The organism is Acetobacter sp. DsW_059, assembly GCF_002153695.1.
GTDB classification, from domain to species: domain Bacteria; phylum Pseudomonadota; class Alphaproteobacteria; order Acetobacterales; family Acetobacteraceae; genus Acetobacter; species Acetobacter thailandicus.
The window spans coordinates 1-57,671 of sequence record NZ_JOPI01000019.1; the positions used below are offsets into that span (position 1 = coordinate 1).

General features: G+C 51.3%; 57 protein-coding genes and 1 tRNA gene. 16 read left to right on the plus strand and 42 right to left on the minus strand.

Translation table 11 applies throughout. The features are described 5' to 3' along the window. The first annotated feature begins 160 nt into the window (after nucleotides 1-160). Together HK25_RS05105 and HK25_RS05110 are read left to right on the plus strand one after the other, a co-directional pair. Nucleotides 161-613, plus strand: coding sequence for a MucR family transcriptional regulator (locus HK25_RS05105; protein WP_086554970.1), 453 nt, complete (start codon nucleotides 161-163; stop codon nucleotides 611-613). A 212-nt stretch (nucleotides 614-825) separates the two neighbouring features. After that, nucleotides 826-1,113 carry an integration host factor subunit beta gene (locus HK25_RS05110; RefSeq protein WP_086554969.1) on the plus strand — a complete coding sequence of 96 codons (288 nt, stop codon included), beginning with the start codon at nucleotides 826-828 and terminating at the stop codon, nucleotides 1,111-1,113. A gap of 98 nt (nucleotides 1,114-1,211) precedes the next feature. Here the strand turns inward: HK25_RS05110 and murJ are convergent, their stop codons facing one another. After that, entirely contained in the window at nucleotides 1,212-2,759 is a 1,548-nt protein-coding gene (murJ, locus tag HK25_RS05115; RefSeq protein WP_086635530.1) for a murein biosynthesis integral membrane protein MurJ, read from the minus strand. 146 nt (nucleotides 2,760-2,905) lie between these two features. On the opposite strand from murJ, the gene HK25_RS05120 reads away from it, so the two are divergent. Next, nucleotides 2,906-4,042: an AI-2E family transporter gene (locus HK25_RS05120; protein WP_086635531.1), complete on the plus strand. Its 1,137-nt coding sequence runs from the start codon at nucleotides 2,906-2,908 to the stop codon at nucleotides 4,040-4,042. Nucleotides 4,043-4,095: 53 nt separating this feature from the next. Here the strand turns inward: HK25_RS05120 and HK25_RS05125 are convergent. From HK25_RS05125 to HK25_RS05155, 7 genes are all read right to left on the minus strand, one after another. Next, nucleotides 4,096-4,169, minus strand: a tRNA-Pro gene (locus tag HK25_RS05125). Nucleotides 4,170-4,218: 49 nt separating this feature from the next. Then, on the minus strand, nucleotides 4,219-4,998 hold the full coding sequence (locus HK25_RS05130; protein WP_086635574.1) for a MerR family transcriptional regulator: 780 nt from the start codon (nucleotides 4,996-4,998) through the stop codon (nucleotides 4,219-4,221). Next, entirely contained in the window at nucleotides 4,991-5,311 is a 321-nt protein-coding gene (locus tag HK25_RS05135; protein WP_086554966.1) for an integration host factor subunit alpha, read from the minus strand. The genes HK25_RS05130 and HK25_RS05135 overlap by 8 nt, the downstream gene beginning before the upstream one ends. A 71-nt stretch (nucleotides 5,312-5,382) precedes the next feature. Next, nucleotides 5,383-6,348 (minus strand): beta-ketoacyl-ACP synthase III, encoded by a 966-nt coding sequence (locus HK25_RS05140; protein WP_086554965.1) that lies wholly within the window; start codon nucleotides 6,346-6,348, stop codon nucleotides 5,383-5,385. A 97-nt stretch (nucleotides 6,349-6,445) separates the two neighbouring features. Further along, complete coding sequence (gene plsX, locus HK25_RS05145) at nucleotides 6,446-7,528, minus strand: phosphate acyltransferase PlsX (protein ID WP_086554964.1); 1,083 nt, start codon at nucleotides 7,526-7,528, stop codon at nucleotides 6,446-6,448. Between the two features lie 96 nt (nucleotides 7,529-7,624). Then, nucleotides 7,625-7,828 carry a 50S ribosomal protein L32 gene (rpmF, locus tag HK25_RS05150; protein WP_025825885.1) on the minus strand — a complete coding sequence of 68 codons (204 nt, stop codon included), beginning with the start codon at nucleotides 7,826-7,828 and terminating at the stop codon, nucleotides 7,625-7,627. Between the two features lie 148 nt (nucleotides 7,829-7,976). Continuing rightward, nucleotides 7,977-8,519, minus strand: coding sequence for a DUF177 domain-containing protein (locus HK25_RS05155; protein ID WP_086554963.1), 543 nt, complete (start codon nucleotides 8,517-8,519; stop codon nucleotides 7,977-7,979). A gap of 323 nt (nucleotides 8,520-8,842) precedes the next feature. On the opposite strand from HK25_RS05155, the gene HK25_RS05160 reads away from it, so the two are divergent. Continuing rightward, nucleotides 8,843-9,379, plus strand: coding sequence for an outer membrane protein assembly factor BamE (locus HK25_RS05160; protein ID WP_233127711.1), 537 nt, complete (start codon nucleotides 8,843-8,845; stop codon nucleotides 9,377-9,379). A gap of 23 nt (nucleotides 9,380-9,402) precedes the next feature. On the opposite strand, the gene HK25_RS05165 is transcribed toward HK25_RS05160, so the two are convergent. The 5 genes from HK25_RS05165 to def form a co-directional block, all read right to left on the minus strand. Then, on the minus strand, nucleotides 9,403-10,695 hold the full coding sequence (locus HK25_RS05165) for an ATP-binding protein (protein WP_086554960.1): 1,293 nt from the start codon (nucleotides 10,693-10,695) through the stop codon (nucleotides 9,403-9,405). A gap of 93 nt (nucleotides 10,696-10,788) precedes the next feature. Next, a complete protein-coding gene (locus HK25_RS05170; protein WP_086635532.1) occupies nucleotides 10,789-11,517 on the minus strand; it encodes a response regulator in 729 nt (242 codons plus the stop codon). Beyond that, complete coding sequence (locus tag HK25_RS05175; protein ID WP_086635533.1) at nucleotides 11,510-12,037, minus strand: MarR family winged helix-turn-helix transcriptional regulator; 528 nt, start codon at nucleotides 12,035-12,037, stop codon at nucleotides 11,510-11,512. The genes HK25_RS05170 and HK25_RS05175 overlap by 8 nt, the downstream gene beginning before the upstream one ends. Then, nucleotides 12,034-12,747, minus strand: coding sequence for a rpsU-divergently transcribed protein (locus tag HK25_RS05180; RefSeq protein WP_086635534.1), 714 nt, complete (start codon nucleotides 12,745-12,747; stop codon nucleotides 12,034-12,036). The genes HK25_RS05175 and HK25_RS05180 overlap by 4 nt, the downstream gene beginning before the upstream one ends. Next, nucleotides 12,744-13,274, minus strand: a complete 531-nt coding sequence (def, locus tag HK25_RS05185) for a peptide deformylase (RefSeq protein WP_086635535.1) — start codon at nucleotides 13,272-13,274, stop codon at nucleotides 12,744-12,746. The genes HK25_RS05180 and def overlap by 4 nt, the downstream gene beginning before the upstream one ends. Before the next feature lie 200 nt (nucleotides 13,275-13,474). On the opposite strand from def, the gene rpsU reads away from it, so the two are divergent. Continuing rightward, complete coding sequence (gene rpsU / locus HK25_RS05190) at nucleotides 13,475-13,678, plus strand: 30S ribosomal protein S21 (RefSeq protein ID WP_006557524.1); 204 nt, start codon at nucleotides 13,475-13,477, stop codon at nucleotides 13,676-13,678. A gap of 77 nt (nucleotides 13,679-13,755) precedes the next feature. On the opposite strand, the gene HK25_RS05195 is transcribed toward rpsU, so the two are convergent. Together HK25_RS05195 and HK25_RS05200 are read right to left on the minus strand one after the other, a co-directional pair. Continuing rightward, entirely contained in the window at nucleotides 13,756-14,064 is a 309-nt protein-coding gene (locus HK25_RS05195; protein WP_198945948.1) for an AzlD family protein, read from the minus strand. Beyond that, a complete protein-coding gene (locus HK25_RS05200; protein WP_198945949.1) occupies nucleotides 14,043-14,750 on the minus strand; it encodes an AzlC family ABC transporter permease in 708 nt (235 codons plus the stop codon). The genes HK25_RS05195 and HK25_RS05200 overlap by 22 nt, the downstream gene beginning before the upstream one ends. 127 nt (nucleotides 14,751-14,877) lie before the next feature. On the opposite strand from HK25_RS05200, the gene HK25_RS05205 reads away from it, so the two are divergent. Next, nucleotides 14,878-15,342: an Lrp/AsnC family transcriptional regulator gene (locus HK25_RS05205; RefSeq protein WP_086635537.1), complete on the plus strand. Its 465-nt coding sequence runs from the start codon at nucleotides 14,878-14,880 to the stop codon at nucleotides 15,340-15,342. A gap of 51 nt (nucleotides 15,343-15,393) precedes the next feature. Here HK25_RS05205 and HK25_RS05210 read toward each other — a convergent pair whose 3' ends face one another. The 16 genes from HK25_RS05210 to ubiA all read right to left on the minus strand — a co-directional run bounded on the left by HK25_RS05210 (nucleotide 15,394) and on the right by ubiA (nucleotide 32,626). Next, a complete protein-coding gene (locus HK25_RS05210) occupies nucleotides 15,394-17,517 on the minus strand; it encodes a prolyl oligopeptidase family protein (protein WP_086635538.1) in 2,124 nt (707 codons plus the stop codon). 206 nt (nucleotides 17,518-17,723) lie between these two features. Then, nucleotides 17,724-18,839, minus strand: coding sequence for a 3-isopropylmalate dehydrogenase (leuB, locus tag HK25_RS05215; protein ID WP_086635539.1), 1,116 nt, complete (start codon nucleotides 18,837-18,839; stop codon nucleotides 17,724-17,726). Between the two features lie 20 nt (nucleotides 18,840-18,859). Beyond that, the gene (leuD, locus tag HK25_RS05220; protein WP_086554950.1) at nucleotides 18,860-19,483 is read right to left on the minus strand and encodes a 3-isopropylmalate dehydratase small subunit; all 624 of its coding nucleotides are present in this window, start codon (nucleotides 19,481-19,483) and stop codon (nucleotides 18,860-18,862) included. Beyond that, complete coding sequence (gene leuC / locus HK25_RS05225) at nucleotides 19,483-20,886, minus strand: 3-isopropylmalate dehydratase large subunit (RefSeq protein WP_086554949.1); 1,404 nt, start codon at nucleotides 20,884-20,886, stop codon at nucleotides 19,483-19,485. Before leuC ends, leuD begins: the two co-directional genes overlap by 1 nt. A 237-nt stretch (nucleotides 20,887-21,123) precedes the next feature. After that, nucleotides 21,124-21,510, minus strand: a complete 387-nt coding sequence (gene rplS / locus HK25_RS05230) for a 50S ribosomal protein L19 (protein ID WP_086554947.1) — start codon at nucleotides 21,508-21,510, stop codon at nucleotides 21,124-21,126. A 28-nt stretch (nucleotides 21,511-21,538) separates the two neighbouring features. Next, nucleotides 21,539-22,276, minus strand: coding sequence for a tRNA (guanosine(37)-N1)-methyltransferase TrmD (gene trmD, locus HK25_RS05235; RefSeq protein WP_086554946.1), 738 nt, complete (start codon nucleotides 22,274-22,276; stop codon nucleotides 21,539-21,541). Next, a complete protein-coding gene (gene rimM / locus HK25_RS05240; RefSeq protein WP_086635540.1) occupies nucleotides 22,273-22,812 on the minus strand; it encodes a ribosome maturation factor RimM in 540 nt (179 codons plus the stop codon). The genes trmD and rimM overlap by 4 nt, the downstream gene beginning before the upstream one ends. A 24-nt stretch (nucleotides 22,813-22,836) precedes the next feature. After that, nucleotides 22,837-23,184, minus strand: coding sequence for a 30S ribosomal protein S16 (gene rpsP, locus HK25_RS05245; protein ID WP_086554944.1), 348 nt, complete (start codon nucleotides 23,182-23,184; stop codon nucleotides 22,837-22,839). Between the two features lie 45 nt (nucleotides 23,185-23,229). Continuing rightward, on the minus strand, nucleotides 23,230-24,627 hold the full coding sequence (gene ffh / locus HK25_RS05250) for a signal recognition particle protein (protein WP_086555041.1): 1,398 nt from the start codon (nucleotides 24,625-24,627) through the stop codon (nucleotides 23,230-23,232). A 116-nt stretch (nucleotides 24,628-24,743) separates the two neighbouring features. Beyond that, a complete protein-coding gene (locus HK25_RS05255; protein WP_086635541.1) occupies nucleotides 24,744-25,232 on the minus strand; it encodes a Spy/CpxP family protein refolding chaperone in 489 nt (162 codons plus the stop codon). Between the two features lie 324 nt (nucleotides 25,233-25,556). After that, complete coding sequence (locus HK25_RS05260; RefSeq protein WP_086554942.1) at nucleotides 25,557-26,270, minus strand: ATP12 family chaperone protein; 714 nt, start codon at nucleotides 26,268-26,270, stop codon at nucleotides 25,557-25,559. 29 nt (nucleotides 26,271-26,299) lie between these two features. Beyond that, the gene (locus HK25_RS05265; RefSeq protein WP_086635542.1) at nucleotides 26,300-28,462 is read right to left on the minus strand and encodes an AsmA family protein; all 2,163 of its coding nucleotides are present in this window, start codon (nucleotides 28,460-28,462) and stop codon (nucleotides 26,300-26,302) included. Between the two features lie 45 nt (nucleotides 28,463-28,507). After that, the gene (locus HK25_RS05270; RefSeq protein WP_086635543.1) at nucleotides 28,508-29,494 is read right to left on the minus strand and encodes an RluA family pseudouridine synthase; all 987 of its coding nucleotides are present in this window, start codon (nucleotides 29,492-29,494) and stop codon (nucleotides 28,508-28,510) included. Nucleotides 29,495-29,504: 10 nt separating this feature from the next. Then, nucleotides 29,505-30,884, minus strand: coding sequence for a replication-associated recombination protein A (locus HK25_RS05275; RefSeq protein ID WP_198943243.1), 1,380 nt, complete (start codon nucleotides 30,882-30,884; stop codon nucleotides 29,505-29,507). A 77-nt stretch (nucleotides 30,885-30,961) separates the two neighbouring features. After that, nucleotides 30,962-31,642 (minus strand): outer membrane lipoprotein carrier protein LolA, encoded by a 681-nt coding sequence (locus HK25_RS05280; RefSeq protein WP_233127706.1) that lies wholly within the window; start codon nucleotides 31,640-31,642, stop codon nucleotides 30,962-30,964. Nucleotides 31,643-31,702: 60 nt separating this feature from the next. Further along, nucleotides 31,703-32,626, minus strand: a complete 924-nt coding sequence (gene ubiA / locus HK25_RS05285) for a 4-hydroxybenzoate octaprenyltransferase (protein WP_086635544.1) — start codon at nucleotides 32,624-32,626, stop codon at nucleotides 31,703-31,705. A 129-nt stretch (nucleotides 32,627-32,755) separates the two neighbouring features. On the opposite strand from ubiA, the gene HK25_RS05290 reads away from it, so the two are divergent. Beyond that, nucleotides 32,756-33,520 (plus strand): 16S rRNA (uracil(1498)-N(3))-methyltransferase, encoded by a 765-nt coding sequence (locus tag HK25_RS05290; RefSeq protein ID WP_086635545.1) that lies wholly within the window; start codon nucleotides 32,756-32,758, stop codon nucleotides 33,518-33,520. Between the two features lie 55 nt (nucleotides 33,521-33,575). Further along, on the plus strand, nucleotides 33,576-35,003 hold the full coding sequence (locus HK25_RS05295) for a glutamate--cysteine ligase (protein WP_086635546.1): 1,428 nt from the start codon (nucleotides 33,576-33,578) through the stop codon (nucleotides 35,001-35,003). On the opposite strand, the gene HK25_RS05300 is transcribed toward HK25_RS05295, so the two are convergent. Further along, nucleotides 35,004-36,395: an MFS transporter gene (locus tag HK25_RS05300; protein ID WP_086635547.1), complete on the minus strand. Its 1,392-nt coding sequence runs from the start codon at nucleotides 36,393-36,395 to the stop codon at nucleotides 35,004-35,006. It abuts the gene before it with no gap. A gap of 218 nt (nucleotides 36,396-36,613) precedes the next feature. Here HK25_RS05300 and HK25_RS05305 point away from each other — a divergent pair, with 218 nt between their 5' ends. After that, the gene (locus HK25_RS05305) at nucleotides 36,614-37,957 is read left to right on the plus strand and encodes a gluconate:H+ symporter (RefSeq protein ID WP_086555038.1); all 1,344 of its coding nucleotides are present in this window, start codon (nucleotides 36,614-36,616) and stop codon (nucleotides 37,955-37,957) included. A gap of 49 nt (nucleotides 37,958-38,006) precedes the next feature. Here HK25_RS05305 and der read toward each other — a convergent pair whose 3' ends face one another. From der to HK25_RS05330, 4 genes are all read right to left on the minus strand, one after another. After that, nucleotides 38,007-39,446 carry a ribosome biogenesis GTPase Der gene (gene der, locus HK25_RS05310; protein ID WP_173559515.1) on the minus strand — a complete coding sequence of 480 codons (1,440 nt, stop codon included), beginning with the start codon at nucleotides 39,444-39,446 and terminating at the stop codon, nucleotides 38,007-38,009. A gap of 13 nt (nucleotides 39,447-39,459) precedes the next feature. Then, nucleotides 39,460-40,851, minus strand: a complete 1,392-nt coding sequence (locus HK25_RS05315; protein ID WP_086554934.1) for a PQQ-like beta-propeller repeat protein — start codon at nucleotides 40,849-40,851, stop codon at nucleotides 39,460-39,462. A gap of 8 nt (nucleotides 40,852-40,859) precedes the next feature. Continuing rightward, nucleotides 40,860-41,552, minus strand: a complete 693-nt coding sequence (locus tag HK25_RS05320; RefSeq protein WP_086554933.1) for a hypothetical protein — start codon at nucleotides 41,550-41,552, stop codon at nucleotides 40,860-40,862. A gap of 181 nt (nucleotides 41,553-41,733) precedes the next feature. Then, complete coding sequence (locus HK25_RS05330; protein ID WP_086554931.1) at nucleotides 41,734-42,111, minus strand: hypothetical protein; 378 nt, start codon at nucleotides 42,109-42,111, stop codon at nucleotides 41,734-41,736. 158 nt (nucleotides 42,112-42,269) lie between these two features. Here HK25_RS05330 and HK25_RS05335 point away from each other — a divergent pair, with 158 nt between their 5' ends. Genes HK25_RS05335 through hisI form a run of 5 tightly spaced genes read left to right on the plus strand, consistent with a single transcriptional unit; the run spans nucleotide 42,270 to nucleotide 47,334 of the window. Beyond that, nucleotides 42,270-43,175, plus strand: coding sequence for a glycosyltransferase family 9 protein (locus HK25_RS05335; RefSeq protein WP_086635549.1), 906 nt, complete (start codon nucleotides 42,270-42,272; stop codon nucleotides 43,173-43,175). Continuing rightward, nucleotides 43,172-44,236 carry a glycosyltransferase gene (locus HK25_RS05340; RefSeq protein ID WP_233127707.1) on the plus strand — a complete coding sequence of 355 codons (1,065 nt, stop codon included), beginning with the start codon at nucleotides 43,172-43,174 and terminating at the stop codon, nucleotides 44,234-44,236. Before HK25_RS05335 ends, HK25_RS05340 begins: the two co-directional genes overlap by 4 nt. Continuing rightward, nucleotides 44,236-46,002, plus strand: coding sequence for an asparagine synthase (glutamine-hydrolyzing) (gene asnB, locus HK25_RS05345; protein WP_086635550.1), 1,767 nt, complete (start codon nucleotides 44,236-44,238; stop codon nucleotides 46,000-46,002). Before HK25_RS05340 ends, asnB begins: the two co-directional genes overlap by 1 nt. Nucleotides 46,003-46,036: 34 nt before the next feature. After that, the gene (locus HK25_RS05350) at nucleotides 46,037-46,912 is read left to right on the plus strand and encodes a folate-binding protein YgfZ (RefSeq protein ID WP_086635551.1); all 876 of its coding nucleotides are present in this window, start codon (nucleotides 46,037-46,039) and stop codon (nucleotides 46,910-46,912) included. Beyond that, nucleotides 46,909-47,334, plus strand: coding sequence for a phosphoribosyl-AMP cyclohydrolase (hisI, locus tag HK25_RS05355; protein WP_086635552.1), 426 nt, complete (start codon nucleotides 46,909-46,911; stop codon nucleotides 47,332-47,334). Before HK25_RS05350 ends, hisI begins: the two co-directional genes overlap by 4 nt. 22 nt (nucleotides 47,335-47,356) lie before the next feature. Here hisI and lpxB read toward each other — a convergent pair whose 3' ends face one another. The 3 genes from lpxB to tauD are packed head-to-tail and all read right to left on the minus strand — an operon-like array spanning nucleotide 47,357 to nucleotide 50,831. Continuing rightward, complete coding sequence (gene lpxB, locus HK25_RS05360) at nucleotides 47,357-48,541, minus strand: lipid-A-disaccharide synthase (RefSeq protein ID WP_086635577.1); 1,185 nt, start codon at nucleotides 48,539-48,541, stop codon at nucleotides 47,357-47,359. A gap of 29 nt (nucleotides 48,542-48,570) precedes the next feature. Beyond that, nucleotides 48,571-49,929 carry an amino acid permease gene (locus HK25_RS05365; protein ID WP_233127708.1) on the minus strand — a complete coding sequence of 453 codons (1,359 nt, stop codon included), beginning with the start codon at nucleotides 49,927-49,929 and terminating at the stop codon, nucleotides 48,571-48,573. Continuing rightward, entirely contained in the window at nucleotides 49,926-50,831 is a 906-nt protein-coding gene (tauD, locus tag HK25_RS05370) for a taurine dioxygenase (protein WP_086635553.1), read from the minus strand. The genes HK25_RS05365 and tauD overlap by 4 nt, the downstream gene beginning before the upstream one ends. Before the next feature lie 260 nt (nucleotides 50,832-51,091). On the opposite strand from tauD, the gene HK25_RS05375 reads away from it, so the two are divergent. Then, nucleotides 51,092-53,527 (plus strand): TonB-dependent receptor, encoded by a 2,436-nt coding sequence (locus HK25_RS05375; protein WP_086635554.1) that lies wholly within the window; start codon nucleotides 51,092-51,094, stop codon nucleotides 53,525-53,527. A 142-nt stretch (nucleotides 53,528-53,669) separates the two neighbouring features. Continuing rightward, nucleotides 53,670-55,109 carry a SulP family inorganic anion transporter gene (locus HK25_RS05380; RefSeq protein WP_086635555.1) on the plus strand — a complete coding sequence of 480 codons (1,440 nt, stop codon included), beginning with the start codon at nucleotides 53,670-53,672 and terminating at the stop codon, nucleotides 55,107-55,109. Nucleotides 55,110-55,163: 54 nt separating this feature from the next. Here the strand turns inward: HK25_RS05380 and HK25_RS05385 are convergent, their stop codons facing one another. The 3 genes from HK25_RS05385 to msrP all read right to left on the minus strand — a co-directional run bounded on the left by HK25_RS05385 (nucleotide 55,164) and on the right by msrP (nucleotide 57,596). Beyond that, nucleotides 55,164-55,868, minus strand: coding sequence for a YfdX family protein (locus HK25_RS05385; protein ID WP_086635556.1), 705 nt, complete (start codon nucleotides 55,866-55,868; stop codon nucleotides 55,164-55,166). Between the two features lie 147 nt (nucleotides 55,869-56,015). Further along, a complete protein-coding gene (locus tag HK25_RS05390; RefSeq protein WP_086554922.1) occupies nucleotides 56,016-56,639 on the minus strand; it encodes a sulfite oxidase heme-binding subunit YedZ in 624 nt (207 codons plus the stop codon). A gap of 3 nt (nucleotides 56,640-56,642) precedes the next feature. Further along, nucleotides 56,643-57,596 (minus strand): protein-methionine-sulfoxide reductase catalytic subunit MsrP, encoded by a 954-nt coding sequence (gene msrP, locus HK25_RS05395; RefSeq protein WP_086635557.1) that lies wholly within the window; start codon nucleotides 57,594-57,596, stop codon nucleotides 56,643-56,645. Nucleotides 57,597-57,671: the final 75 nt, after the last annotated feature.

Here is a 57,671-nt window from a genome sequence, read left to right on the forward strand (position 1 = left end):
AATTTTATTTATTCAAATAAAATATTCAAGAAAACTCCCCGGTTTTTGCTAAAAAAAATGTATTCGCTGCTTCATCTTCTGATTTTTTCTATTCACAAGAAAAAATAGATTCGATATACACTCGTTTCTATATTCACCTCATACAGTATACGGATTGACCATGTCAGAAACTCAAACTTACCCGGTTATTCTTGACCTTGTTGCAGAGATTGTTTCTGCACAGCTTTCAAATAATCAGACAGATCCTGCGACCATCCCTGCTTTAATTAAAGATGTGTATCAGGCTCTGAAAACAGCTGACCAGCAGCAGCCTGAGCCAGAAAAGCTGCAGCCTGCAGTTCCTATCAAACGCTCTGTTTTCCCTGACTACATTGTTTGCCTGGAAGACGGTAAAAAACTGAAAATGCTCAAGCGCCACCTGCAGAGCGCCTACAACATGACACCAGAGCAGTACAGAGAGCGCTGGAACCTGCCAACAGACTACCCTATGGTTGCTCCTAATTACGCAGAGCGTCGTTCAACACTGGCTCGTGAAATTGGCCTTGGCCGTAAAATCCACGCGACGACAGAAGGCGAAGACAGCGCGGCACGTGCACGTCGCGCCAAAAAATAAAATCTTAAATCTGCCCGAAATATATCTTATTTTTTTATATATTTTGGGCAGACGTTTATTGTTCTTTTGATTTTATACAAAGAATACTGTAACAAAGCGCTGTAATGTGCAGCGCGAACACTAAGTAATGTTAAGTTTTTCTTTCATTTCTTTAGAATTCCCTGCTCATACGGCGCTTTTGCATAGGATTAAGTGAACTCCGAAGGTTAAATATGACAAGATCTGAACTAATTAACGCTCTGATGAGAAAAAATCCGCATCTGCCGGTCAAAAGTATTACTCTGATTGTTAATGCGGTCTTCGGGTCTATAGCGAAAAGCCTGTCTGAAGGTAATCGCGTTGAACTGCGCGGGTTCGGAACATTTTCCTTTAAAACACGCGCACCGAGAGTCGGAAGAAACCCAAAAACCGGCGCACAGGTGCAGGTCGCTGAAAAATCCATTCCCTTTTTCAAAACCGGGAAGGAACTTCATATCAGAATTAATAAGGATCGCTCCTGATACCCCTATCATCCGGCAGAGTAATTATCCTTGAATAAAGTAAAAATACTCTGCAAGATTCTCAAATAAAAGCCGGACTCTTACTATTCCCGACTTAATTACCTCTTCATACTGACTCTCCGACGTACGGATGTTAAAATACTGGCAAAATCAGCCAGTTTGAAGAAATGCAGAAATATCGCGTAAATAACAGACCCAAGGCTGACCATGCCACATAGCCAGATTACCCTGGTCAGAAACATCGATGGAAAATGCGACAAAGAAGACACGCACACTAGCCCGGCAGCCATACCCGCAGCTGAAACGCAGGCAAGAAGCGACGTTCTCTTTGTCTGAAAATCCAGAGTCAGCGCACCACGTTTTTTAAGAAAAAAAGCCAGAAGAGATACATTGAGAAAAGCTGCAAGACTACTGGCGAGTGGCGGCCCCATATAAACAAGAGGTTTCATTAATAGCAGATTAAAAATTAAATTAATAACCAGGACCAGAACACCAATATACACAGGCGTTTTTGTATCGCCTCTCGCAAAAAATGCCGGAGACAATACTTTGACCATTACGAACGCAGGCAACCCGATAGCATAGGCACATAAGGCCCGTGCTGAGCGCAGGGCATCCTGATCGGTAAAAGCACCATGACTAAATAAAACGATCATAATAGGCCCTGACAACACCAGAAGCCCCGCCACGGAAGGTAATGTCAGCAACAAAACATAACTCAGCGAACGGTTTTGTGCATGATGCGCTTTAGCATGCTCTCCGGCAGCAAGATGTCGCGTCAGAACAGGCAGAAGCGTCGTACCCGCTGCCGCACCTAAAACACCAAGCGGCAGCTGATTGATACGATCTGCAAAATACATAAGCGAGACACTACCGGAAGGCAGAAGCGTCGCAATAATCGTATCAATTGTAAGATTAATCTGCCCGACACCACTTCCGACCAGGCCAGGCACCATACGCCTGATAAGCAGTCGCATACGCGCCGTCATACGGGGCATAAGTGGCCACAACCCGCACCCTGCCTTATGACAGGCCCACAACAGCAAACCAAGCTGCACGACACCAGAAGCTGTAACGCCCCAGGCCGCGGCATATGCAACATTTGGCATAAACGGCGATACAAAAATTATCGCGACAATACCTACGAGGTTGAATGTAACATAGGCTGCTGCGGCAACGCTAAATTTATGTAAACTATTGAGAACACCGGCAACCAGAGCGGCAGCACAAATAAGAACAAGATAAGGAAAAGTAATACGGCTCAGTGCAATACCAAGGTCGTAACGGTAGCCATCCGTCACGAAGCCGGGTGCTATAATACGCACCACTTCAGGCATAAAAATTTCGCCAAGAATACATAAAAAACATAACCAGACGAGCATACCCCCAAGTGCACGACGCGCGAATTCACGTGCCTCCACAGGGCCTTCTCGGGTCAGAACTGATGCGAAAAGTGGAACAAAGGCAGCATTAAAAGCCCCTTCACCAAAAAGTCGCCTGAACATATTCGGTAAGCGAAAAGCCACCTGATATGCATCCTGCAATGGGCCCACACCCATAAATGCAGCAAGCAGCTGATCCCGAACCAGACCAAGAATGCGACTTAGCATTGTCCAGCCACCAACAGTCAAAAGATTTTTCAGCATAAACCCTGTTTCTCAGACATCTTAAGGAGAGGCGATTAATTAATTTATTCTCTGTGAATAACGCCTGAGTGACATTATACACTCATTCTGGCACCGTGAAGGCCAGACAGAGGTCTATCGAAGCAAGACAGGGAGTTTCTTAGGTAATGTCCGACAACAAGCCCGGTGGTGCTCCGACAACAAGACTTCAAAGCTGTACTTTTAATAAACAAAGCCACCGGTCAAAAAGAGGGCAGGAAATTGCACGTGCCTGCCTGACATTGTTTATTATTGTTGCTGCATTGTGTACAATTCAAAGTTTTCTGCCCTCACTGATATGGGGGAGCGTCTTTGCAATAGCAACGTGGCCTCTTTATACACGCGTCAGATCTTTATGTCCTCAAAGCCTTAGATCTGTCATTCTTCCCTTAGTCTTTACTATAGTTATTGCGCTTATTTTTATTATTCCTTTCCTGCTTATTACACTAAAAGCTGTCAAAGAAGCTCAAAGTGCTCTGGCATGGTTTGAAGCGGCAAGAAACTCAGGAATACCATTTCCTCAGGCACTGTCACATTTGCCATATGGTGAGAAATACCTGGCACCATGGTGGCATAACCATCTGAGTGATCCGCAAAACGTTGCAGACTTTGCTTACTCTCTCAACAGTAAAGGAATGGCAGTAACCAAAGCGCTTGGTGCACAGGTAGCGCATCGTGGAACATTATTCTGCTTTTCTATTTTAACGCTGTTTTTTTTGTATAAGGACGGCAATGCCGTCATTCATCAATGCCGCATTGCTTCACGTCGTGCTTTTGGCCGGCGCGGTGAAATTATTGCCCGGCAGATTGTCGCTTCAGTTCATGGCACTGTTCAGGGGCTGGTGCTGGTTGGCATGGCTGAAGGTGCATTCATGGGCGTTATATATTATTTATGCGGCGCTCCGCACTCTGCCCTCTTTGGTGTCATTACAGCCGTTGCTGCAATGCTACCCTTCTGCGCCGCTGTTGCAATCGGCTTAGTCTCTCTTATTTTGCTTAGCAAAGGGGCTGCACTGGCTGGTGTTGTCACCTTTTGTATGGGCTTACTGGTGATTTTTGTAGCGGACCACTTTGTCAGACCCTTCCTTATTGGAGGAACCACAAAACTACATTTCCTGTGGGTTCTTCTAGGAATCCTGGGAGGTGCCGAAACGTGGGGGCTGCTTGGTCTGTTTGCCGGCCCGGCAGTAATGGCAGCACTCGACCTGGTATGGAGGCGCTGGTCGATGAGCAGCTCTCGCTCAAAGAAACATAATTATTTTTAATAAGGAGAAGTTAAGGTGCTTTTTACGCACCTTATAAACCGGGAAAACGGATATCGGGCAGGCGGGATTCGAACCCACGACCCCCAGTCCCCCAGACTGATGCGCTACCAGACTGCGCTACTGCCCGTTTCCCGGTGAAAGAGTATTTAGCAGCCTCTGCACAGAGACACAAGCAACTACAGATACTTTTCCTGCAAAAAAATATCTCTCATCGCCTCAAGCTCGAAAAGCAAACTAGTCAGCTCATGTTTAACGCGCTCATTCACCCGACGCAGCTCTCTGTTTATGTCATCAGAATGATCAGAAACACTCGCATTATCTACATGTGAGAACGATTCATCTTCTGAAAACTGAGAGGCTCCAGCTTCATCAGATATATGATCTTCAGCAGCAAGCCCCTTATGCCAGACTGACACGCCGCCAGAGAGTGATGAATGTGCTGTGTGCTCTGCATCCGTCATGACAGGAGCTGTTCTGGCAACCTCAGCAACTTCTCTGGATACAGCAGCGGCTTGCTCTTTATCTATTTTTTCTGTCGTTTCAGAAGAAATAATTATTCCCTGCATTGCAGTATCAGAAGACGTAACAGGATCATTCTCTGCTGACTGAGAAATATTGCTGCCTGCAGCTTCAGGCTGGCTCTGAGCAGAGACCTTAGCCTCTTCCTCTGCCAGGATGCGCTGGACTGCTTTGACAGTATGGCCATCCCGATAAAGAAGCTGTGAAATATAACGCAGGAGTTCAAGATCCTGCTTACTGTAATAACGACGGCCTCCAAGCCGTTTTAACGGCCTGACCTGCTCAAAACGAGTTTCCCAGAAACGAAGAACGTGCTGAGGCACATGAATTTCGTCAGCTACTTCACTGATAGTCGAAAACTCACCGCCTGCTTCAAATTCACTCTCTAAAAAATTTTCAGAATCCGACACAGAAGGCAGCTGGTTTTCGTCAGTCATGCGCATCTTCCGCAAAGTTCACCTCTGCCTCATGATTAACCTGAGCACGAAGAAGCTGACTTGACCGGAAAACAAGAACAGAGCGAGGAAGAATAGGCACCTCCTCCCCTGTCTTAGGATTACGTCCGCTTCTCTGGCCTTTTTGTCGCACAGAGAATGTACCGAATCCGCTAATTTTAACACTTTCGCCCTGCTCAAGTGCAGAGGCTACTGTTTCGAGAACATCTTCAAGCACGGCAGCTGAGTCTCTGCGAGACAAACCGGCTTCCTGACAAATGTTTTCAACAAGAGAGGCGCGTGTAATTGTTTCCATAAGTATAGATTAACATATTACCAGGAAACGTCAATTACTCTGTGGTATCTGCCTCTCTTTTTATCTGAAAATTACATACGCGCCAAAGCAGAGCCCCACGTTAAACCACCACCAAGGGCTTCCATCAGAACCAGTTCACCCTTTTTAATACGTCCGTCACGTACAGCCTCATTTAACGCAAGAGGAATCGACGCAGCAGAAGTATTAGCGTGCCTGTCAACTGTCACGACAACCTGTTCAGGATTTAGTCCTAATTTTTTGCCAACACCCTCAATAATGCGGATATTCGCCTGATGCGGAACTAACCATGCAACATCGCTGTAAGAAAGACCTTCGCTCTCAAGCGCTTCATCAACAGAAGAGGAGAGCTTAGCAACAGCATGCCTGAAAACATCCCGTCCGCTCATCTTCAGGTGCCCACTCATATGCGGCCGCCCTACAGCACCATCGACATAAAGAAGGTCACCCTCTGCACCATCTGAGTGAAGATGCGTCGACAGAATACCTGACTCGCCAGGCGCGTCAGTGCCGGAGACAAGCACCGCACCGGCACCATCACCAAACAGCACACAGGTTGTCCGGTCGGACCAGTCAACAATACGGGAATACACTTCGCTGCCAATAACAAGCACATTACGTGCCTGACCTGAGCGGATAAAAGAGTTTGCCATAGCAAGAGCGTAGACAAAGCCTGAACATGCTGCCGCTATATCAAAGGCGAAGCCCTGCTTCATGCCCAATGCAGCCTGAACCCTGACCGCAGTAGCAGGAAAAGCCTGATCTGGCGTTGACGTTGCCACAATTACAGCGTCAACCTCTGAAGCTGACATACCGGCATAGGCCAGTGCAGCCTCAGCAGCGCTGGTTGCCATGCTGGCCGCTGTATCATCAGGCCCGGCTATGTGACGGCGTTTAATACCAGTGCGTGTGGTAATCCACTCATCTGAAGTATTTAATTTTACAGCCAGTTCATCGTTAGTGAGGACACGTTCTGGAAGAAAGCCCCCAAAACCAACCAGGAGCGCGCGTTTTGCCATTTCTGCCTTCTACTCACCGGCACTGTTTTATTGTCTGCAACGACCGGGCTATATTCATTATCATTCAGGTGTCATTAAAATTAAAATAAACAGCCTTCTAAGACTCATGAGACTGTCGTTGTGCCATAAGAGCCGTCATATGCTCCAGGCGTTCACGAATACTTGCATTAAAATTATGCGTAACCATGTCCATCGCGACATCAACCGCACAGGCGAATCCTTCAGCATCTGTGCCGCCATGAGATTTAACGACAACGCCGTTAAGACCCACAAAAACTGCGCCGTTATAACGACGCGGATCGAGCCATTCTTTCATACGCTCAAGACCGGGCCTTACCAGAAGATACCCAAGCCTGGAAATAAGATTGCGGTTAAACACCTGGCGCAACAAAGCCGTTGCCATTTTCATGACACCTTCACCGGCCTTCAGGGCAACATTACCGCTGAAGCCGTCGGTCACAACGACGTCAACTTTACCGGATGTAAAATCATACCCCTCAACAAAACCAGCGAACTGATCAGCGAGAGGGCTTTCACGCAGCACCTCAGAGGCAATACGAAGTTTTTCATCGCCCTTCTGATCTTCTGACCCTACGTTCAGAAGGCCTATACGCGGCGCGGGAAGGCCGAGAACAGTTTTAGCAAAAATATCGCCCATTACGGCAAATTCGACCAGGTTACGCCAGTCACAGCTAACGTTGGCACCCAAATCAAGCGCGACGAGGTCACCCTTAACCGTCGGGCTTACAGCCGCCATTGCCGGACGGGAAACACCGGGCATCGTTTTTACAACAATTTTTGCCAGTGCAAGCATCGCACCACTGTTACCAGCGGAGACTACCCCTTTAGCCTGACCATTTGCGACCACATCCATCCCCAGACGGAGAGAAGATTGCCGCAGACGCAAAGCCGCAGTCGGCTTCATATCCATGGGCACAGACTGCTCTGTATGCAAAATCGTACAGATTGCCGCAGCCTTAGGGTTAGCAGCCAGTAAAGGAAGCAGCTTAGATTCGTCACCAATCAGCAATATCCGCATATTACGGTGACGATCGGCAGCGATATTGAGACCAGCAACCACGACTTCAGGACCTTTATCTCCCCCCATCCCGTCAATAGCCAGACTGTACACCTGACTGTCTTCGGGGGAATCAATCCCTGAATTTTCCTGTCCGCTCATACCGGTCCCTTTATCATAGTCGAGAAATCTACCCCCGCCATGTTTTGCTGCATCTCTTCGCACCAGAACAGGAAGGGGAAAAACACCTGACTAAAATCAGGCACGCACAGCAACTTTAAGTGCTTTTCCTGCTGCAATAACTTCACGACCATCGTAATGGCCACAATGACTGCAGATATTATGAGGGCGTTTCAGTTCGCCACAGTTTGAGCATTCTGCATGAGCTTCAACACGCAGTGCCTGATGACTACGACGCATACCACGACGTGATGGCGAGGTTTTTCTTTTAGGTACAGCCATTTCCCGGCTCTCTCCAGATATTTCTTTTTAAACACCTGCAACGGGGTTAACCGTGCAGCACACAAAGCAGGCCATTAGCCAGACCGATGGGGCGCTGTAGCAGACAGCTTGTCATTTCGCAAGCTTCAGCTGGCTTTCGCCTGTATATTCACTTCTTTTTCTGTCGCAATTCCTGTAACGCTGCGAACGGATTAATACGCTTCTCTGATACGGGTGCTGCCTGCACTTCCTCCTCCGGTATAATTTCTTCCGGAAGAACACTATCCGGCTTATGCGGATAAGCAGGAAGTTCAAGTGCAAACTGCTCTATAGTAGCCTCACCGAGGTCAATATTATTTCCTGTATAGGGAATTTCGTCTTCAACATCCAGTTCCAGCGCCGAACTTTCAGTAAAAAATTCTTCCGGAACAAATTTTATATTAAATGATGCTGTCAGTACATCTTCAAACGGTTCAAGTGTAACAACGCAGACATGCTGAAATTTAGCTGCCAGAGCACCCTGGGCCACAACATTGTTCTGGTCAGACGACACCAGGTTATACCTGCAGCGCAACATCGTTACATCAGGCAGGTTCAGACGTCTGGCTATAAGCCTGCATTCATCCGCCGTTGCTTCAACTGTAATTTTCAGCCCGTTACTACCGATTCGATTAACAGCGATATGCCGTGAAAATTCAGATTTTGGAGTCACAAAATAATCTCCTGCTTCCTTACCTGATCAGCCCCCTGCTGTTACAGCAACAGGCAGCACAACCAGAAATAGATCCCGATTATTTTATATTACTGCATTCCACCCGGCATATCAGCCTGACATCAGAATATTTTTTACACGGCTCTCTGACAAAGCTGCCTCACAGCGCATCGCTGGTCAGGCTGCGTGATCCGGTCAGTTCAGGGAGACAGGTGCTTTTTTTCATGGTAGTAAAGTCAGCACGATATATTTATATCATTACCTTTGTAACAACGCACAGGATATCAGACTGAACCATGTTGCCGCAGCGCCCCTTCATCACGATGCGTCTTCGTAAGGCTGTCAGCCTTATCGCAGTTCTGTCTCTTGTATCCGGCTGCTCTATTTTCAGCCCCACGCCTGTACCTCGTGGTTCACTCGTTGAAGCTGATGATTATGACCAGCTTATACCAGGCAGCAGCACCCGTGCTGACGCTATCGACCTTATGGGGTCACCTACAACCCGGGGTGCCTTCGACGATAACACCTGGATTTATATCTCGATGACAACCTATCTGCGTCCGGCAAATTTTCCCGGAATTGATAAACAGCAGGTTGTTGTTCTGAACTTTGACAACGATGGTAAACTAAAAACTTTGCGTACTCTTAACCGCAAAGATGCCCGTCCTGTGTCTATGATCAGTCAGGTCACCCCCACTCCCGGCACAAGCATTAATATCCTGCAGCAAATTCTGGGGAATGTCGGACGATACAACCCCATGCAAAACCTTATGGGCACAGGCAGCGCCACAGGTCAGAGTCAGGGTCTGGGCAACAGCAACTCCGGCCCGGGACATTTCGGCTCAGGCAACACGCTCTGACATCATAGTCTTTTTCGTTTTCTTTACCAGGGCAGGAGAATACTTACTCTCAGCCCTCCGCCCGGGGCGGTATCGAGCTCCATATCGCCGCCATGTGCACGTATTATGTCGCGCGATATCGTCAGCCCCAGGCCTGTACCGCCACCTTTTCCACTTTCAAATGCACGAAAAACGGTGTCACGAAGCTCCGGGTTAATGCCTTCTCCATCATCATCAGTCACAATGCAGGCGCCAGCGGGCGTTGCATAAGCTGTCAGAGTGACTGCCCCCCCATGCCGACGTGCATTATCGAGCAAATTCATCAAAGCCCGGCGTATAGAATCAGGGCGTATGACTAAAAAGACCCCCTCCTCCACCTCCAGCCCCTGAAAATGCGTACCAGCCCGACGTGCTGCAGCGACAACATCTTCAAGATAGGGCCGTAACTCTGTACGCTGAGGTGTTTCAGCCCCCTCTCCCCGGGCAAAAGAGAGGTAGCTGTCAATCATATGCTCCATCTCATCAACATCACCGATCATATCATCAATATCCGGAGCGACCTGGGCAGCATCTACCTGACCGGAACGGGGCAGCATTGCGAGAGACAGGCGAATACGTGTAAGTGGTGTACGCAAATCATGCGATACTCCGGCCAGAACACCGGTTCTTTGTGAAATGAAACGATAAATCCGGTCCTGCATCCGGTTAAACGCAACAGCGGCTTTTCGTACCTCCTGGGCGCCGTATGGCCTGATTGGCCCGACATCACGCCCGAGGCCAAACTGTTCAGCTGCATAAGCGAGACGACGAATAGCCCTGACCTGATTACGCAAAAACAGGCTGGCCAGCAAAAACAACAAAAACGAGCTACCTGCTGTCCATGACACAAACAGCCATAACTGCCCCATATCAAGACGCTTACGCGGCACCTGAACTTCTAAAATACCATCACTGAGCTGAATAAAAACAAATACTGTGTGCCGGTCCGTATGCCAGTCAATAAAAAGCGGATGGTCAACGCTGCTCTCAAGAGCATGGGCAAGATTTTCATCCATCGGGCCCATAATATGATTAGTACCAACGCGTGTCAGCTGGAAGCCTGGCTTCCATATCTCTATCAGATGCAGCTGATCCTGTGCCTGATTAACAAACCACTGCTTGTCACTTTGAGAATGCAGCCTTTCCAGAGTTTTAAGAGAGAGAACGATTTCAGAGGCAACAGAATCTGACAAACGGCGTGAGGCAACGCCAAGAAAGTTACCATAAAACAGACCCTGCGATATCACCTGCGTCACCAGAAGGGGTATCAGCACAATAAGCAAAGAGCGCCCCAGCATCGAGCGAGGCAAAATACGCCTGATACTTTTTTCAACCCGGGGAGATCTGAGCCATTGCTTATATGTCACGCAACCTCTCTGAAAGATGCTACTCTATGAAAGACCAGGTTTAAGAACATACCCCCGCCCACGAATAGTGTGGAGAAAGCGTGGCTCACGCGGGTCTTTTTCTATACGACGCCGCAAACGTGTAATCTGCACATCAACAGCACGCTCACCTATATCTGGCATTTCAAGCGCCAGAGCAATTTCCTCACGGGAAAACACTCTGTTTGGCTGCCTGGCCAGAACAGACAGGAGAGCGCCCTCCCCGCCTGTCAGATGAATATTACCCTCAGGACCACACAACAAAGCACGCACAGGGTCAAAATCCTTATCCCCCAGGCGTACAATCCGCAACTCATCAGAAGCACTCTGCGGGAGATGACGGCGCAGATGTGCCCTGATACGCAGCAGCAGCTCCCTGGGCTCAAAAGGTTTGCCCATATAGTCATCTGCTCCGGCTTCAAGGCCGGTAATACGATCGGCGGGCTCACCCCGTGCTGTCAGCAAAATAATCGGAAAGGACAAACCCTGCTGACGAAGAGAGCGCGTCAGCTCAAGCCCGCTCTCACCAGGCATTGTGACGTCGAGCACCATAGCGTCAGGCTGAATACTCTCAAGGGCCTGGCGCGTTTCTGCCGCATTTGACGCAACACTGACACGCAGCCCATGCTCAGACAGATAACGCTGCAAAAGCCGCCTGAGGCGTGCATCATCATCAACCACGATAATGTGAGAGGCTTCCTCTCTCCCGGTCGAAAGATCAGAGAGGCTATCCACTCACCGCACCCTTTTTACGTGTGATCTCATCATCTGACATTAAACTACGGCTACTTTCTGAAAGCATACCCCACATAACTCGCCGAAACCCTTCAACCGCGGCTCCGCCCGCATCACGATAAGCCGCGACAAGCCGGCCTCTGGCAACTGAAAAAAGTTCCGCTTCCACCCTCTGCCCCTTTTTGCTCAGCGTTAACAGCTTTTGCCGTCTGTCACGCCGGGAGGCTGTCGTATCAACATAGTCCCGCTCATGCAGCTCGGTCAGCGTACGGGCAAGACTTTGTTTGGTGACACCAAGAATATCACGCAGCCGGCTGACAGGCACACCCGGACTAAAAGCAAGCACCTGCAGCACACGATAATGCGCACGCCCCAGGTCATATTCTTCAAGAAGAGGAGCAATCGCTTCAGCAGCATCACGGTTTGCTAGGAACATGATCGTCTGAGCATGTCTGATCTGCTCCTCTCTGAGAAAAAGAAGACCCGAGCCTGCTTCATCAACCGGGCGATAACCATTCATACAGAGGCTGTCTCCCCATTTTCTGCCGGGAAGGCACTGCGAGCCGTTTTACCGCCTTTTTTCATAAAAAACTCACTCAGACGTGCCTTTACCTGCCCTGTTTTCAGAACTGCTGCCAGACGACGGTCAATAAATGCCGCCATATCTGCGTCACTTCCGCCACGCGAGAGCCAGTATAATAAAGATACGGCATAAACATGGCTTAACGTCAGGCGTTTGGTGACAAATGTCAGACCTGATGACATATCATCAGCCCCCTGCCAGATTGCATTCACTGTACGCATGAGAGAACGTCGCAAAACCTGAATCCCCCCCGGCGTAACCAGTAAAGATCGTAATGCGGCACGGGCTGCATTTCTGCGGCTCTCATCGCCCGGCAAACGACATAAAAGTAACTGCCTGACCCGGCGACTCAGACGCTCTTCCCGGATATCAAAGGCAGCATCGAGCATTTCCCGGTCACATAAATCAGACCAGGCTTCGATCATCTCAGTTACCCCACCGGGAAAAAGAAGATCGGCGTCATCTCCGGCCACGTCAGATAAAACAGACAGGCTCCACCCGCACGTTCCGGCCTGCCGTGCAAGTTTACGCAATGCCTCATCCCGCAGGGGATCATGCTCAGGCAAAGAAGGGGTACTGGCTGACGCTATACCGGCAACAGCGAGTAAAACAGCCTGCCTGATCTGCGCAGAGGAAACAAAATTCATGTCCGCACTCCATATTTTACCATCTCGGCCTCGTAACCAAACCGGCCCATATCCGTCATCCGCATTGGATACAGGATACCATCAAGATGATCCATTTCATGCTGCATGACATGGGCACGAAAACCTGATGCCACGCCTGCAACAGGCTGACCGTTGCGATCGTAGCCTGTATAGCGCACCCGTTTATAACGCGGCACCTCACCGCGCATACCGGGGATAGATAAACACCCTTCAAAACGCGGTATCATCTCATCATCAACAGGCTCAAGAGCCGGGTTAATAATTACCTGCACGGCCAGTGGCGGGTCTTCCTCCCCCTCGCTGCGTACTTCAGGCACAGAATAAAGAAACAACCTCTGCGAAACATGCACCTGGGGCGCCGCCAGGCCAACACCACCGGCATCAGCCAGAGTTTCTGTCATATCATCTATCAGTTTCTGTAACTCAGGGGCACCAGGATGAGCGACCTCATCAGCACGCCTGAGAAGTACCGGGTGGCCCATGCGGGCTATTTTGAGAATGGTCACGCTGTTCTGATCTCCCACCGGAAAATATTTTTTAAATGAATATGATTAAGAAGAAAGAACGATTTGTATTTTTACACAAGCCCATGCTATACGGTCTGCCAGTATCAGGAATCGGCGTGACGTCCTGCGTCTGCCTTCTTTTATTTATACACACTAAAGCCGGAAAAACCGGGTTTTTTGAAACAGGGGTTAGTCACCAAGTGCACGTTCTCGTCCGCGATAATAATGTCGACCAGGCTCTTAAAGCCCTCAAGAAGAAAATGCAGCGCGAAGGCATTTTCCGCGAAATGAAACTTCGTCGTCACTTCGAAAAGCCATCAGAGCGCAAAGCTCGTGAGTCTGCCGAAGCTGTACGTCGTGCACGCAAGATGGAGCGTAAGCGTCTGGAGCGTGAAGGCTTCTAAGCCTCCGCACAGATTACAGCGCAAAGCCGGGCCTTCCCTCAGGAAGCCCGGTTTTTTTGTGCCTGCCCCCCCCCTGACTAAACAGGAACCCAGGCCCTGAGAAGCCAGGCTGACCCTATACCGATCAGCACCGTATAAAACAGGGAGAACCTTAAGGCTGCCAGCATGGTGACGCCAAGAGCCAGCAGATCAGCCACTCGCCCTGATGCAAAATCAGGCGCCAGTACCGAAATAAGAATACACCCCGGAGCAACCTCCATCATACGCGCCACACGTCGTGAAACAGGGTAACGGCTCAGAATAAGATACCCTCCGATACGCGTGCTGTATGTTGCCAGTGCCATGAATATTATTGTCAGAATAATCATGCCCGTGCCTGCCACCATGCCAGAGTTAAACCAGCAAGTGCACCACATGGTACATACCAGCCTTTTGGAAGATACAAATAAGCTGTTATCGCCACAGCAAGGCTAACGACCCAGGGCAGACCTGAAAACAGCAGGCCTTTCCACATACCCTTCAGCAATACAAAAAATACAGCCGGAAACGCCATATCAAACCCGTAGCGTGTAACATCACCCAAAACCGGCCCAAGGAGAGCCCCCGCAAAGGTTGATAACACCCAGTTAAAATAAAGCATGCCAGCCACACCAGTATAATATGGCAGACTAAAACCTCTTTTTTTACAGTCTGACAGACTCAGTGCCCAGGCTTCATCACACATAAAAAATAGACAAACCAGGGCCTTAAACCGTGATAATTTGTTCAGATAAGGCGCAAAAACAGCCCCCATAAGCAAATGCCGGCTGTTAATCAGAAATGTTACACTCACAATAAGCAGTATATGCGGTGGGGATGTCCATAACCCGACCGCCGCAAACTCTGAACCACCACCAAAATTAAGACCCGTCATCACCGGCACCTGCCAGGATGACAGATGTTGCATACGAGCCTGCGCGCCAAGCACCAGCCCAAAGGGAATAAAACTCATTGCAACCGGGAACGAAGTACGCACAGCCCGCCAGAACTCAGATGCGGCTCCCGGGGGGGCATCATCAGCACATGTATTCACACTCATCACCATAAAATAAAAGCAGCCGAATGTAGCGATAAAGACGTAAAATGTGCTTTCAAAAAATACTTATAAATCTTCTTAAATTAGAATATTAAACTCTTAATTCTTTTATAAAGAGCATAATATGCCATACTCTCCCGATGAGATAGACAGACGAATTTTAGTCGCCCTGCAACGTAACGGGCGTATCAGCAATATCGAGCTGGCCCGGGAAATTGGTTTAACCCCAACCCCCTGCCTGCGCCGTGTGCGCCAGCTTGAAGAAGCCGGTATAATTGATGAGTATGTTGCTCTGCTAAACCCCGTAAAAATGGGATTTACGACCACGGTGTTTGTCCGCGTCTGGCTTGATGCGCAGGATGAAGATACTGTCAGCCACTTTGTAAAAGTCATTCAGGCCTCACCTGAGGTCGTTGAATGTCACTTAATGGCGGGAGACTGTGATTTTCTGCTGCGTGTTCTTGTTAAAAGTCTTGAGGCTTACAGGCATTTTCAGTCAGAATATCTGGCTCGGATTAAAGGCGTACGCAGTCTTAAAACAGATATTCCCATGCAAAAGGTCAAGCTTTCATGGAAACTGCCTTTATAAGCGGTAAAACCCCTCTCCCTCCGAAACGGAGGAAAGAGGGGGAAATAAAATTTACGGCTGATCCATCAGAAACTGAGACAGATAAACAAATTCAAGCGCACGCTCCTGCGCAACTTCAGGCGCATTTACTGTGCCCGAGTGCCCGCCCTGAATATCTTCATAATAATAAAACTTTTTACCCATACTCTGTAGCTTCTCAGCGAAACGACGAGCATGTACCGGGCCAACACGATCATCACTGGTCGAGGTAAAAATAAAGGGCACCGGATAGGTCACATCAGCTCTCAGTGACTGCAACGGAGAAATTTTACGCAAAAACTCTGCTTCCGATGGCACTGACATAGAACCATATTCCCCAACCCATGAAGCACCGGCTGACATGGTTTCAAAATGCTCCATATCGAGCAGCGGCACACCAATGATCACAGCTTTCCATAAATCAGGATGCTGCACCATTTCAGCTCCGGCCAGCAGGCCGCCATTAGAGCGGCCACGAATACCAAGATGTTCTGTTGATGTAATGCCCCGGTGGATGAGATCTTTACCAACGGCCGCAAAATCATCATAGGCTTTCATCCGCCCTGATTTACGTGCCACCTCGTGCCATTTTGGCCCGAACTCACCACCGCCACGAATATTGGCAACGACATAAACACCACCACGTTCAAGCCATAGCAGGCCCGTTTCGGGTGCATAAACAGGCGTGTAAGAAACCTGGAAACCACCATAAGCCGTCATTAATGTCGGGTTTTGGCCATTCATTGGCATGTTACGACGATGAACAATGAAATACGGCACTTTCACACCATCTGTCGATGTTGCCCACAACTGCTCTGTTTCAAGGTCACTCGCATTAAACCGGGCGGGCGCTGCTTTCACCTGGCGTGGCTTTTCATCTCCCTGCACAAGCCAGAGTTCGCGTGGCTTAATATAGCTTTCCACACTCACAAAGGCTTCATCTGACTGCGTGCTGGTCGCAGCAACATGCACCGAAGCCATATCTGGCAGGTTAAGCTGTTCACTCTGCCATGGTTTACCGGCGCCGGCACTTTTGAATCGGGCAGCGCGACCGCGCACATTATCAAGGAAGCTGATCAGAACAGCATTTTTAGTAACACCGATATCCTCAACAGCCTGAGTGGCTGATGGGGTAAAAACAATTTCGGCGCTCTGAACGGTATTCTCCGGGTCAACAGAGACCACACTGCCGGCAGGTATAGTTGGAAGACCTTCGCGCTTCCAGTCTTCATTCACAGAGAAGATCAGACGACCATTCAGCAGCCCCTGCACGTCAGCCTTTTCTGGTATGCTCAGCCAGTGCAGCGTATTACCGTCAAGCACAGCAAAACGCACTTCAAAGAAAGTCACCCGACGAGAAACAAGCACCAGGCGGTGCCCCTGGCCATCTGTCAGAGCAAGTGTTTCAACGCTGATATCAGAAGGCTGGCCCCGATAAACCTCCTGCGCCTGTGCCGGAGACTGCCCCCGCTCAACCTTTTTAACCACAAATGGATAGCCTGACGCTGTCAGGTCTGTTCCTTTTCCGTCCCAGTCACGTGCAAGCAGAATAGTATTATCATCAAGCCAGGTTGCATTCTGTTTTGAACGGGAAAATTCAAAACCATTCTCTTTAACAAACTGACCTGTCTTTGTATTAAACTCGCGCAGCGTTACGGCATCTTCACCACCATCTGACAGCGCAATCAGACATTTCTCATCTGCCGGGTTAAGACAGCTGGTTCCCTGAAAAACCCAGTTTTTATGGTCCTGCTTTGAGAGCGCATCAAAATCAATTTTTGTCTGCCATGACGGGTCAGAAGACAAATAAGACTCAAGTGTAGCCGCCCGCCATATACCGTGGGGGTGCTGCGCATCCTGCCAGAAATTCCAGATACCACCGGCAAAAAAATCAGGAGAAGGCAATCTGTCTGGTGCCTGTAAAACACTCAGTGTTTTATCGTAAAACTCCTGATAGCGTTTATCTTTTTCAAGCTCACTGGTCGTTTTGTTATTCTGTGCCCTGACCCACTCAAGAGCTTTAGCACCGTGAATATCACTCAGAAAAGCTGTGTTATTTTGCTTATTTACAGCCTGTGTCGCAGCGCTGCATGGCACAGTAGCGGCAACCGCCAGAACAGACACGGCAGATGCCAGCAACCAACCTCTTAAATTCATAGAACACCCTTTTCTCTACACCGGCAATAAAGCCCTTATATGCAAAAGAAGAATGTAACAGCAGCAGAATGATTGCAATAACTATGTCTGCTCTGCGTTTAACGTCACAAGGACGGAAATTTTAAAATTCATTTTAAATAAAAAAGCTGACTTCTGAAATAATGAATATTTTCAAAAGCCAGCTTTATCAAACACGTTAGATTTTATCAGGCCGCAGCATTAAGGGCTTCAATAATAGCTTTACCCATTTCTGATGTACTCACAGCTTTCTGCCCGGCACCAGCGATATCAGCCGTACGCAGGCCACTGGCCAGAACAGCGGAGACTGCATTTTCGATCTCCTGCGCAGCATCCTGAAGGTTAAGTGAATAACGCAGCAGCATGGCAAAAGACAAAATTTGTGCAAGCGGGTTGGCAATACCTTTGCCTGCAATATCTGGCGCACTGCCATGAATAGGCTCATAAAGCGCCGGGAACTTCCCGCTTTTATCAGCAACACCCAGTGTCGCTGATGGCAACATCCCCAGGCTGCCTGTCAGCATAGAAGCAAGGTCTGACAACAGATCACCAAACAGATTACCCGTGACAATCACATCAAACTGGCGCGGATTTCTGACCAGCTGCATAGCACAGTTATCAGCCAGCATATGAGACAGCTCAACGTCCTGATATTCGCGGGCATGCAATTCGGTTACAACCTCTTTCCACAAAAGACCGCTTTCCATCACGTTGCATTTCTCAACTGAGCAGACACGACCCTGACGTTTCCGTGCCAGATCAAAAGCAACACGGGCAACACGCTCAATTTCAGATGTTGTATAAACTTCTGTATTGATGCCTTTTTTACTGCCATCAGGCAAAGTCTCGATACCGCGCGGGCTGCCAAAATAAATACCGCCGACACTTTCACGTACAATCATGATGTCGAGACCCTGCACAACTTCAGGGCGGAGCGTGCTGGCATCAACCAGCGCGTCAAACACCTGAGCCGGACGCAGGTTAGCAAATAAAGCCAGCTCCTGACGCAGTTTAAGAATAGCCAGTTCAGGCCGCTTTTCAAACCCGACATGAGCCCAGCGCGGGTCACCAACTGAGCCGAACAGAACTGCATCAGCGGCCCATGCTTTCTCAATCACCTCATCACGGATCGGCACACCATATTTCTCAAGTGATGCCCCCCCAACCAGGTCTTCTGACACCTCGAAAGAAAGACCGCGCTTCTGTTCAAGCCACGTCATGATGTGGCGCACTTCCTGCATCACTTCGGGGCCAATTCCGTCACCAGGCAGCACAAGAAGCTTTTTAGGTGATTGAGCAGTCATGAACTTCTCCAGTCAGTAAGTCAGTCTATAGAAATTGTGGGAACCCAGGGGCGGTCGTGAGCAACCTGCTCTTCATAGGTGTCGATACGCTTTTCATGCAAAAGAGTCTGGCCAATATCATCAAGGCCCTCAATCAGCATGTGTTTACGGAACGGGTCGATCTCAAACGGAATTTCTTTACCATCCGGGCGAATAACAACCTGACGTGGCAAATCAACAGTCAGACGGGCGTTGCTGCCCATACGGGCATCTTCCATCAGGGCGTCGCACAGCTCACGCGGCAGGCATATCGGCAAGATGCCATTTTTAAAGCAGTTATTGAAAAAGATATCCGCAAAAGATGGCGCAATAACACAGCGAATACCGAAATCAAGCAGGGCCCAGGGCGCATGTTCACGTGAAGAGCCACAGCCAAGGTTATCATGCGTTATCAGAATTTCTGCATGACGCCATGGCAGCTGATTGAGAACAAAGTCAGGGTTTTCTGTACCATCAGGATGATAGCGCATGCTGTCAAAGGCATGTTTACCAAGCCCGGTACGCTTTGTTGTTTTAAGAAAGCGGGCAGGAATAATTTTATCGGTGTCGATATTAGCTTCAGGCAGTGCTGCTGCTACTGCGGATAAGGATGTAAATTTTTCCATCAGATCAGCTCCCTCACATCAGTCAGGCATCCGGTCACAGCTGCTGCTGCTGCCATAGCCGGCGAGAGCAGATGTGTACGACCAGCCGGACCCTGACGTCCTTCAAAATTACGGTTCGAGGTTGAAGCACAACGCTGCTGCGGTGTCAGGCGGTCAGGGTTCATGCCCAGGCACATTGAGCAGCCAGCCTCACGCCATTCAAACCCTGCATCAAGGAAAATTTTATCCAGCCCTTCCTGCTCAGCCTGCTGTTTCACCAGACCTGACCCGGGCACAATCATGGCACGAACACCCTCTGCCACCTTACGGCCGGCAGCGACATGAGCAACGGCACGCAAATCTTCAATACGGCTGTTAGTACATGAACCAATAAAGACAACATCGACAGGCACACCAGCTATAGTCTGCCCTGCTTCGAGCCCCATATACTCAAGCATACGACGACGCTGCACTTTCACAGCCTCATCTGTTTCCTGCTCAGGGTCCGGCACTGTGCCGGTAATAGAAACAACCGTTTCAGGGCTGGTACCCCATGTCAGGGACGGTGCGATATCCTCAGCGCGCAGCGTTATTTCTTTGTCAAAATGCGCACCTTCGTCAGAGGCAAGCGTGCGCCAGTATGCAACAGCCTTGTCGAAATCATCACCTTTAGGAGCAAACGGACGGTTTCTGACATACTCAAATGTCACATCGTCAGGAGCAACCATGCCTGCACGTGCGCCGGCCTCAATCGACATATTACAGATCGTCATACGACCAGCCATATCAAGACCACGGATGGCTGAACCGGCAAATTCAATAACGTGACCCGTGCCACCTGCTGTGCCGATATGCCCGATAATCGCAAGCATAATATCTTTAGCCGAAACGCCGTTACCTGGTGTGCCTTCAACCGTCACACGCATATTTCTGGCCGGACGCTGCAAAATAGTCTGCGTTGCCATTACATGCTCAACTTCTGACGTACCAATACCAAAAGCAAGCGAACCCATAGCACCATGGGTGGAAGTGTGAGAATCACCACAGACAATAGTCATACCAGGCAGAGAAATGCCCTGCTCGGGGCCAACAACATGCACAATGCCCTGACTGGCAGAAAGCAGCGGAAAATAAGGAACACCGAACTCTTTAACATTACGTTCAAGCGTTTCGATCTGATTACGGCTGTCTTCTTCTTCAATCGGCTGGCTACGGTCAGAAGTAGGCACGTTATGGTCAACCACAGCGACCGTTTTTTCAGGGTGACGCAAACGGCGCCCGGCAAGACGCAAGCCCTCAAATGCCTGAGGGCTGGTCACTTCATGCACAAGGTGGCGGTCGATATAAAGAATAGAAGTACCATCGGGCAATGTCTCGACAACATGATGATCCCAGATTTTGTCGAACAGCGTACGCGGCGCCATGGTCCTTCCCCTTTTCGTATACCGGCCTGATTATTTCCGCAGCACCCGAGCTGCCCTGACCGGCCTTATCGTTCGTTTCTTATATGTGCCTTTTTATGTCCCGGCTACAGACAGAGCAGAGATAAAAAAGCGAATGTGAGCTGTCTGTCAGTTTTTTAATATGACCATAAAAAAAACCCGGCTGCAAAATGCGGCCGGGCTTTCTCATGCAACGAAACTGACTGGTTACAGTCTGTTTCAGCTGGCAGCAGCAGGTGCCACCACGTCACGGGGACGTTCTGCAATACGAGCAGACTTACCGCTACGGCCACGCAGATAGTACAGTTTTGCACGACGCACTTTACCACGACGTACAACTTTAATTTCTGCAATGATGGGCCCATAAAGCGGGAAAATACGCTCTACGCCTTCACCGTTAGAAATTTTACGCACTGTGAAGTTGCTGTTCAGCCCGCGGTTAGAGCGTGCAATCACAACACCTTCGAATGCCTGAACGCGCTTACGCTCGCCTTCGACAACATGAACAGAAACGCGAACCGTGTCACCGGCTGCAAATTCTGGCACAGGGCGTGCTGCTGTAAGACGTGCAATCTCGGCAGCTTCATACTGCTGAATAATATTCATATTCCGTAATCCTTCCTCAAACCCCGGTTTAGCCTGCCTGGCCGGACATTCCGGCAGCAGTCTCATTTTTTTCTCTGCGAGCCAGCCAGGCAGACCACAGGTCCGGCCTTCTTTCCCGCGTTGTCTCTTCAGCCTTTTTCTGCCGCCAGGCAGCAATGGCAGCATGATTACCAGAAAGCAGAACATCCGGCACTTTACGCCCCTGCCACTCAGCAGGACGTGTATAATGCGGATACTCCAGCAGACCGTCGGAAAAACTTTCCTCAACCCCGCTCTGGTCGCTGCCCATCACACCAGGCAGCAAACGCACACATGCATCCAGAAAGACCTGAGCAGCTGCTTCTCCACCCGACAGAACATAATCCCCGACAGAGACCTGTTCCACATTGTGGGCTTCAAGCACCCGCTCATCCACACCTTCAAAGCGGCCACACATCAGAACAACACCCGGAGCACCGGCATAACGGACAACATCTTTCTGACGCAGAGGTGTCCCTCTGGGTGTCAGAAAAACCCGGGGAACATCCGCCGGGGCGTCAACAGCCGAAAAAGCTGCATCAGCAACATCTGCCCGTATAACCATACCTGCACCACCACCAAACGGCGTATCATCCACCGCACGGTGCCGGCCAAGCCCACACTGACGTAAATCATATGTGCTGCATGACCAGGTTTTGTTCTCAAGCGCACGACCTGCAAGAGAGATACCCAGCACACCCGGAAACGCTTCAGGAAAAAGCGTCATAACCGTAGCCTGCCAGGTCATACCTGCTGCTCCGCTGACCGTCCCGAAACACCCTGCCCTTCTTCGCCTGAAACCTCAGCAGGGCGAACAATACGAACTGTTCGCGCGGCAAGGTCAACCTCAGGCACACAGGCACGGGTGAAAGGGATAATCAGACCACCTTCAATCTCCAGGCTGGCACCACCACCGTAATCATGAACCATCAGGATACGCCCGAGAGAAGCTGTACCTTCCCAGGCCTCCATTCCGATCAGATCTGAATGATAGAACTCTTCCTCTTCAGTCTCGGGCAAAAGATCCCGGGAGACATACAGGCGCGTATTAACCAGAGCCTGCGCTGCTGTGCGATCAGATATCAGGTTGCCGCGTGCATCACGCAGCTCCGCAACACCATCAGCACCACGCCAGCGCAAAGACCATGACCGCCCCTGCTCGTCCTGAAGAGCCTCATACTCCTCCAGTGTTGCAGGGTCATCTGCATAGCTATGCACACGCACAAGGCCGCGCACACCATGAGCTTTCCCTATAACACCAATTAATATGAGGTCTGAACGCATAATCTGCTTTGCTCGTTTTCAGACTCAGGCTGCTGCAGCAGCTTTAGCAGCAGCTTCAGCGCGTGCCTGAGCTTTTTTCTTTGGCGCAGACTGTTTTGGCTGCTCAGCGTAAGCTGGTTTTGGTGCCAGACCAGCATGCCCCAGGAAACGGGCAACACGGTCAGTTGGCTGTGCACCCTGTGACAGCCAGTGCGTGATGCGCTCGTTAATCAGACGTACGCGGTCAGCGTGCTCTGATGGCAGCATTGGGTTGTAAGCGCCAACTTTCTCGATAAAGCGACCATCGCGGGGTGAACGGCTGTCAGCTACTACAATGTGGTAGTAAGGACGTTTTTTTGCACCAGCGCGAGCAAGGCGAATTTTAAGACTCATTCAGACTTCTCCAGATCTATACAAATTCAGACAAAAACAAACTGATCAGCGAAAGGGGCGACCGCCACCACCAGGTGGACCATTCCCCATTCCTTTCGGCATGAGCGCAGATAAGCCCTGGCGCATAAGACCTTTCACGCCCAGCTTGCTAAAACGCTTCATCATATCGGACATCATTCCAAACTGCTTGAGCAGCTTATTGACATCCTGAACTGTCGTCCCTGACCCGGCAGCAATACGTTTTTTACGTGACGCCTTGATAATAGCAGGCGTTTTGCGCTCTTTTCTGGTCATGGAGGAAATAATTGCAAGGTGTTTATTAAGAATGCTCGTATCGAGCTCCTTATCACCCATTGCTTCTTTAACTTTGTTCATACCTGGCAGCATGCCCATGATGCCGGAAATGGAACCCATTTTACTGATCTGACGAATTTGCGAGGCATAATCGTCAAGATCGAACTTACCGGCCATCATTTTTTTGGCCAGGCGTTCGCCCTCTTCATGATCGAGGGTATCAGCCGCTTTTTCTACCAGGCCGGCAATATCGCCAAGGCCAAGAATACGACCAGCAACACGCTCAGGATGGAACTCTTCCAGAGCATCAAGCTTCTCACCAGAGCCCGTCAGTTTAATCGGTGCGCCGGTAATTGCCTTCATCGACAGTGCTGCACCACCGCGTGCGTCACCATCCATTCGGGTCATGACCACACCGGTAACACCGACTGCCTCGTTAAAGGCTTTGGCTGTATTCACCGCATCCTGACCGGTCATGGCGTCAACAACCAGCAATGTTTCAGCCGGGTTTGTCACCGCGCGCACCTGACGCACTTCATCCATCAGCACTTCATCGATGGAGAGGCGACCAGCCGTATCAAGAATAACGACATCAAACCCTTCGAGGCGCGCTGTTTCCATTGCGCGACGCGCAATATCAACAGGGCTCTGACCAGGGACAATTGACAATGACGGTACTGCCGCCTGCTTTGCCAGCTGTTCAAGCTGAAGCTGCGCGGCTGGCCGCTGGGTATCAAGCGAGGCCAGAAGAACTTTTTTACGCTCGCGGTTTTTAAGCCAGAGAGCAATTTTACCTGATGTCGTAGTTTTACCGGACCCCTGCAAACCTACCATCAGCACCGGAACCGGCGGGACAGCATTCAGGTTGAGGGGAACTGCACCGGCACCACCAAGCGCATCAATCAGGGCATCGTTAACGATTTTCGCAACAGCCTGACCGGGAGAAATGCTCTCAAGCACCTCGGCACCGACTGCCCGCTCTTTTACTTTATTAACAAAGTCACGAACAACAGGAAGCGCCACGTCTGCATCCAGCATAGCCAGACGCACTTCGCGCATTGCCTCTATAACGTCCGCCTCAGACAGCGCACCACGTTTGGCGAGTCCGTCAAAAACTCCGGATAGCCTGCCTGAAAGAGCCTCGAACAATGGCCTGTTACTCCATGCAAAAATCCACCACTGCGCGAACACTCGCGGAGTGGTGGTCCTGTGATTTAACAGAGGGGTTAAGCCACCCCCCCGAACAAGTCAAGAAAAACTATATATTATTTTGTTACGTCAGGGTGACGCAGCTGGTGAAGCTGATCCATCAGAGCGCGCTCTTTCGTTTCGCGGTCTTTGATTTGTGTCAGCTGCTCAGGGGTCAGCACATCATGGATCTGCTCCATCACATCGAGATGCTGCATATCGCGCTGCGCACGAATTGTTGCCAGCTGCTGCTGCAATGACGCAATTTTATCACGATCAAGCTTACCTGGCTGGCTCAGCAGGTCCTGGATCTGTGTATGAAGATCACGCTCAGCCTCACGGCTCTGGTCACCTTCCTCCTGGTTGTGTGCTTTTTTGAAAATAGCATCGATCTGCTTATGCTGTTTTTTCGTCAGATCAGCACCCATGAAAAAATCAGGACCCGGGCCAGGGCCCATGCCATGATGCATCATGGGAGGCGGGCATGCCTGAGCAGAGGCAGACTGCGCAGCCAGAGCAAAACCGGAAACAGCAAGAACTGCCAGAAAACCTTTTTTGAATGTCATGAAACCCAAAGCCTTTTCTTTAATATTCTGTCTGATTACAAAAACATACTTACATATCTATCAGAGCAGAACAAATATAAACATGAAGCCTGAACAGGTTATCCCATAGCATATACAATAGCGGCAACAGGAATAAGAGGCAGCGCAAGCCATGCGCCCATGGCGCATTTCGCAGAAAAACGAACGAAACGCTCATTTTTATTAAAAACCACCGTTAAAAACCTCCCTTTGCCAGTCACCTGATAAGAAGGGCAATTTTCTGCCCTGATTTCTTATGTAAGAAGCCGGAAAGGCAAATTCATGGCAGGTTTTTAAAAGTTTGCTTCATTTTTGACACAACAGACTTCTGAACCTCAGCACATCAGCAACATCACGAACTTTTGCTGCCATGCGGTCAGTAATTGCGATATCTGCTCCCCAGCGTTCCATCTGACTTTGCTCATCAAGCATCGCACACTTCACCAGAGCTTCTGCATCCTCGTCACTTTTTAATGCAGCCAGACCCAGAACAAGACTCCCCAGCACCGGCACAGCAACAGCAAGCACTGTAAGTTCAGCAGGCGTCATGCTCTCCAGAGCATCCCTTAAAGCTTTCACGGCTTCAGGGGGCTGCGTAATCGGCATAATCCCTTCCGTTACCTGAAGGCTGGCACCAAAAGTACGGGCACACCAGCTCAGCCACCTACCCCACTGCTCCTCCTGGAGACGGGAAAGCTCCGACCAGTTATCTGCGCGGTAGCACAGCAGGTCACTATGCGCGTAAGCCAGAAGAGCCTCTGTCATCCCCTCACGCTCAGCAGGCACACGCTCAGTCATAGTGCCACACAGGCCGGTCAGGGGCAGTTCATCAACGTGAAACAGCTCACCCGGCCCTTTCCCGGCCTGACGCCACTCCGCAGCCAGAGCCTCAGCCAGAGGCTGAGCGGACACATGCAGCAATGTCCGGCCCGGCAGCCTGAGAGGGCGACCGTCAAGATGGATCACCCAGCCGTTATCCTGAGGCACAACATCAACATCTTTCCAGAAACGTTTTTTCATTCCGGACTGTGTATTTTGCTGATTGTTACTCAATGGAACAGCCCCAGACCACGCAGCATGTTCATTACTTTTCCGCCTTTTTCTTTCGCTGGCGGAGCTGGTTCCGGCCCGGCTTCACCTTCCCGTGCGGAAGACAGCAAGGCAGGGCAGCTATCATCCTCTCCGTCATTTTTACCAATCGTCAGCCCATAACGGCCGCTGCTGTTTGGCTCCATTTTAATAACAGGATTGTATGATGAGCCGCTGACAAGCACATCAGATTCAGCCGAATTCCCGGCCAGCATCAGTGTTGGTGCAAGGTGCAGGTCGAGATCTGTCGTGTTCAGGTTAACGGTACCATGACCATGCAGTGACAGAAAACGACTTTGCAACCCAAGCAGGTCAATTGTCGCCACACCGTCAGCAAGCTGCATATGCGTACCAAAGCAACGTACAGAGACCTCCTGCTTCATCGGGATTTTATTCATCGTCAGAGAAGACAGGATTTTGCTCCCCACCTTACCATCGACAACTGAAATTCCGACATGCCCGGCTGCTGTCTGACGCAAAGCAGACATATCACGCCCCCGCGCACTAACTGTGCCAACAACAAAAGCTTCACCCTTTAACCAGGACTGAACCCCCATCCATGCATCCACAACCTGCAAAGGCAGCACAACCGGGTGAGCACTCAGCTCAGCAGCCGGTATCTCCTGCGTGACATCATAAACAAAACGGGCTGACTGCTGCACGCCACTGCCTCTGGCCTGAATGGGGTCAGCAACAAGGCGGCCATTACTATTAACGACATGCGCAGAAAGCGCCTCCCAGCTTTGCCCCGCCCACGCAACGCGGGCAGCACTCACGTCAAGCTGTGCTGTCAGGTTGCGCACAATATTTGCAAAACTATGAACCTTCGTCAGCTCAAGTGTCTCATCCGTTTCAACATGACCTTTGACACTCAGCCCGTCAAAAACAGGCTGAGACGGCCCCGTTGCCAGATGCTTCAGCTGCCCCTGAATATCAAAAGCTGAATGTTGTCCGCCCAGTTCGCCTGTAAAATGAACACCTGCATCAGAATCAGTAAGTGTCAGACTGACAGGCATACTGCTCTCAGCAGGGGCATGAAGCCAGGTCATAATCTGCTCAGCCGTACCAACTGTTCCCTTCAGCCCCAGAGAAGTGCCCTCCGCTGTACCGGCAAGATCAAGGGCAACAGGAGAATCGCTCTGGGCCGCATCAAGAGTGAGGTGCTCCAGCACAACATCTTTTTTGTAAGGACGAAGGTCAAATGTACCGGTATGAATATGGAAATTCTGCAACTGAGGAATACCAGCCTTCCCGCCGATCATACCGTTCACAGAAATATTCTCTGCATGCGGCAAACCTGCACGCGGGAAGAAAGCCTGCACTGCCTGCAGCTGCCCCAGCGACCCGCCAAAACGCAGTGCATATTCACGTTGCTCAGGCTCCCCCGTCGTCAGGGTACCGTCAATATGTGCCAGACCTGCTGGCTGACCATCAACTGAAAAAGCGGCTTTTATCTGCACCGGCATCTGTGTGGCAGGATGCGGGAAAAGACGGCCGGTCTGGCCATCAACTGAGAGTTTCCCTTTGTTCTTCAGCGCATCTAAGTGAAAAGATGGCGCATCAGTATCGAGAGCACCAGCCTCAAATTTTTCAACAGGCAATTCACCTGACCGGTGTTTAAGCTCATCCTGCCATTGCAGGTCCCCCTGGGTCAGCTCCAGGTTTGCAACAACGATATCCCAGTTCACTCTGCCGCCGGATGCCGCCGGCGTCGCTTCTTCCGGTGTGTTCTGCTGAGGATTAAAATGCCAGTTAGACTGACCATCCTCATCACGGTGCAGCATAATCTGCGGCTGAGAGATGCTGACATTGCTGAACACCACACGATGCTGAAACAACGGTAAAACGGAGAGCCGAACACGTACAGAAGCTGCGCTGAACATATCGTGCGCATCACTTCCAGGATCTGAAAGATGCACCCCCTGCGCCTCAACCCAGGGAAATGGCAGCAGCCAGACATGCAGCTGATCAATAGTCAGGTGGCGGCCTGTTTTTTTCTCAACAGCACTGACAATGCGCGTACGCAGCCAGCCCGCATCCTGCGTTGCTGAGATAACACATCCGCCTCCGGCAAGGACAATCGCTGCACCAGCCAGCAGACCCAGTTTTGTTTTCAGCCGCATATTTTTCTCTCCTGTCTGTTCTTCTGCTCTCCCGTAGCGCGTGAGTTACCGGCTCCGGCGGGAGGGGCCGGGCGTTGGACCAGCAACAAAACCAAGGCTGCGAAATGTCTCCTGCATATGAGGAGGCAGAGCCGCACTCACCACGAGACGCCCACCGGCAGGATGCGGAATATCCAGCTCACGCGCATGCAAATGCAGCTGGTCAGCAAAACCATCAACGTGTGCTGCTTCACCCCCATATTTAGGATCACCCATAATAGGCGTGGTCAGCGATTCACAATGCACGCGCAGCTGATGCGTGCGCCCTGTCAGCGGTGACATCTCAAGCCATGAGAACTTACGGGCTGCGGCATCCACTACTTTATAAACTGTGCGGGCAAACTGCGCTTCTTTATCCTTACGGTCAGCAGCAACCATAATCGCATTAGGCCCCATACCCAGCCTGACCAGAGGCTGGTCGATCTCACCCTCCTGCGGGTCTGGCCGCCCGACAACAACAGCCCAGTATGTTTTTTTAATATCACGCCCGCGAAAGGCCGCCGCAAGTTTTGCGGCAATACCGGGCGAGCGGGCCAGCAGCAGGATTCCTGATGTATCACGGTCAATACGGTGCACCAGGCGCGGGCGCGGGTCATCCCCCTCACGCAGACCATCAAGCATCATATCAACATGCTTTGTAATACCTGGCCCGCCCTGGACTGCGAGGCCCGCAGGCTTATTGAGCACAATAACCTGCTGATCCTGATACAGCACCATGCCTTTAATTTCGCGCACCAGACGCTCATCAAGCGGCGGGCGCTCATCACGTACGGGCCGTGCAGCCGACGAGACCGGAATGGGAGGCACGCGCACAGCCTGCCCGGGCTGCAAACGCGTTGATGCCTCGGCACGTTTACCGTCAACCCTGATCTGCCCGGTACGGCACAGCTTTTGCAGCGCCCCCTGTGTCAGATGCGGGTAATGACGACGAAAATAGCGATCAAGGCGAATATCGGCCTCATCTTCGCTGACAGTAAGAATAACAACACTCATGAGACGATATTTACGACTGACGTCGTTCCCGCAAAGAGGCCCACGTTTCAAGCCGGTGCCGAACCTCGCGTTCGTACCCCTTACCTGTAGGCCGGTAGAAAATCTCGCGCTTCATACCATCCGGAAAATAATTCTGCCCGGAAAAACCTTCTTCGGTGTCATGATCATACTCATAACCCTTTCCGTAGCCGATATCTTTCATCAGACGGGTTGGCGCATTCAGAATATGCGCAGGCGGCATAAGGCTGCCTGTTGCCCGGGCAGCACGACGCACCGCCTTATACGCTTTATAAACAGCATTAGACTTCGCTGCTGTTGCCAGGTGCACCACCAGCTGAGCCAGAGCAAGCTCCCCTTCGGGTGAACCAAGCCGTTCAAACGTCTCCCACGCCGCAATTGCCAGAGGCAGAGCATGAGGGTCTGCCATACCCACATCCTCAGCAGCAAAACGCGTAAGACGCCGGGCTATATAGCGCGGGTCTTCTCCCCCCTCAAGCATACGCGCAAACCAGTATAACGCAGCATCGGGGTCAGAGCCCCGCATCGACTTATGCAGGGCAGAAATGAGATTATAATGCTCCTCTCTGTCCCGGTCATAGAGCACAGCACGGCGCGCCAGCAGCTTGGACAGCCCCTGCGCATCAAAGGGCACATCTGGTTTTTTCAGACTGAAAAGCTGTTCTGCCATATTGAGCAGATAGCGGCCATCCCCATCAGCCATCGCCCGCAATGTCGCCCTGGCCTCTTTCGTGACAGGCAGATCGCTCTGCATTTCTGCCTCAGCACGACACAGCAGAGCCTCCATAGCAGCATCATCAAGGCGATTCAGAACCACGACCTGACAGCGCGACAACAGGGCTGAATTCAGCGCAAATGAAGGGTTTTCAGTGGTCGCCCCGACCAGCACGACAGTGCCATCTTCAACCACGGGCAGAAAACCGTCCTGCTGAGCACGGTTAAAACGATGTATTTCATCGACAAAGAGCAGCGTGCTCCGCCCGCCCTCAGCTATATGCCGGGCCTGCTCAAATGTTTTTTTAAGGTCAGCGACACCTGAAAAAACAGCAGAAAGCTGCATAAACCTGAAACCACCTGCCTGCGCCAGCAAACGCGCGATGGTTGTTTTACCAACACCTGGACCACCCCACAGAATAAGACTGGAGAGAGAGCCACGTTCAAGCATACCCCGAAGAGAGCCATCAGCTCCAAGCAGATGATCCTGCCCGACCACATCTTCCAGCCTTTTTGGGCGCAGGCGATCGGCCAGCGGCTGCGCAGGAGCAGACCGGCCGGACGACCGCTCTACCCCGGCTGACACCGAAGGCCCGGCCTCAGGAGCTGCCTGACCAAATAAATCCTGCGGCATGGATGATGCGCTCTGCTCTGCCATATCCTCTTATCCTGCACCTGCCTGCCTGTACACAAGATGTGCATCAGACAAAAGCTGTGCCTTAACTATCATAAAAATTACTCTTCCGGCTGAGCCGGAAGTGTGAAGAGATCAGACGATACAGGCAGGTTTTTCTGCATATCTGATAATGTGACATGGGTTTCGTGCCCCTGTGCATCGAGCACACTCCATGAACTTAAAGAAACCGGCTTTTCATTAAATACCAGAGTGAGGCTGCCATCCTGCGGAGAAGAGGTGCGCACGACTGACACCTGGATCTGCCCTCCCTCTGCGTGGAAACCTGTCACCGTCACACCATCAGAGAAACTGATATGCCTGCCCAGCAATAACCCAAGGGGAGTACGCTCAACCGGGATCACTGTGGTCTGATCGAGCTGATTATCCCGAAAAACGATTTTATTGTCATTTGCCACCATCAGAATCGGAGAAGGCGGATCATACGCCAGGCGCATCTGTCCCGGACGCTTAACCCATATTGTGCCTGAAGATATTTTCCCCTCACCATCAACCTGCTGCATATGCGCCTTAAATGTTGTGGTGCTGTTCATCACGCTTTCTATACGCGCGAGCCAGGCCCGGTCTGCCGCTGTCAGCGGAGCGGCCTGCACCTCATCACCTGCGCTGCTACTTCTTACGGAAGAAGCCACCGGCGACTGCGCATATGCTACATCACCAGCTGCTCCGCAGCCGGCCAGCATCAGGAGGGACAATAAAAAGCGATAATGAACCTGTTTCATATGTATATGCTTCATCCCGGTTATGGTGCTGATCTTAGCCTGAGACATCAGTCTGTTATTTTACGCTGAAAGCGCCCCTGCAAGCAGTGCCAGCGCTACAGTAATACCAATTTCACGATTAAACCGAAACTGTGCAAGACACAGAACCGGATTATGCGGGCTTACGCTCCAGCCCTGACGTACCATAAGCGCCACAGGCAGCACAGCAAGCGGCCAGAATGCCGGGCCGGTGTGAGACAACACTGCAGCAACTGCAAGCAATACTGCGCTGATACCATAACATGTTACGATAAACCCGCGGGCTTTATTGACCCACAGACGTGAGGTCGATTTTACACCAATACGCGCATCATCTTCCATATCCTGGAAGCCATAAATTGTATCAAAGCCAAGCTGCCAGAAGATTGTCGCTGCATAAAGAGCCGCCTGCGCCCAGGACAATTGCCCGGCGGCAGCGGCGTATCCCATTGGCGCACCAAATCCAAAGGTAAAGCCCATAACGAGCTGAGGCCACCAGGTAAAACGTTTAGCCAGCGGATAGAGTGCGACCAGTATAAGAGAGGAAGCACCAAGAAGCCATGAAAGGCGATTCAGCTGAAGTAAAACACCAAGACCTGCCAGCAGTAACAGCACAAGAAACACTGCTGCCTGCTTCATGCTCAGCGCACCTGAAGCCAGCGGCCGCCCTGCTGTGCGCGTAACCTTACGGTCGATATCGCGGTCCCACATATCATTTACGACACAGCCTGCAGCCCGCATAACCAGACTGCCAATGCCAAACAATATGATGAGACGCACACGCTCACCCAACCCGACATGCTGCGGCAGAAGAATACCCCACACACCGGGCAAAAACAAAAGCCAGGTTCCAACAGGGCGGTCAAGCCGTGCCAGCAAAGCATAAGGGCGCAGTGACGGCGGCAGATACGCTATCCACCCTGTCGTTTTAATATCGGTATGGGAAGACCCTGCTGAAACAGACACGAAACGCTTTAATCCTCAGGCTGGTTTTTAAAGGATGAAAGAGGTATGCCACAAATATCACCAGAGCACGAAGCCCTTATACTCAACAAAGCCTCCTTCAGTGTCCACTTCGCATCCGTTCAGGAAGCCATGAACAGCTATATTCACCTCCCCCGCCTCTATCTGACACCCTCACCCCAGCAGCCCGCCGGAGCAGGCGCACAGTTTTTTCTCGACCCGGCACAAGCCCGCTACCTTGGTACGGTTTTACGTAAGAAAAGCGGAGATTCCCTGCGGGTTTTTAATGCAGAAGCCGGCGAGTGGCGCGCCGTTATCAGCACACTGAACAAAGACAAAGGGAGCTTTGTGCTCGAAGAGCAAATGCACCCCCCGCACACTCAACCAGAACGTACACTTGTTTTTGCCTTGCTTAAACGTGATGCAACAGATCTGGTCATCCGTATGGGAACCGAGCTGGGTGTAACGCATTTTCAGCCAGTTATTACCGAACGCACCAACACCCACCGTGCCAATACAGACCGGCTGAATTCTATTGCCCGCGAAGCTGCAGAACAATGCGAGCGCCTTGACCTGCCTCTGGTTGCTGAACCCTGCCCGCTGACCTCTCTCCTTGCCTCGTGGCCTTCTGATAAAAATCTGTTCGCAGCCATTGAGCGCACCGAAGATCGTGCACCTGGTGCCTCTTTACAGCTTACAGCTGCCCGCGCAGGTGATGGCCTTCTCATCGGGCCGGAAGGCGGACTAAGCGATGCAGAATGTCAGATGCTGCTTGGTCGCACTTTTGTTACGCCTGTCTCTCTTGGTAAGCTTGTGTTAAGAGCTGATACAGCTGTGGTATCTGGCCTGACACTTATGAGCACCCTCTTGCGCTCAGCACAGGATCAGTCACTATAGTCTTTTTACCCGTTTGCGCACTTTCATAAGTTTACCTAACAAACAGTGAGCCCTTATGCCTGTTGACCAAGATAATACTGTGCCCGCCCGCTCTGTTTCACAGCTGGCTGAAGTTCTGGCCAAAGGCTGCAAGCCGCGCGACCTCTGGCGCATTGGTACAGAGCATGAGAAATTTGGCTTTGTTCGCCCTGAAGCTGTAAGCGGTGATGCTGCCCCGCAGGCAGGCAGAGCAGCTTACAGCAGCCCGCCTTATACCCCCGCTGGCATTGAAGATATGCTTACCGGCGTGCAGGCCAGTGAACCTGACAACTGGAAACCTGTTCTCGATGCCGGAAAAATTATTGGCCTGACAGGGCAGAATGCCGCCAGAGGCTCTGCCATATCGCTTGAGCCGGCCGGCCAGTTCGAACTGTCTGGTGCACCGCTGGAAACACTGCATCAGACAGCGCAGGAACTCAGTGAACATTATGAAACTGTACGCCCGCTGGCGCGCAGGCTGGGTCTTGGCTTCTCCCCTCTGGGCTTTCACCCGACAGCGTCGCGGGCTGACCTGCCGTGGATGCCCAAATCACGCTACAACATCATGAAAAACTACATGCCCAAAGTCGGAACAATGGGCCTGGACATGATGCAGCGCACCTGCACTGTGCAGGTTAACCTTGATTTTGGCTCTGAGCAGGACATGGTGCGCAAAATGCAGGTTGCCATGGCGTTACAGCCGGTTGCAACCGCTCTGTTTGCGAACTCACCGTTTGTCGAGGGCAAAGCTACAAAATTCCTCTCCAACCGTGCGAGAGCATGGACTGACACTGACAATGCCCGTGCCGGCATGCCAGCCTGTGTCTTTTCAGACAATTTCAGCTTTGAAAGCTACGTTGAGTGGGCGCTTGACGTGCCAATGTATTTCATTATGCGTGATGGCAAAATGCGTGATGTGTCAGGCCGCTCTTTCCGTGCATGGATGAACGGAGACCGCCAGGATGGTCTGGAGGATGTCACCCCGACCCTCAGTGACTTTGAAGACCACCTGACAACAGCTTTCCCTGATGTGCGTCTTAAACAGTTCCTGGAAATGCGTGGTGCAGATGCCGGTTCACAGGAAATGATGCTCGCTCAGTCTGCCCTGTGGGTTGGCCTGCTCTATGATGATGCAGCCCTTGAATCAGCCTATGAGCTGGTCAAAATGCGCCCATGGGAGGATTACGTGAAGATGAGAGCTCTTGTGCCTGCACAGGCTCTCGACACGCCGTGGGGTGAAGGAACTGTACGCGACCTGGCTGCACAGATGATTGCCATTGCAATGGATGGCCTCCAGGCCAGAGGCAACGTGGATGAAGAAAGCGGCGTTGATGAATGGGTTTATCTCTCACCACTGACCTCTCTGGTCGCCGGGGCACCCACACAGGCTGAACGCTGGCTTGAGCGTTACTACGGAGCCTGGATGGGTGATGTCAGCCGCATCTTCCTCGAAAGTGAAATCTGACTACCTTTTTGTTAAAAGACGACTTGCACTTAATGCTGCGGCCAGAAGCGCGACACAGGCCGCAGCAAGCAGACAGGCATGAGTGCCATTGCTTAAAAACTGCGCAAAAAATGCGGCAACACCCATAGCACCAAATGTCTGCCCGGCCTGCCGCGCGACCTGCACCATACCACTTGCACCACCAGCCCGGCCACCGGGGGCTGCAACCATCATGGCACGGTTATTGGGCGGCTGAAAAAAACCAAAACCGTAACCAGCTATAAATATACGCCACACAATATCCCACACAGCAGGGTGCTCAGGCAGCATCCACAGGCAGAAAAAACCCAATGAAGTCATGCTCAGCCCGATGGATGACAACAGCCCTGCAGACACCGTATCTGTCACCCGCCGGATAAAGGGGGCAGCACAGATAATGCCAATCGGCCAGGGGGTAATTAAAAGCCCTGTTGCGGATGGGGAAAAGCCAAGCCTGTCATGCAGCATAAAAGGCATTGAAACGATAAAAAAGTTAGAGGCCACAAAACCACAAAAACCTGTCAGAAACGCTACGGTAAACTCAGGCTTCTTTAACAGATCAACCGGAAAAATCGGATGAAGCACATCAGCTTCATGGATCACCAGCAGCACCCCGGCAAGAATACCAGCAGCAAGCAAACCGCAGGAGAGAAGAATATTCTCCTGATGCGCCAGACCGTCGCCCCCCATCACAATGGCGCCAAAAAAGACAACACATAAAAAGCTGCCCGTAAGGTCAGGGTTTTTACCACTGCGTGGCACATCAGGCAGAGCAATAAACGCCATTATAAGTGCTGCAATGCCAAGCGGGAGATTAATCCAGAACAGCCATGGCCATGACGCTACGCTCAGAATAGCCGCAGCAGCCGTTGGCCCCAGGGCAACCCCTACCGCTACAACCACACCATTCAGCGCAATGCCCCGCCCTATTTCAGCGTGGGGGTAAATAAAGCGAATGAGAGCAATATTTACGCTCATGATACAGGCACCGCCAATGCCCTGCACAGCACGGGACACAGCCAGCACAGGCAATGATGTTGCCGTAGCACACAACACGGACGAGGCCATAAATATGACAATACCGACCTGACACAGACGGGCAAACCCCACCCTGCTTCCCAGTGCTGCCAGAGGCAGAAGAGAAACCAGGCTGGAGAGCTGATAAGCATTAACGACCCAGATAGCTGATGAAGCTGACGATTTCAGGTCTGTTGCAATATTGGGCAAAGCCACATTGGCAATTGCATAATCAAGAAGGGATAAAAGAACCGAGAGTGACACAGCAAGCACGGCGAGCGTACGCGCCGACCCATAAAGTCCCTGCCTCTCTTCACCTGATGACACCAGCTGAGGTCTTTGCACAGTTTCAACCATAGTGTGAACAAACCTCTTTATGTTTTAACACTCTCTATACGCTGTTATGCTATGTGCCACTCTTCACGACCTGGCGAAAGACCAGACTAGAATACTCCTGTTTAACCGGGCACACCTTCTGCTTCCCAAAAAGAGGAAACTATTTTAACTGCTCTTTCTTCTCTCTGATGATCTCCACTCTTGACAGAGCGGCTATATACCCATCCAACATGCCTGCTATGACACCTTTACTCGCTACCGGCCTCACCTCATCCGCCATTGTTGCTCTGATCGTGCTCATCGGCTGGGTGCGCCTTAACCCATTTATTACACTCTTTGTCGTTTCCATCGGTCTGGCAATGATAACAGGCATGCCTGCTCCTGCCGCTATCTCGTCATTCGAGGCGGGCATGGGCCATGTCCTCGGGCATGTTGCCGGTGTCATTGCAATGGGAACTATGCTTGGTAAAATTCTGGCTGAAACCGGTGGTGCTGATCAGATCGCTCTGACTATCTCGCGCATTGCCGGTAAAAAACGCCTGAGCTGGGCCATGATGGTTATAGGCCTGCTTGTGGGCCTGCCTGTCTTCTTCGAAGTCGGCTTTGTGTTACTTATTCCGCTGGCTATGATCCTGAGCCGACGCAATGATATTGCCCTGACACGGCTCGCCTTTCCTATGGCTGCAGCTTTATCTGTGACCCATGCGATGGTGCCGCCTCATCCTGCAACGCTGCTTGCCTGCACAGCCTACCATGCCAATACCGCACGCACCCTCTTCTGGGGGATCGTTATCGGCACACCCATCGCAGCTATTGCCGGCCCCGTTTATACCCGCCTGATTGTCCCCTGCCTCGGGCATGTGGAGCCAAGCCCTCTCGAAGATCAGTTTACTCATGCACGGGAGAGCAAGAAGCTACCTTCTTTCCTGCTCTCCAGCTTCACCCTTCTTGCTCCGGTGGCACTCATGCTGGGCGGAGCCATGGCAGATTTCATCTGGTCACCAGGTTCCTGGATTTATGATTTGCTTCATTTCCTTGGGAATATGGACATCGCCCTGCTGGTCGCGACCCTTCTGTCATTCTGGCTTCTGGGCAGTGTGTGCGGTTTTTCACGCGAGACTATTCTTCGCTTCTCTAACGAGTGCCTTGCTCCGACTGCGACCATCATGCTGCTGATTGGCGCAGGTGGTGGCTTTGGGCGCGAACTGATCGACAGCGGGCTTTCACACGCTATTACCGACATGGCTCTTAACGTGCATGTACCCCTTATTGTTCTGGCGTGGCTCCTGGCTTTACTCGTCCGCGTTGCCACCGGCTCTGCCACAGTTGCCACCACAACGGCATCGGGCATTGTCGGACCAATACTGGCGACAAGTCATTCGGTCTCGCCTGAGCTGCTGGTGATCGTCACCGGTGCGGGCTCGGTTGGACTTAGCCTGATGAATGATGCGGGTTTCTGGCAGATGAAAGAATATCTGGGGATGAACCTCAAACAGACACTCAAAAGCTGGACTGCGATTGAGAGCCTTATTGCTGTTCTGGGGTTAATGATCTGCTGGCCACTTTCGTGGTTTATTCACTAAGAGCAGAACTCTGGCCGCACCAGGCGGCCAGACAGACGTCGCTTTAAAATTAACGACGCTTCTGATCAGCGTATGGGTTTTTGGTCCCACGCAGCTGAAGACGCACTGGCACACCTGGCAGATCAAACGTCTCACGCAGGCCATTAACCAGATAACGTTTATAGTCATCGGGAAGCAGTTCAGCACGGGTACCGAACAAAATAAACGTAGGCGGGCGAGACTTTGCCTGCGTCATATAACGCAGCTTAAGACGACGACCATCAACCAGTGGTGGTGCATGACGCTCAAGCATCCCCTCAAGCCAGCGATTCAGTGCACCGGTTGAGATACGGGCATTCCATACCGTACAGGTCTCACGTACGACAGGCAGCAATCTGCCCACACCCGCCCCCGTCAAAGCCGAGAACGTCACAACAGGTATACCACGCATCTGTGTCAGAGAGATGCTCAGACGGTCAAGAATGGCCTTGCGGGTCTCATTCCGGTCTTCAACCGCGTCCCACTTGTTCAGTGCCAGAACACAGGCACGCCCTTCGCGTTCAATCAGGCGGGCAATCTGCAGGTCCTGCTCGTGCACTCCGAGGGTTGCGTCGAGAACCAGAACAACAACCTCTGCCATTTTCAAAGCTTCAATCGAAGCTGATGTTGACATCTTCTCGAGCGATTCATCAATACGGGCTTTACGACGCAACCCTGCCGTATCGACAATTTCAAACTCTTCGCCGTTATCATGGAGCAGAGCCGAAATAGAGTCACGAGTCAGGCCTGGCTCAGGTCCGGTAATCATCCGCTCTTCGCCAAGCAGGCAGTTCATCAGTGTCGATTTACCTGCATTGGGACGGCCAACAATAGCAATACGCACAGGACCGGGAGGCCGTTCTGGCAGAACGTATTCCTCACCCTCTTCCGGCTGAACCTCAGGAATAATTTCCGGCTCGAACTCCGGTTCTTCTTCTGGTGGCTCTTCAGGCAGATGATCAACAATTTCGAACATCAGGTCAGAGAGACCTTCACCATGCTCTGCTGAAACAGGAACAGGTTCGCCAAGCCCCAGAGCATACGATTCCATAACTGAAGCCGCGCCGGAACGCCCCTCAGCTTTGTTAGCTACCAGCAAAACGGGCAGGTTCTGACGACGCACCCAGCGGGCAAAATGCTGGTCAGCAGGTGTAACCCCTGCACGGGCGTCAATGCAGAACAAAATCAGCGCAGCCTGTGCCACAGCCTCTTCAGAAGAAGTGCGCATACGCCCGAACAGCGTTTCAGGAGCGGCCTCTTCAAGACCTGCCGTATCAATCAGGCGGACTTTACGCCCGCGAATAACAGCCAGCCCTTCCTTACGGTCACGCGTGACACCGGGGGTATCAGCAACCAAAGCCTGCCTGCGCCCTACCAGACGATTAAAAAGCGTTGATTTACCAACATTCGGGCGACCCGCGATAACAACAACGGGTAAATCTGCGGTCGGTAAGGGTGCTACCGGGCGCATAGGTTTACGACGATCAGCCATAAGAACGCAGCTTTCCGTCATTTGTAATAATCAGCATTTGCTCATCAACAACAATCGGAGGCACATAAGAGACATCTTTCGATGCCTCTACTTCTATGAGCGCTCCGTTTACAGGGTTAACTCTGACAAAACCATTTTCAACCAGAGTACTCATACAAATCAGCTGACCACCGGCCATAACCGGACCAATCCAGCTGATAATATCTTTACTAACTTCAACACGACGAAAACGCCGCAGCTGCGTAATCCAGCGCACATGCCCTGACAAACGGTCAATACAAATCAGCTGCTCATCAAGCGAGAGAACATACAGCCAGTCACCAACACAAAGGATGCTGTTCTGACTGGCAATAGCGGATTCCCACAATCTGCGGCCTGTACGAATATCAACCGCAACCAGAACCTGCGCCATGCTGACAGCATAAACCACGCTATCAACAATAACGGGCAACCCTCGGACACAGGAGAGGTTAAGCGTACTGGCCTGGCTGTTCACGTCGCCGAGCATATCACTCCAGACAACCTCACCGGTCTCAGCACGAAAAGCTATCAGCTCACCGCCACCAAAACCCGCAATAACAATGCCATTGGCATAAGCCGGGGCTGGCTGACCGAAGACCGTTGTCTCGACCTCTGACGCAGCATAGGTCCATATCTGCCCGCCGTTTTTCGCATCAAGTGCGTAAAACGTTTCATCAAGTGCGCCACAAAATAAACGACCATCAACCAGGGTTGGTGCAGAACGCCCGGGGGCTGACAGGGCCGCACGCCACAGTGGTTTTCCGGTTGTAGCATTTATCGCTATAGCCTGGCCGATGCCACACACGGCATAAACCGTATCGCCGTCAACAGCGAGACCACCGCCAATGTTGCTGGATTTAGAACGTGAACCAGGATTAAACGTCCAGATATGTGTCATACGCGGCCAGGCGTAAGCACGAATAAAGCCCTGGGCATCCATAAAGAACAGACGGCCACCTTTTATCACAGGCGGGGACTGAATAATGCCTCGTCCAAACGAACCAAGAGCAGCCCATGCAAGCAGGTCAGGCTCTGAGATACCGGCACCGACATCTTTAGCCCAGCGCTCATTCAGACCATGCCACACATAATTATCACTGACATGTGAAGGCTGACGCCCGACCATCTGCCAGTCGTGCACCGTAACAGCGGGCGGCAAAGAAATCGGGTTATGATCTTCCCGGTCAACAGCAAGCTTTACACCTGAAGATAAAACATCGGTTCTGTGCCCGACCAGAATAGGCTTCTCGTTATCTTCAAACATGCTGCATCCGGCCAGAAACGGCAAAGAGGTCGCAGCTGTCAGCAACGACCTCCGGTTTATCTGACCTCTGGACCGACGAGCGGTGTCTTTTTTACGCATAAAATCCCTCACCCTGCCGGAGCCTCAATTACCTCAAGCATTGCCTGAGCCCGGCTCCTGACACCTGATGGTATAGCCTGATCTTCTGCCAGAGCCGCAAATTTTTTTCGCGCCGCGTCTACTTTCCCCTCTCTCAGGTCAAGGATAGCAAGCGATTCACTGGCAAGAGCAGACCACGGCTTATCTTTACCTGACAAAAGAGAAAGACGAGAGCGCAGCATAGCCGGATCCCCGTCATCCACCTGGCGCTGACACCACAGCAGGCTGGCCAGGCTACGCAAAAGCGGGTCTGCCCGCTCGTCATTCTGTACAAGATCCCAGGTCGTCAAAGCAGCTTTTATGTCTCCCTGAGCTGCCTGAACCCCACCTTCCTGCAGGCGGGCAAGGGTTTTTATCCCTTCCGGACTTGTCGTCGCAAGCTTACGCAAACTAATCAGACCTGCCTGCGCTGTCTCTGGCAGAGCAACCGGACCGGCTGAAGACGGAGAAATATGATCAGTCTGCCTCAGAGCGGAAAGGTAAATACCAGTTTTTAAGAGCAAATCAGCGTTTTTACCTGACACACGCCAGGACCATGCAACGCCTGCGGCAACGGCAAAAACCGCAACGACTATACCAGCGCCGGCATAACGGCGCGCTATCTTACGCACACGTTCAGCTTTTAAGTCGTCCTCTACTTCTCTGAAAACATCCTGTGCCACGTTTTAAGCCTGATCCCGTTATGCTGATATACCATGAGTTGAGCGGTTCACGTTTCTGCCCTACATCTGCACGACATACAAGATGTCAGAGCAAAAACACTCTCAGCTACTGTGTATTACTGACACAGCAGCTTCTGATTGAAAAGAAAGTGCTACTTCACTCATGTAACATGATAAAAATTTAATTGCTGCTGAATTTTTTACTACCAGCTTTCAGGACGGTGGATATCTGAGCAAAATGTCCGGCAATACGCTTTTGCACAAGCTGGCTGCCCTCATGCACATGAGTAATACGCTCACGTGCCTCATTGCTGATCGCATTTTCCTCTTTACTGGCGGCTTTAACAACACAGCTGTGATAGATTTTTGCCGCCTTCTGATATTCTGTCGCCTTATCTACACTGGCATTATACCTGGCAACTGTAGACACATCGAGCGCAGGCATAGCCGGCTCTGCACCACATGAGGCAGGAGCTGTCCACTCTGCGGCCTGGGCTGCCGGCATAACAGATAAAGCACAGGCTGCAGTCACTGAAAACAGCCACAGATTCGTCTTCATAACTCTTTGTTCTTTCTTCATTCCTCAGGGCGATACCCGCCTCTGTGATGTTAAACATACATTAAAAATCACAGATTGCTCAGCCTTCTCTTACAACAGTCTGTTCTGTTTATAATCCTGGCTTGGAAAAGTGCTGACCTGCGTATAAGCACAGCTATATGCGTATTCTTTTTATCACAGCAACGCGACTGGGTGATGCCGTACTTTCTACCGGCCTGCTTTCTCACCTTCTGACTATCTGGCCAGATGCACAGTTTACGGTAGCCTGCGGACCTGTGGCAGCCGGACTGTTTGAGCACATGCCGCGCCTGCAGCACCTCCATATCATGACAAAACGCCGTTATGACCTGCACTGGTTTGATTTATGGAAAGCCTGTGCGGGTCATAAATGGGACATAACGGTAGACCTGCGGGGGTCAGCTGTTACTTTTTTACTTCGCTCAGGCAAGCGTTACATTATGCGCGGAGGACGGCGCCCAGGCCTGCGCACCGAACATCTGGCGCAGGTGCTCCGCCTTTCGTCCCCCCCCTCACCTGTTATCTGGACCAGCGAAGCAGACAGGCATTACGTAAATACTTTTCTGCCTGCTCACACGCCATTAATTGCACTCGGCCCGACAGCAAACTGGAGTGGAAAAATCTGGCCGGCTGAAAACTACCTCCCTTTGTGGAAGGCACTCTCAGAACGCTACCCGCAGGCCCGGCCTGTTGTTTTGTATGGCCCCGGCCCACAGGAACAGGCACTTGCACAGCCTCTGCTGGATACACTCCCTGGTGTCATTGACGCTGGCGGAAAATTTTCTCTTTCACAAACTGCCGCTATCCTCATGCGCTGCAGGCTGTATATCGGCAATGATTCGGGGCTGATGCATCTTTCCGCAGCAGCCGGAACGCCGACACTGGGGTTATTTGGCCCGTCCCGCGTTTCTGAATATGCCCCTTCGGGCCAGCATACCGCCTGGGTTGTCGCTGATGGCCCTGAAGGGCATGCTCCTATTACCGGCCTTTGCGTAAGCACTGTAACCGAAGCTGCTCTGACCATGATGGACTCTTTGCCCTTATGACCTCTCCCACAGCAAATAACGGTCCCCCGGCCTCTTCTCTCCGCGTTGCACACGTCATGGCGGGGGCAGTCTCTGGCGGCGCAGAGTTATTTTTCGAACGGCTGTCTGTCGCGCAGGCGCAGGCGGGGCTTTCGGTTCTGCCCGTTATCAGGCGCGATGAAGCACGGGCAGCGCGCATGACGGCCGGCAATCTGCCACCGGTGCAGCTGGGTTTTGGCGGGCTGACCGACTTTAACACACGCCCGCAACTACGCAGACATCTGACAGCCTTTAAACCGCGTGTGACTGTTGCCTGGATGAACCGTGCAGCAAGATTAACGCCTGTCGGAGACTGGATTCTTGCCGGCCGCCTGGGAGGTTTTTATAATCTTTCTTACTATAAATCCTGCGATCACCTGATCGGCAACACACATGGTCTCGTCACATGGATGAAAGAACAGGGCTGGCCGGCAGATCGTGTACACTACCTTCCTAATTTTGCAGACGATCTGACGAACGTCCCTGCAACACGCCCGGCAGGCCTGCCTGATAATGTTCCGTTTTTTCTGGCTCTTGGCAGATTACATACGAACAAAGCCTTTGATGTACTCATCAGAGCTATGCGGCACCTGCCGCATATTCATGGTGTTATCTGTGGTGAAGGCCCCGAGCGCCAGGCTCTTGAAGATCTGGCCCGTAAAGAAGGCGTTGCAGACCGCCTGCTTATGCCCGGCTGGGCCACTCAGCCTGGCGGACTGATCAGGGCCAGCTCTGTTCTGGTCTGCCCGTCACGCCATGAACCTTTAGGCAATGTCGTTATCGAAGGCTTTTCAGCTGCCAGGCCTGTTGTGGCCGCGGCATCACAGGGACCGTCAGAACTGATACGTCACGGCGAAAACGGGCTGCTCGCCCCGGTGGAGGACGACCGTGCCCTGGCTGAGCAGATCGCCCGCGCGGTGGAGGACAAAATCCTCGCAGAGCGGGTAGCTCTTGCCGGACGTGCGGATTACGATAACATTTTCTCCACCGGGCCTGTTCTGTCTGCCTGGTCTGATTTTCTGAGCACAGCGGAAAAAGCCTGATGTGTGGTATCGCCGGCATTGCCTATAAACCTGACGCAACTCCGGTTGCGCAGGGCACCCTCAATGCTATGGCTGCTGCCCTGCACCATCGCGGGCCAGACGGCACCCATTTTGCCCGTATGCCACGCATTGACCTTATTCATACCCGCCTGTCGATTATTGACCTCAAAGGCGGCGACCAGCCTCTGACCACCGGCACCGGCACACTGGTTGCCAACGGCGAAATCTATAATGACCTGCATATCCGTCAGGCTTTTGGCAAAGATCGGTTTAAAACCGGCAGTGACTGCGAATCGCCCCTGGTCATGTGGGAACAGACCGGCGCTGATTATACTGCCTGCCTGAGGGGCATGTACGCCATTGCGCTCTATGACAGTTCACGCGACCTGCTGTTACTCTCGCGCGATCCGTTTGGTATTAAACCCCTTTACATCACAGAAGGTGAGTTTGGCGTTGCCTTTGCCTCAGAACCTGAAGTGTTATTACAGGCAGGGTTTGTCGCACGGGCTGAACGCACAGACGCTCTCCACGAACTACTGCAGCTTCAGTTCACAACCGGGCGAAATACATTATTCGAGCGTATTCAGCGGGTTATGCCCGGCGAGACACTGCACATTCAAAGCGGGCGCATCATTAAACGACAAACGCAGCCTGCTCTGCCCAGGGCCTCTTCCCTGACGCCCTTCACGTCTGAAACAGAAGCACTGGCAGCGCTCGACCAGGCCCTGATGGATAGCATTGCTGCTCATGAGCGTTCAGATGTACCTTTTGGCCTGTTCCTTTCCGGCGGCATTGATAGTGCCAGCCTGTTAACTGGTATGAGGCGCCTGAATACTTCAGAAAAATTACTTACATGGACAGCAACCTTCTCTGGCAGCACTGCCGCTGATGAATCTGACATCGCCCGTGAACTGGCACAGGCAGCACAGGCAGAACATGAAACAGTCAGCATCACAGAAGCCATGGTATGGCAGCACCTGCCAGCCATAGTTGCCTGCATGGATGACCCCGCGGCTGATTACGCTATTATTCCCACCTGGTTTCTGGCCCGCAAAGCAGCTGAAGAGGTACGCGTTGTCCTCTCCGGGGAAGGTGGCGATGAACTGTTTTGTGGCTACGGGCGTTATCGTTCAGCCACGCGCCCATGGTGGAGAGGCAAACGCCCGATGTGGCGCAAAGGTATGTTTGACGGACTTGATGTCTTACGTGCATCTCCTGCAGGCTGGCGCGATGGAATCAGCCTGACCGAAGGCATGATACCTGCACCACCATCTCCTCTTTCAGCTGTGCAGAGCGTTGATGTTGCTGAATGGCTGCCTAACGACCTGCTGCTGAAGCTTGACCGCTGCCTGATGGCTCATGGTCTTGAAGGACGAACTCCCTTCCTCGACCCGGTTATTGCTGCCTGCGCCTGGCGACTGCCTGACACACTGCGTGTAAATAAAAACAAAGGAAAATGGCTGCTGCGCCGCTGGCTTGAACAGCACTGCCCGGCAGCCCGCCCTTTTGCTCCCAAACAGGGCTTTACAGTTCCTGTCGGCCACTGGATTGCACAACAGGGACAAAGGCTCGGTGACCTCGTTGCCAGGCAGGACAGCATTCAGGCCATTGCACATCCTGACCGTGTGCGTGCTTTGTTTAAAGAAGCTTCAGGCCGAAAAGCAGCCCCCGCAGCATGGACCCTGCTTTTTTACGCCCTGTGGCACCGCACCCACATACGTGCCCTGCCCTCCCAGGGTGATGTTTTTGAAACACTAAGTGCCTAAGTTAACACAACATATCCATCAGGGAGAGAGCAGTATGTCATCCGCTACACCCTCACACCTCGTACGGCTAACAGGCCGGACGGTTATTAAAGTCTCAGGCCCTGACCGCATTAAGCTTTTGCAGGGACTGATAACAGCCGACCTCACAACACTCTCCCCCGAAACGCCGGCTTTATGGTCAGCTATTCTCACCCCGCAGGGCCGCTGGCAGGCTGATTTTTTTGTTATTCAGGACCCGGACGACACATGCCTGTTACTCGACTGCGCTGCAACACAGGCTGAAGACCTTAAAAAGCAGCTTTCACGCTTTAAACTCCGCTCGGATGTACAGCTTGAGCTGACAGGCCTGACAGTCTGTGCCGCATGGGGCAGCAGGCCCGCCGCAGACATTGCCGAAAATGCTGTTGTATTCGCTGATCCACGCAGAGCTGAGGCCGGATGGCGGCTGATTGATACCCCGCCTGAAACAGCTGAAACAGCAACAGAAAGCGATTATAACCTGCACCGCCTGGCACTCGGCCTGCCAGATGGCGTGCAGGACTGCGAACAGGGGCGCACCCTTGCAGCTGAAGCCAATATGGACCTGCTGGGTGCTTTGTCCTGGACCAAAGGCTGCTATATGGGCCAGGAAGTAACCGCCCGCATGCATTACCGCACATTGCTCAAACGTCGCCTGGTGCCTGTTGCCGCAACGCATCCCCTGCCTGCACCTGGCACGCCTGTTTTTGCAGGTGAGGCAGAAGTTGGTACCATGCGCTCATCACAGGATCATATCGGCCTGGCTCTTCTTAAAGTTTCAGCTCTTGAACGCCCCCTCACCTGCGATGGTATCACGCTGACACCCCGCCCGACGGAATGGCTTAAACCCGCTATTGACGCCCTCTCTTCTTCGGAAAACTCACAACCATGACCCGCAAAGCACCTGACGCACAGACTCTCAGCCTGATGCTTGATAATGTTAAATTTGATAGTAATGGCCTTATTGCCGCCATTGCACAGCAACACGACACCGGCGAAATTCTGATGCTCGCCTGGATGAATCACGAGGCTCTTGAAGAAACTCTGCAAACCGGCCGCGTATGTTACTATTCACGCAGCCGCCAGAATCTCTGGCGTAAAGGCGAAACTTCAGGCCAGACCCAGCAACTGATTGAAGCGCGCCTTGACTGCGATGGCGATGCTGTTCTGCTGCTTGTCGACCAGACTGGTGTTGCGTGCCACACAGGCCGTAAAAGCTGCTTTTACCGCTCGTTCACAGAGGATGGCCTGAAAGAAATCAGCAAGCCTGAAATCGACCCCGGTCAGCTCTATGCCAGACCACATAAACATTAAAACTAACGCTTTATCCTGACATTCAGCGCGGTATAATTTTACCGCGCCTGACCAGCAGAGTCAGCACCTCCTGGGCGGCGGCGTCAGCCGGCAGGCGCCCCTCCGGCCCTTTCAGGCTATTGATAACCTCTTTAAAAGCTGCTTTTTGCCTCAGAGCAACTTCGGGCTTATCAAAAAGACGCTGTACAGCGCGAGCCAGAGTGTGCGGGTTACATTTCTCCTGTAACAGCTCAGGCACAATTTCCCGCTTAGCGAGCAGGTTAACCATAGCCACATAAGGCACACGAATAAGCCTGCGCGCCATCATAGCCGTAAGCGGGTTAACCCGATAAGTAACTGCCATTGGCACGCCTGCCATTGCCAGCTCAAGTGTTGATGTACCTGATTTTGTTAAAGCGGCGCCGGCAGCTGCAAAGGCATCATGCTTATCTTCAATATCCGTTACAATAACCGGCTTTACCGGCCATTGTGCTGTTTGATGCAGGACTGTAGCAGCCACGACAGGAGAAACCGGAATAACCGGCACAACATCTGGCATCATACGCTGTAAAAGGGTCAGCATTTTACCCAGCACTGGCAACAGGCGGGGCACTTCAGAGCGACGGCTGCCGGGCATCAGCACCAGTACGCGGGCACTCTCTGAAAGCCGGTATTTCCGACGAAAACGCTCAGCATCTCCCTGACAGGCAGAAGACTGAATAACCGGGTGGCCGACAAAACGAGCCACTAAGCCATGCTGCCTGAAAAAATCCTCCTCGAAAGGCAGAAGGCACAGAAGTTCATCCCACAAACCTGGGAATTTTTTCACCCGCTTTTGTCGCCAGGCCCATACCTGCGGAGCAACATAATGCACACGCAAACAGGCCTGCCCTGCAATACGCCTTAACAGACGCAGCGCAAAACCAGGACTGTCGATAGTAATAACGAGATCGGGTTTCTGGCGCGCAACATCTTCAACAGCCTGATCAAGACGAGCAGAAAGGGCACGAACACGCGGCAGAATTTCAACCAGGCCCATCACTGCCAGGTCACGCATAGGGAAAAGACTTTGAAGCCCCTCCTCCTCCATGCGTGTGCCACCTATTCCGACAAAACGTACAGCCGGCGCATAAGCCCGCAGGGCAGACATCAGACGGGCGCCAAGCACATCTCCACTGGCTTCACCGGCCAGTATCCAGACAAGAAAGGGGGTGTCACTGCGTATCATAGCCATACTCCCCCAATAGAACACTCCTCCTATCCGGCGCAATCACCATCAGAAGAGCGCAGCACTCTGAAACTGACACCAGTTGCAAGAGCGATAAATACAAAGGCTATAAGGCCATCAAGTCTGCTTTCAGGAAAAAGCGGGATGACGAGGAACAAAAAACCCATCAGCAGAGCTGAAATACTGGCCAGCAAGCCTGTCGCCCTTAGTGCCTGAGCACGTGAGAGCCGCAGACAGGACAAAGACACCATAAAATAAACGAACAAAATTAATGTACCTGAAGCCCCAAGCAGAATCGCATAGACATGTGAAGGAGACCAGACAGCGGACAACACTATCAGCACTTCAAACACTGTACTCAGGGCAACGGCCCGTAATGGCACCCCATAACGTGAGGAATAAGCCAGCCTTGCCGGGGCACAGCCCAGGTCTGAGAGCTCGCGCAACACGCGTGACACAACGTATTTCGATGAATTAAGGCAGGAGATCACCGCCACAAGCGTCATGATAATGACCGCAGAACCAGCGAACGGGAATGCCAGATAATCCATCACCAGCAAAAATGGCGAATGGCCCGAATGTACGTCAGTCCAGGGTCTGAGACACAAAATAACCAGTACTGACCCCAGATAGAACAGTAAAACCAGAAACGGAACACGCAGAACTGTACGCCGGATATTCTTCTCAGGCTCATCACTTTCAGCAGAGGCAACAAAAGCTATTTCACAACCGGTAAAAGTCTGCACGATCATTGGCACAACAACCGGGACAGCCCACAGGCCAAAAGGAAAAAAACCGCCATGCCCCATAAGATTTGCGTGAACCAGATTTACGGAATCAGGTGTTTTTGCAAACCAGTAAACGCCAAGGCCGACAAATAATGTCAGACTCAGTAATTTGAGCACTGACAAAATTACCTCACTTTTCCCATAGGCCCGCACAGGCATGGTATTAAGTAAAAGTGCGAGAACAATCAGAGCAGCAGACCCGGCAAAAGCCGGGATAGCAAACAGGTCATTGAGGATCAGCCCCCCGGCAACAGCCTGCGCCCCTCCGGTTACGACCCACAGAAAAGCATAGCTCCAGCCGGCAACAAACCCGCTTCGTTGCCCAAGAACACCCGAAATATGTGAAATAAACGACCCCTGCCCTTTGTGATAACGGGCCAGACGCCCGAGCAAAATCATCACAACCCAGACAAGCGCACCAGCCAGCAGATAAGAGGCAAGCACAGAAGGCCCGGCGGCAGAGATTGTCGCAGAAGTACCAATAAAAAGACCAGCGCCAATAATGCCGCCAACAGAGATCATAGAAACGTGCCAGTCAGCCAGTTTCTTCTGTGTTACATCTGAAGAAACCGGGCTTTTACGCACGACAGTCACTGTCACAAAACGGGTTTATCTGCCGGACCAAAAGGCTTGTCTCCCAGAATGGTAATGCGATGCATAATACGGCGACTGGGCCGGTAATCATCCGTCGCATAATGTTGTGTGATGCGGTTATCCCAGAATGCGACATCACCCGCACGCCAGGACCAGCGCATATGAAATTCAGGACGCGCCATATGACGAAATAAAAACGCCAGTAATGCTGCACTTTCCTCAGCATCAACATCACAGATTTCTGTCGTGAAACCCTCATTAACAAAAATGGCTTTTTGTCCGGTTTCAGGATGCACACGAATAACCGGATGTTCAACAGGCAAATGGCTGTTGCGAATTTCAGCCCAGCGACGACGTTCCTCCTCCGTTCGTCCAAAACGTGACAAAGGAAAGGACCGTGTAAAATCGTGCAATGCGGTCAGATTGTCCAGATGGACTTTCATAGGCTCTGACAAAGCATCATAGGCGGCTGTGCCACTGGCCCATAGCGTATCTCCGCCTATTTCAGGCAGGTGGCGGGCGACCAGGATGGCCCCCATAGGCGGTGTCTCAGAAAATGTGACGTCTGTATGCCACAAGGCATTATCTTTCAGGTCATTCTGAGCAGTATCAAGCACAATGGCCTCAGGCACATCAGGCACCGTAGGATAAACAGGATGCCGGTGCAGCGAGCCAAATGCCAGACCAAGGTCACGATGCTGGCGCGGTGTAATTTCCTGATCACGAAAAAACAGCACCTGATGCTGAAGCAAAAGACCACGAAGAGAGGCGATATCAGAGACAGAGAGCGGCTTATGCAGCTCCACGCCCTTAACGACAGCACCAATATGAGATGACAGGCGTTTGACCTGCCATTTCTGAGCTGCCTTGCCTGTAAAGTTATTCTGATAAACTGCTAACGCCATCATACTCATCCTTCACGCTGCACATTATGAGCACACAGAATGTTTCCACGATTTTTGTAGCATATTACAGAAATCACATAAAAAACAACGAAATTAATTCGTTTATTTTTAATATACGTTTTATTTTGTGTGATATTTATGTTTCACTGCCTTATTTATTTATTAATCAAACTTACGATGATCATGTTTATATCTAAAAATTCAGGGCGTCTTATGCTAACCGCAGTGGAATTCGCCCTTATGTTTTACCCAAAGGTTTTCGCATGAAAATTTTCTCCTCAGTCAGATGGCTGCCGGTATGCGGCATATTTTTCCTGGCCGAGACACATGCTGCGACCTTACATACAGGCAACACATCTCACCCCGCTCATACCGCAGCACCCAAAAAGAAAAAAAAGGGAGCCGCCCCGGTCGCTCAGTCTGAAGAACTGGCTGTAAGCGGCCGCCATATTCTGCGCTCTTCACAAATAACGCTCAGACACCAGATTCTTGAGCAGCAGGTACCCGGCACCAACCCCCTTAAAACTCTGGCGCAAATGCCCGGTGTGCAGTTTCAGTCTGACGATCCGCAAGGTCTCGACACTTACTCTAACCAGCTCTACATGCATGGCTTCCAGCAAACGGCTATTGGTATGACCCTTGATGGTATGCCGCTGGGTGAACCTACTTTTCGTAACTATAATGGTCTGAACCCTATCCAGGCCATTTCATCTGAAAATGTTGAACGCCTTGATGTCACCCAGAGCGCCGGAGCTGAATCATCCGCCAGCACCAACAATCTGGGGGGCACGATCAACTATGTCTCCTCATCACCGCGGGACAAAATGGGTGGGCAGATTAACCAGACCTTTGGCAGTAATGCGCTATACCACTCTTTTTTCCGTTTTGATTCTGGCAGACTGAACGACAGCGGCACAAAATTTTATGCCTCTTATATGCGTAACCAGACAGATAAATGGAAAGGCGGCGGTGACCAGTTTATGCAACAGGTCAACGCCAAGCTGGTACAACCCATTGGCAGGCAAAGCCAGGTGTCAGCCTTTTTTGACTGGGACCAGCTACAAATGGTCAACTACCAGGATTATACGCCCAACTGGCTGAAGAATAACGGCTATTATATTGATAATTTTTATGGGCTGCCTAACGCCTGGCAGAATGCCTATAACGCTTCGGAAGGAAAATTTCCGGCATCATATAAAAATATTAACGACCCGAAAGATGCCTCTTATTATGACAGCACAGCGACATCAGGGGATTACTTTGGCGGGGTAACAGCTGACCTGCTGCTGACAAATAAACTACGCTGGAAAACCACATTTTATGGCCATGAGGAAACCGGGCACGGCACCTATGCCAACCCTTATGCCTGCTCAAACCCCACAGCCAGCCCCTGCCCGGTTGAAGACGATAAAGTACGCCTTAATGGCGGGCGTATTTTTGAACAGGTGCGCAAACCCTATATCGAGCGTTATGGCATTCTTTCATCATTTAATTATTCTATAGGACATCATGCCATTTCAGCTGGCGTATGGTATGAAAACAACCATTACTCAAGCTTTGCCTATGCATATCAGCAGCCTTTGCCTGGTGAGGGCTCTCCCCTGAACCCGTTTGGCAGCTTTAAAGGCGTACCCAGACGTACCCTCTGGGGTCAGCAGTATAATACCAATACATTCACGGCCTTTGTGCAGGACACCTGGCACCCTGTACCGTCACTTGCTCTGCATTTTGGCTTTAAATCTATGCAAAATGTCACACGGGTTGGCGATGCACAAAACTGGAGCCTGATGTACCCCACTCTCACCAGCAGCCAGAGCCTGACAACAGCTTATGCTTTTCTGCCACATATCAGTGCTGACTGGATTTTCCTGAGAAAACACCAGATTTTCTTTGATATTTCTAAAAATGCCCATGCCTATTCTCAGTCAGGCTATAACTCCAGCAACGCGCCAATGGCCGTCTCACAGGCAGCCTATAACGCGACAAAGGACTCTCTGCGTCCCGAAACTGCATGGACCTTTGCCGCGGGCTATCGCTATACCGACAAAATTGTTCAGGCCAGTCTGTATCTTTACCGGACAAACTTTAACAACCGCCTGCAACAAATTCTTTCAAACACAGGCAGTGGTGCCCTGCTCTCAAACACAACGGCCACAGTGCAGAACGTAGGCGGTGTCACCATGAATGGTGTTGATGCCGGCATTACAGTTATGCTGGCTCCACGCCTGGCACTGTTTAACAGCGTAAGCTACAATCATTCAGTCTATGATCAGAACATTTCAAGCGGTGGCAAAACCTATAATACAAAAAACCATCAGGTCGTTGCCTACCCTAAATTTATGTATAAATCGCGCCTCTCTTACGAGTATCACAACATTGAAGCCTATGTTGATGCGCAATATTACAGCCGCCGCAGCTTTGACTATGTTGGTGACTTCAAAATGGCTCCCTACTGGATGAGCGATCTTGGTCTGTCTTATACCCTTCATGACATAGGCCTTAGCTCAAAACGTGCGCTTAATGTGCATAAGATCGTGTTCTCTTTTAACATCTATAACCTGTCAGGCACGAAATATGCCTCAACAATGGGGCAAAACGGTTTCACGATGGATAACTCAAACAACAGCGCTTTTAACAATCAGTCCATTCTGCTTGGTGCTCCGCGCCAGTTCTTTGGCTCCATCCGCGCTGAGTTCTGAGCCGCGCTATACCCTCACACACCACAGGCTAACATGCTGAGGGTATTCAGCTCTTACATTCCTGGCTCTGTCACGATAAACTGTTCGCTCACCCTTTTTTAATAAACAGAACAGTATCGTCTTTGAGACAGAAAGGTTTTGTGTGACCGTTAACCAGTACATCCGGGAATGGACAGACAGTCCTGTCAAAAACATTCTTGCCGGCATGGTGGGAACCTTCGCTCTTATTCCTGAAGTTATCGCTTTCTCCTACGCTGCAGGTGTTGCCCCTGAGGTCGGCCTTTTTGCCTCCTTTGTCATCAGCATTGCCATTGCCATAACAGGCGGCCGGCCCGGTATGATTTCGGGCGCGGCAGGTTCAGTTGCTCTGGTCGCAGCCGGCCTGGTGCACAGCCACGGCTTTCAGTATCTGCTGCTTGCCACCGCCCTGGCTGGCCTTATTCAAATTCTTTTTGGCGCGCTAAAACTACAGAGCATGATGCGTTTTGTTTCGCGCGATGTTGAGAAAGGATTTGTCAACGCGCTGGCTATTCTGATTTTTTCAGCCCAGCTGCCACAAATGATCCATGTCAGCTGGCAGACCTATGGTCTGATCGCGCTGGGGCTGGCGATCGTTTATCTTCTGCCAAGAATAACAACTGCCATCCCATCCCCTCTTATCTGCATCCTGGCACTCACAACAGTAACAATGGTCTGGCCGATGCCGGTTCATGTCGTTGCAGACCTGGGTGCCTTACCAAAAGGTCTGCCTGCCTTTACTCTGCCTGCTGTGCCCTGGTCGTTAGAAACTTTAGAAATAGTGCTGCCATATTCTGTGGCAATGGCCATGGTGGGTATTCTTGAATCTTTGCTGACCGCCACTGTTGTTGACGAAATGACAGACACTCACAGCAATAAACGAATGGAATGCACCGGGCTTGGGATTTCAAATATTCTCGCAGGCCTTTTTGGCGGCATGGCTGGCTGCGGTATGATTGGTCAGACTGTTGGCAACCTGCGCTATGGTGGCAAAGGCAGACTTTCAACCTTTACGGCTGGTGCTTTTCTGCTTCTTCTGCTGGTAGTTTTTCACGATTTCGTTGCAAAAGTGCCCGTGGCTGCACTGGTTGCCATTATGATCATGGTTTCTGTCAGCACGTTTTCATGGTCATCTCTTAACGAGCTTATACGTCACCCCCGCCTCTCCTCAACTGTTATGCTGGTTACTGTGGGTGTTGTTATTCTCACGCACGACCTTGCAGCCGGCGTTGCCTGTGGCGTGTTGCTGAATGGTTTGTTTTTCTCATTTCAGGTAATGAAGCTTTTACATGTCACCAGCCAAACCAGTGCCGATGCACAGACCATAACATACTATGTTGCGGGACAAATCTTCTTTGCTTCAACTGACATTCTTAACGATGCCATAGATTTTCAGGCACCGGAAAGCACAATTGTGCTCGACTTAAGTCAGGCAAGAATATGGGATATAAGTGCGGCGGATACAGTGGAGAAAATTGCAGCCCGCCTGCGAGGCAAAGGAAAAACGGTCACATTTATCAATGTTGACCAGAGCTCTGCAGCTCTTCTGAGAAAAATCGCGTAACCAACACTAAAAACTACTTTCCCCGCTTTATAACAGCGGGGAAAGCATAAAAACTTACTTTTTCACCGGTGCAGCTGCAGCAGGCGCAGCTGCTCCCGGAGGAGGAGGTGCTGCCGTAATAAATACATTATCAGAAATGAAAATAATGCCATTCAGGATATCTGAAATCGCATCCAGAGCTTCCTTGCTCTGTTTCGCTTCAGCGAAAACTTCAGCGCGGTGCAGACTGGCAAGAGTATCGTTCAGAGGTGCCAGAGCAATCATCAGGTCACTGTCCTGACCGACCACCTGAAATACCTGTGCTGCCTGATCCGTCTGACCAGCTTTCAGCTTATCGTTAGCTGATTTAACAGCCTGCTGTTTTTCAGGCACCAGCGTATCATCAACAACAAACTGACCACCAACGGGGATCCAGGTTACTGTGCCGGTCGTGCTTTTATGTGCAGGTGCAGCCACATGACCTGAAGCGGCCGTCAGCTGTTTTTCATCTGCAAGAAATTTTTTCTCTGACAGACCCGCAGCCTGCAGGTTTTTCTGAGCATCAGCCAGAAGAGGAAGAGCTTCGCTGGTTTTTCCCTGGTTCAGCAGAGCCTGAATCTGGAAAACATCAGTAAGAGTTTTCTGTCCCTCGCCGGAGAGGCGTTTAAGAGCGCGCCCGGCTTTATAATTTTCCCAGTCGTTATGCAGTGTATCGGCATGGACTACCGGTGTCATCAGAGCAAAACCAGCAAGACCAGCAAGCAAAAATTTCATTCGCATCGTAATACTTTCTGTCAGGATGTCTAATCAAAAGAAACATATCATCTGCAGTGAGCAGCATGGACCCCCTCACCTGCAAATGCAAGCCTGCCGCTCATCTCTTTTGTCGTCATATTTGTTGTATCACAGGCTGTTATTTTCTTACATTCAGGCACGGCGCGGGGTGCGACCTTTCCTGATCAGACGAAAAGACAGGAAAATACAAACCAGAGCAGCATACACAAAAGGCTGCACATGCCACGTTTTAAACGCGATCATATAATGGATACTGGCCAGGATAGCCGCACCATACACCAGACGATGCAAAGGCCGCCACCAGCGCCCCAGTGCCTTTATTGTTTTACGGGTTGACGTCAGCGCCAGGGGCAACAAAATTAAAAAAGTCAGCAAACCAAAAATCAGAAAAGGGCGTGTTGTGACATCACGCCACAAAACATGCGTATCAACATGTCTGATCACAACCACATAAAAGAAAATATGTAGCGCAGCATAAGTAAACGCCAGCAGGCCCAGCGGCCGGCGCCAGAGCATAAGATCAACCCCTGCAAAGCGCTTTAGCGGCGTAATTGCGAGGGAGAGCAGTAAAAAACGTATCGCATAACGACCAAAATCATGCAGGCAGTAATGTGCAGGGTCAGGCCCCAGATTGCCCATAACACCGGCTGTAAGGTCAAACACGAACGGAGCCAGAAAAAACAGATAAAGCAGCACCTGCCTTTTAACGGGAGTAAACCCGTTTTTTTGTCGCGAAGAGACTGACCGCCCTGACATCACCTAAAAATCCTTATTCAGATCCATGCCTTTATAAAGCCCGCTTACCTGCTCTGCATATCCGTTAAAAAGCTGAGTGGGTTTACGTGCTGTATAAAACAAACTCCCCTGCCCAATAATCTGCTCACTTGCCTGGCTCCAGCGCGGGTGATCAACAGCAGGGTTCACGTTGGCATAAAATCCATATTCATTCGGGGCCATGACGTTCCAGCTTGCAGGCGGCTGTTTATCGGTGAGCGTAATGCGCGTAATCGACTTGATGCCTTTAAAACCATATTTCCATGGCACCACCAGCCTGACAGGCGCGCCGTTTTGTGCTGGCATCGTCTGCCCATACACACCTGTTGCCAGAATAGTTAACGGATGCATTGCTTCATCAAGCCGCAGTCCCTCACTATACGGCCATGTCAGAGAAAATGCCCCGCCTCTCTGCCCCGGCATCTGCTCAGGCCTGACGACAGAGGTAAACGCAACGTAACGGGCTTCGCTTTTAGGTGAGACTGCACGCAACAGCGCACCAAGCTCAAACCCGTTCCACGGAATAACCATCGACCAGGCTTCAACACAGCGCATACGATACAGGCGGTCCTGCTGCCCGAACTGACGGATCAGTTCATCAATATCCCACACCTTCGGGTGGTCAACCAGCCCGTCAACCTGCACACGCCAGGGCCTTGAAACAAAATCACCTGATAAAGCTTCAGGATCAGATTTATCCGTCCCGAATTCGTAAAAATTATTATAATGCGTAATATCATTCAGCGATGTCGGCTTATCAGGCGCAGGCCAGCCCCGCCCGTCAATCCGCCCTGCCTCTGCTGCCAGAGCAGAATAAGGCGACACACCGGCTGCTGCCACGCCCATAGCTGCTGAGGCTATCATTTTTCTGCGAGAAAGAAACAAATGACGCGGAGTGATCTCTGAAGGGGCTGGTCGTGGATAGCGATAGACTGTCATAGTTCATTATCCCTGCTGGATAGTCGCCCGGTCGTCAGTTATGGGCATACCGGCGCATATTACCATAATGCTCGT

Coding starts and splice junctions, on each gene's coding strand:
- HK25_RS05105 (WP_086554970.1), top strand. CDS start 161: ATGTCAGAAACTCAAACTTACCCGGTTATTCTTGACCTTGTTGCAGAG.
- HK25_RS05110 (WP_086554969.1), top strand. CDS start 826: ATGACAAGATCTGAACTAATTAACGCTCTGATGAGAAAAAATCCGCAT.
- murJ (WP_086635530.1), bottom strand. CDS start 2,759: ATGCTGAAAAATCTTTTGACTGTTGGTGGCTGGACAATGCTAAGTCGC.
- HK25_RS05120 (WP_086635531.1), top strand. CDS start 2,906: ATGTCCGACAACAAGCCCGGTGGTGCTCCGACAACAAGACTTCAAAGC.
- HK25_RS05130 (WP_086635574.1), bottom strand. CDS start 4,998: ATGACTGACGAAAACCAGCTGCCTTCTGTGTCGGATTCTGAAAATTTT.
- HK25_RS05135 (WP_086554966.1), bottom strand. CDS start 5,311: ATGGAAACAATTACACGCGCCTCTCTTGTTGAAAACATTTGTCAGGAA.
- HK25_RS05140 (WP_086554965.1), bottom strand. CDS start 6,348: ATGGCAAAACGCGCGCTCCTGGTTGGTTTTGGGGGCTTTCTTCCAGAA.
- plsX (WP_086554964.1), bottom strand. CDS start 7,528: ATGAGCGGACAGGAAAATTCAGGGATTGATTCCCCCGAAGACAGTCAG.
- rpmF (WP_025825885.1), bottom strand. CDS start 7,828: ATGGCTGTACCTAAAAGAAAAACCTCGCCATCACGTCGTGGTATGCGT.
- HK25_RS05160 (WP_233127711.1), top strand. CDS start 8,843: ATGCGTCTTCGTAAGGCTGTCAGCCTTATCGCAGTTCTGTCTCTTGTA.
- HK25_RS05165 (WP_086554960.1), bottom strand. CDS start 10,695: ATGCTGGGGCGCTCTTTGCTTATTGTGCTGATACCCCTTCTGGTGACG.
- HK25_RS05175 (WP_086635533.1), bottom strand. CDS start 12,037: ATGAATGGTTATCGCCCGGTTGATGAAGCAGGCTCGGGTCTTCTTTTT.
- HK25_RS05180 (WP_086635534.1), bottom strand. CDS start 12,747: ATGAATTTTGTTTCCTCTGCGCAGATCAGGCAGGCTGTTTTACTCGCT.
- HK25_RS05195 (WP_198945948.1), bottom strand. CDS start 14,064: ATGGTGGCAGGCACGGGCATGATTATTCTGACAATAATATTCATGGCA.
- HK25_RS05205 (WP_086635537.1), top strand. CDS start 14,878: ATGCCATACTCTCCCGATGAGATAGACAGACGAATTTTAGTCGCCCTG.
- HK25_RS05210 (WP_086635538.1), bottom strand. CDS start 17,517: ATGAATTTAAGAGGTTGGTTGCTGGCATCTGCCGTGTCTGTTCTGGCG.
- leuB (WP_086635539.1), bottom strand. CDS start 18,839: ATGACTGCTCAATCACCTAAAAAGCTTCTTGTGCTGCCTGGTGACGGA.
- leuD (WP_086554950.1), bottom strand. CDS start 19,483: ATGGAAAAATTTACATCCTTATCCGCAGTAGCAGCAGCACTGCCTGAA.
- leuC (WP_086554949.1), bottom strand. CDS start 20,886: ATGGCGCCGCGTACGCTGTTCGACAAAATCTGGGATCATCATGTTGTC.
- rplS (WP_086554947.1), bottom strand. CDS start 21,510: ATGAATATTATTCAGCAGTATGAAGCTGCCGAGATTGCACGTCTTACA.
- trmD (WP_086554946.1), bottom strand. CDS start 22,276: ATGACCTGGCAGGCTACGGTTATGACGCTTTTTCCTGAAGCGTTTCCG.
- rimM (WP_086635540.1), bottom strand. CDS start 22,812: ATGCGTTCAGACCTCATATTAATTGGTGTTATAGGGAAAGCTCATGGT.
- rpsP (WP_086554944.1), bottom strand. CDS start 23,184: ATGAGTCTTAAAATTCGCCTTGCTCGCGCTGGTGCAAAAAAACGTCCT.
- HK25_RS05255 (WP_086635541.1), bottom strand. CDS start 25,232: ATGACATTCAAAAAAGGTTTTCTGGCAGTTCTTGCTGTTTCCGGTTTT.
- HK25_RS05260 (WP_086554942.1), bottom strand. CDS start 26,270: ATGAAAAAACGTTTCTGGAAAGATGTTGATGTTGTGCCTCAGGATAAC.
- HK25_RS05265 (WP_086635542.1), bottom strand. CDS start 28,462: ATGCGGCTGAAAACAAAACTGGGTCTGCTGGCTGGTGCAGCGATTGTC.
- HK25_RS05270 (WP_086635543.1), bottom strand. CDS start 29,494: ATGAGTGTTGTTATTCTTACTGTCAGCGAAGATGAGGCCGATATTCGC.
- HK25_RS05275 (WP_198943243.1), bottom strand. CDS start 30,884: ATGGCAGAGCAGAGCGCATCATCCATGCCGCAGGATTTATTTGGTCAG.
- HK25_RS05280 (WP_233127706.1), bottom strand. CDS start 31,642: ATGAAACAGGTTCATTATCGCTTTTTATTGTCCCTCCTGATGCTGGCC.
- HK25_RS05290 (WP_086635545.1), top strand. CDS start 32,756: ATGAACAGCTATATTCACCTCCCCCGCCTCTATCTGACACCCTCACCC.
- HK25_RS05295 (WP_086635546.1), top strand. CDS start 33,576: ATGCCTGTTGACCAAGATAATACTGTGCCCGCCCGCTCTGTTTCACAG.
- HK25_RS05300 (WP_086635547.1), bottom strand. CDS start 36,395: ATGGTTGAAACTGTGCAAAGACCTCAGCTGGTGTCATCAGGTGAAGAG.
- HK25_RS05305 (WP_086555038.1), top strand. CDS start 36,614: ATGACACCTTTACTCGCTACCGGCCTCACCTCATCCGCCATTGTTGCT.
- der (WP_173559515.1), bottom strand. CDS start 39,446: ATGCGCCCGGTAGCACCCTTACCGACCGCAGATTTACCCGTTGTTGTT.
- HK25_RS05315 (WP_086554934.1), bottom strand. CDS start 40,851: ATGCGTAAAAAAGACACCGCTCGTCGGTCCAGAGGTCAGATAAACCGG.
- HK25_RS05330 (WP_086554931.1), bottom strand. CDS start 42,111: ATGAAGACGAATCTGTGGCTGTTTTCAGTGACTGCAGCCTGTGCTTTA.
- HK25_RS05335 (WP_086635549.1), top strand. CDS start 42,270: ATGCGTATTCTTTTTATCACAGCAACGCGACTGGGTGATGCCGTACTT.
- HK25_RS05340 (WP_233127707.1), top strand. CDS start 43,172: ATGACCTCTCCCACAGCAAATAACGGTCCCCCGGCCTCTTCTCTCCGC.
- asnB (WP_086635550.1), top strand. CDS start 44,236: ATGTGTGGTATCGCCGGCATTGCCTATAAACCTGACGCAACTCCGGTT.
- HK25_RS05350 (WP_086635551.1), top strand. CDS start 46,037: ATGTCATCCGCTACACCCTCACACCTCGTACGGCTAACAGGCCGGACG.
- hisI (WP_086635552.1), top strand. CDS start 46,909: ATGACCCGCAAAGCACCTGACGCACAGACTCTCAGCCTGATGCTTGAT.
- lpxB (WP_086635577.1), bottom strand. CDS start 48,541: ATGATACGCAGTGACACCCCCTTTCTTGTCTGGATACTGGCCGGTGAA.
- tauD (WP_086635553.1), bottom strand. CDS start 50,831: ATGATGGCGTTAGCAGTTTATCAGAATAACTTTACAGGCAAGGCAGCT.
- HK25_RS05375 (WP_086635554.1), top strand. CDS start 51,092: ATGAAAATTTTCTCCTCAGTCAGATGGCTGCCGGTATGCGGCATATTT.
- HK25_RS05385 (WP_086635556.1), bottom strand. CDS start 55,868: ATGCGAATGAAATTTTTGCTTGCTGGTCTTGCTGGTTTTGCTCTGATG.
- HK25_RS05390 (WP_086554922.1), bottom strand. CDS start 56,639: ATGTCAGGGCGGTCAGTCTCTTCGCGACAAAAAAACGGGTTTACTCCC.
- msrP (WP_086635557.1), bottom strand. CDS start 57,596: ATGACAGTCTATCGCTATCCACGACCAGCCCCTTCAGAGATCACTCCG.